The sequence below is a fragment of the Flammeovirga sp. AWQ4_249 genome, from assembly GCF_056161045.1.
Window position 1 is genome coordinate 1 of sequence record NZ_JBSWYJ010000027.1, and the last position, 57,671, is coordinate 57,671.

Annotated in this window: 49 protein-coding genes; 22 read left to right on the top strand and 27 right to left on the bottom strand. The window is 32.3% G+C overall.

From position 1 onward, the window contains the following. Positions 1–140 precede the first annotated feature (140 nt). From lolA1 to ACXAHM_RS17895, 3 genes are all read right to left on the bottom strand, one after another. A complete protein-coding gene (gene lolA1, locus ACXAHM_RS17885) occupies positions 141–797 on the bottom strand; it encodes an outer membrane lipoprotein periplasmic chaperone LolA1 (RefSeq protein WP_474962602.1) in 657 nt (218 codons plus the stop codon). A gap of 80 nt (positions 798–877) precedes the next feature. After that, positions 878–3,841 (bottom strand): FtsK/SpoIIIE family DNA translocase, encoded by a 2,964-nt coding sequence (locus ACXAHM_RS17890; protein WP_474962606.1) that lies wholly within the window; start codon positions 3,839–3,841, stop codon positions 878–880. 222 nt (positions 3,842–4,063) lie between these two features. Continuing rightward, a complete protein-coding gene (locus tag ACXAHM_RS17895; protein ID WP_474962609.1) occupies positions 4,064–5,530 on the bottom strand; it encodes a nicotinate phosphoribosyltransferase in 1,467 nt (488 codons plus the stop codon). 135 nt (positions 5,531–5,665) lie between these two features. On the opposite strand from ACXAHM_RS17895, the gene ACXAHM_RS17900 reads away from it, so the two are divergent. Then, positions 5,666–7,021, top strand: a complete 1,356-nt coding sequence (locus ACXAHM_RS17900; RefSeq protein WP_474962612.1) for a GAF domain-containing protein — start codon at positions 5,666–5,668, stop codon at positions 7,019–7,021. Between the two features lie 170 nt (positions 7,022–7,191). Continuing rightward, positions 7,192–7,698: a hypothetical protein gene (locus ACXAHM_RS17905; RefSeq protein ID WP_474962616.1), complete on the top strand. Its 507-nt coding sequence runs from the start codon at positions 7,192–7,194 to the stop codon at positions 7,696–7,698. A 67-nt stretch (positions 7,699–7,765) separates the two neighbouring features. Here the strand turns inward: ACXAHM_RS17905 and ACXAHM_RS17910 are convergent, their stop codons facing one another. Next, a complete protein-coding gene (locus tag ACXAHM_RS17910; RefSeq protein WP_474962620.1) occupies positions 7,766–8,182 on the bottom strand; it encodes a hypothetical protein in 417 nt (138 codons plus the stop codon). Positions 8,183–8,321: 139 nt separating this feature from the next. Between ACXAHM_RS17910 and ACXAHM_RS17915 the strand changes: the two genes are divergently transcribed. Together ACXAHM_RS17915 and ACXAHM_RS17920 are read left to right on the top strand one after the other, a co-directional pair. Continuing rightward, entirely contained in the window at positions 8,322–8,903 is a 582-nt protein-coding gene (locus tag ACXAHM_RS17915) for a cytochrome b/b6 domain-containing protein (protein WP_474962623.1), read from the top strand. Positions 8,904–8,963: 60 nt separating this feature from the next. Then, the gene (locus tag ACXAHM_RS17920) at positions 8,964–9,116 is read left to right on the top strand and encodes a hypothetical protein (RefSeq protein WP_474962626.1); all 153 of its coding nucleotides are present in this window, start codon (positions 8,964–8,966) and stop codon (positions 9,114–9,116) included. A gap of 42 nt (positions 9,117–9,158) precedes the next feature. Here ACXAHM_RS17920 and trhA read toward each other — a convergent pair whose 3' ends face one another. Next, on the bottom strand, positions 9,159–9,857 hold the full coding sequence (trhA, locus tag ACXAHM_RS17925) for a PAQR family membrane homeostasis protein TrhA (protein WP_474962629.1): 699 nt from the start codon (positions 9,855–9,857) through the stop codon (positions 9,159–9,161). A gap of 262 nt (positions 9,858–10,119) precedes the next feature. Here trhA and hutG point away from each other — a divergent pair, with 262 nt between their 5' ends. The 6 genes from hutG (at position 10,120) to galE (ending at position 15,977) form a co-directional block, all read left to right on the top strand. Next, a complete protein-coding gene (gene hutG / locus ACXAHM_RS17930) occupies positions 10,120–11,109 on the top strand; it encodes a formimidoylglutamase (protein ID WP_474962633.1) in 990 nt (329 codons plus the stop codon). A 45-nt stretch (positions 11,110–11,154) separates the two neighbouring features. After that, positions 11,155–11,817 carry a uracil-DNA glycosylase gene (ung, locus tag ACXAHM_RS17935; RefSeq protein ID WP_474962636.1) on the top strand — a complete coding sequence of 221 codons (663 nt, stop codon included), beginning with the start codon at positions 11,155–11,157 and terminating at the stop codon, positions 11,815–11,817. A 91-nt stretch (positions 11,818–11,908) separates the two neighbouring features. Continuing rightward, positions 11,909–12,775: a cell division protein FtsX gene (locus tag ACXAHM_RS17940; RefSeq protein ID WP_474962639.1), complete on the top strand. Its 867-nt coding sequence runs from the start codon at positions 11,909–11,911 to the stop codon at positions 12,773–12,775. A gap of 10 nt (positions 12,776–12,785) precedes the next feature. Then, on the top strand, positions 12,786–13,151 hold the full coding sequence (locus ACXAHM_RS17945; protein ID WP_474962642.1) for a translation initiation factor: 366 nt from the start codon (positions 12,786–12,788) through the stop codon (positions 13,149–13,151). Positions 13,152–13,292: 141 nt separating this feature from the next. Further along, positions 13,293–14,888: a S8 family serine peptidase gene (locus ACXAHM_RS17950; protein WP_474962645.1), complete on the top strand. Its 1,596-nt coding sequence runs from the start codon at positions 13,293–13,295 to the stop codon at positions 14,886–14,888. A 54-nt stretch (positions 14,889–14,942) separates the two neighbouring features. Continuing rightward, entirely contained in the window at positions 14,943–15,977 is a 1,035-nt protein-coding gene (galE, locus tag ACXAHM_RS17955) for a UDP-glucose 4-epimerase GalE (protein WP_474962647.1), read from the top strand. A gap of 78 nt (positions 15,978–16,055) precedes the next feature. On the opposite strand, the gene ACXAHM_RS17960 is transcribed toward galE, so the two are convergent. Beyond that, positions 16,056–16,934, bottom strand: a complete 879-nt coding sequence (locus ACXAHM_RS17960; protein ID WP_474962651.1) for a YicC/YloC family endoribonuclease — start codon at positions 16,932–16,934, stop codon at positions 16,056–16,058. A 188-nt stretch (positions 16,935–17,122) separates the two neighbouring features. Here ACXAHM_RS17960 and ACXAHM_RS17965 point away from each other — a divergent pair, with 188 nt between their 5' ends. Further along, positions 17,123–17,980 (top strand): lysophospholipase, encoded by an 858-nt coding sequence (locus ACXAHM_RS17965; protein WP_474962655.1) that lies wholly within the window; start codon positions 17,123–17,125, stop codon positions 17,978–17,980. A gap of 61 nt (positions 17,981–18,041) precedes the next feature. Here the strand turns inward: ACXAHM_RS17965 and ACXAHM_RS17970 are convergent, their stop codons facing one another. The 8 genes from ACXAHM_RS17970 to tgt all read right to left on the bottom strand — a co-directional run bounded on the left by ACXAHM_RS17970 (position 18,042) and on the right by tgt (position 29,100). Continuing rightward, entirely contained in the window at positions 18,042–19,664 is a 1,623-nt protein-coding gene (locus ACXAHM_RS17970; protein ID WP_474962659.1) for an aspartate:alanine exchanger family transporter, read from the bottom strand. A 229-nt stretch (positions 19,665–19,893) separates the two neighbouring features. Then, a complete protein-coding gene (locus ACXAHM_RS17975; protein WP_474962662.1) occupies positions 19,894–20,823 on the bottom strand; it encodes a universal stress protein in 930 nt (309 codons plus the stop codon). A 228-nt stretch (positions 20,824–21,051) separates the two neighbouring features. Then, positions 21,052–24,114 (bottom strand): hypothetical protein, encoded by a 3,063-nt coding sequence (locus ACXAHM_RS17980; protein WP_474962666.1) that lies wholly within the window; start codon positions 24,112–24,114, stop codon positions 21,052–21,054. A 170-nt stretch (positions 24,115–24,284) separates the two neighbouring features. Continuing rightward, positions 24,285–24,509: a hypothetical protein gene (locus ACXAHM_RS17985; protein ID WP_474962669.1), complete on the bottom strand. Its 225-nt coding sequence runs from the start codon at positions 24,507–24,509 to the stop codon at positions 24,285–24,287. 146 nt (positions 24,510–24,655) lie between these two features. Next, a complete protein-coding gene (locus ACXAHM_RS17990) occupies positions 24,656–26,344 on the bottom strand; it encodes a DUF6909 family protein (RefSeq protein ID WP_474962673.1) in 1,689 nt (562 codons plus the stop codon). A gap of 101 nt (positions 26,345–26,445) precedes the next feature. Then, positions 26,446–27,195, bottom strand: coding sequence for a class I SAM-dependent methyltransferase (locus tag ACXAHM_RS17995; protein WP_474962677.1), 750 nt, complete (start codon positions 27,193–27,195; stop codon positions 26,446–26,448). Positions 27,196–27,294: 99 nt separating this feature from the next. Next, entirely contained in the window at positions 27,295–27,861 is a 567-nt protein-coding gene (locus ACXAHM_RS18000; RefSeq protein WP_474962679.1) for a hypothetical protein, read from the bottom strand. Between the two features lie 102 nt (positions 27,862–27,963). Then, a complete protein-coding gene (tgt, locus tag ACXAHM_RS18005; RefSeq protein ID WP_474962681.1) occupies positions 27,964–29,100 on the bottom strand; it encodes a tRNA guanosine(34) transglycosylase Tgt in 1,137 nt (378 codons plus the stop codon). A 344-nt stretch (positions 29,101–29,444) separates the two neighbouring features. Between tgt and ACXAHM_RS18010 the strand changes: the two genes are divergently transcribed. Further along, a complete protein-coding gene (locus ACXAHM_RS18010; protein ID WP_474962683.1) occupies positions 29,445–30,200 on the top strand; it encodes a hypothetical protein in 756 nt (251 codons plus the stop codon). A gap of 53 nt (positions 30,201–30,253) precedes the next feature. On the opposite strand, the gene ACXAHM_RS18015 is transcribed toward ACXAHM_RS18010, so the two are convergent. Further along, positions 30,254–30,757, bottom strand: a complete 504-nt coding sequence (locus tag ACXAHM_RS18015) for an acyl-CoA carboxylase biotin carboxyl carrier protein subunit (RefSeq protein ID WP_474962686.1) — start codon at positions 30,755–30,757, stop codon at positions 30,254–30,256. 174 nt (positions 30,758–30,931) lie between these two features. Here ACXAHM_RS18015 and ACXAHM_RS18020 point away from each other — a divergent pair, with 174 nt between their 5' ends. Together ACXAHM_RS18020 and ACXAHM_RS18025 are read left to right on the top strand one after the other, a co-directional pair. Beyond that, a complete protein-coding gene (locus ACXAHM_RS18020; protein ID WP_474962690.1) occupies positions 30,932–31,663 on the top strand; it encodes an outer membrane beta-barrel protein in 732 nt (243 codons plus the stop codon). A gap of 4 nt (positions 31,664–31,667) precedes the next feature. After that, a complete protein-coding gene (locus tag ACXAHM_RS18025; protein WP_474962692.1) occupies positions 31,668–32,168 on the top strand; it encodes a hypothetical protein in 501 nt (166 codons plus the stop codon). Here the strand turns inward: ACXAHM_RS18025 and ACXAHM_RS18030 are convergent, their stop codons facing one another. Then, positions 32,169–34,595: a bifunctional UDP-N-acetylmuramoyl-tripeptide:D-alanyl-D-alanine ligase/alanine racemase gene (locus ACXAHM_RS18030; protein WP_474962695.1), complete on the bottom strand. Its 2,427-nt coding sequence runs from the start codon at positions 34,593–34,595 to the stop codon at positions 32,169–32,171. A gap of 404 nt (positions 34,596–34,999) precedes the next feature. Between ACXAHM_RS18030 and ACXAHM_RS18035 the strand changes: the two genes are divergently transcribed. The 6 genes from ACXAHM_RS18035 to ACXAHM_RS18060 all read left to right on the top strand — a co-directional run bounded on the left by ACXAHM_RS18035 (position 35,000) and on the right by ACXAHM_RS18060 (position 45,348). After that, entirely contained in the window at positions 35,000–36,388 is a 1,389-nt protein-coding gene (locus ACXAHM_RS18035; protein WP_474962697.1) for an MATE family efflux transporter, read from the top strand. Further along, positions 36,381–36,923 carry a 5-formyltetrahydrofolate cyclo-ligase gene (locus ACXAHM_RS18040; protein ID WP_474962700.1) on the top strand — a complete coding sequence of 181 codons (543 nt, stop codon included), beginning with the start codon at positions 36,381–36,383 and terminating at the stop codon, positions 36,921–36,923. The genes ACXAHM_RS18035 and ACXAHM_RS18040 overlap by 8 nt, the downstream gene beginning before the upstream one ends. Before the next feature lie 92 nt (positions 36,924–37,015). Then, on the top strand, positions 37,016–38,140 hold the full coding sequence (locus ACXAHM_RS18045; RefSeq protein WP_474962702.1) for a phytase: 1,125 nt from the start codon (positions 37,016–37,018) through the stop codon (positions 38,138–38,140). A 122-nt stretch (positions 38,141–38,262) separates the two neighbouring features. Continuing rightward, complete coding sequence (locus ACXAHM_RS18050) at positions 38,263–42,957, top strand: translocation/assembly module TamB domain-containing protein (protein ID WP_474962704.1); 4,695 nt, start codon at positions 38,263–38,265, stop codon at positions 42,955–42,957. After that, positions 42,938–43,843: an oxygen-dependent coproporphyrinogen oxidase gene (gene hemF, locus ACXAHM_RS18055; RefSeq protein ID WP_474962707.1), complete on the top strand. Its 906-nt coding sequence runs from the start codon at positions 42,938–42,940 to the stop codon at positions 43,841–43,843. Before ACXAHM_RS18050 ends, hemF begins: the two co-directional genes overlap by 20 nt. Positions 43,844–44,004: 161 nt before the next feature. Continuing rightward, a complete protein-coding gene (locus tag ACXAHM_RS18060; RefSeq protein WP_474962709.1) occupies positions 44,005–45,348 on the top strand; it encodes a hypothetical protein in 1,344 nt (447 codons plus the stop codon). 54 nt (positions 45,349–45,402) lie between these two features. Here ACXAHM_RS18060 and ACXAHM_RS18065 read toward each other — a convergent pair whose 3' ends face one another. The 9 genes from ACXAHM_RS18065 to ACXAHM_RS18105 all read right to left on the bottom strand — a co-directional run bounded on the left by ACXAHM_RS18065 (position 45,403) and on the right by ACXAHM_RS18105 (position 53,422). Then, a complete protein-coding gene (locus ACXAHM_RS18065; RefSeq protein ID WP_474962712.1) occupies positions 45,403–45,873 on the bottom strand; it encodes a DUF6702 family protein in 471 nt (156 codons plus the stop codon). After that, positions 45,873–46,673 carry a T9SS type A sorting domain-containing protein gene (locus ACXAHM_RS18070; RefSeq protein ID WP_474962716.1) on the bottom strand — a complete coding sequence of 267 codons (801 nt, stop codon included), beginning with the start codon at positions 46,671–46,673 and terminating at the stop codon, positions 45,873–45,875. Before ACXAHM_RS18070 ends, ACXAHM_RS18065 begins: the two co-directional genes overlap by 1 nt. 30 nt (positions 46,674–46,703) lie before the next feature. Beyond that, positions 46,704–48,503 (bottom strand): sulfatase, encoded by a 1,800-nt coding sequence (locus ACXAHM_RS18075; RefSeq protein ID WP_474962786.1) that lies wholly within the window; start codon positions 48,501–48,503, stop codon positions 46,704–46,706. 175 nt (positions 48,504–48,678) lie between these two features. Further along, on the bottom strand, positions 48,679–49,329 hold the full coding sequence (locus ACXAHM_RS18080; RefSeq protein WP_474962719.1) for a class I SAM-dependent methyltransferase: 651 nt from the start codon (positions 49,327–49,329) through the stop codon (positions 48,679–48,681). Next, positions 49,329–50,153: a UbiA prenyltransferase family protein gene (locus tag ACXAHM_RS18085; RefSeq protein WP_474962723.1), complete on the bottom strand. Its 825-nt coding sequence runs from the start codon at positions 50,151–50,153 to the stop codon at positions 49,329–49,331. The genes ACXAHM_RS18080 and ACXAHM_RS18085 overlap by 1 nt, the downstream gene beginning before the upstream one ends. Positions 50,154–50,163: 10 nt before the next feature. Next, positions 50,164–51,063: a type IX secretion system protein PorD gene (gene porD / locus ACXAHM_RS18090; protein ID WP_474962726.1), complete on the bottom strand. Its 900-nt coding sequence runs from the start codon at positions 51,061–51,063 to the stop codon at positions 50,164–50,166. 112 nt (positions 51,064–51,175) lie between these two features. Next, positions 51,176–52,378 carry a bifunctional phosphopantothenoylcysteine decarboxylase/phosphopantothenate--cysteine ligase CoaBC gene (gene coaBC, locus ACXAHM_RS18095; protein ID WP_474962729.1) on the bottom strand — a complete coding sequence of 401 codons (1,203 nt, stop codon included), beginning with the start codon at positions 52,376–52,378 and terminating at the stop codon, positions 51,176–51,178. Between the two features lie 115 nt (positions 52,379–52,493). Then, positions 52,494–52,802, bottom strand: coding sequence for a DNA-directed RNA polymerase subunit omega (locus tag ACXAHM_RS18100; RefSeq protein WP_044204845.1), 309 nt, complete (start codon positions 52,800–52,802; stop codon positions 52,494–52,496). A gap of 416 nt (positions 52,803–53,218) precedes the next feature. Next, the gene (locus ACXAHM_RS18105) at positions 53,219–53,422 is read right to left on the bottom strand and encodes a hypothetical protein (protein ID WP_474962734.1); all 204 of its coding nucleotides are present in this window, start codon (positions 53,420–53,422) and stop codon (positions 53,219–53,221) included. Between the two features lie 212 nt (positions 53,423–53,634). Here ACXAHM_RS18105 and ACXAHM_RS18110 point away from each other — a divergent pair, with 212 nt between their 5' ends. Continuing rightward, positions 53,635–55,026, top strand: coding sequence for a hypothetical protein (locus ACXAHM_RS18110; RefSeq protein WP_474962737.1), 1,392 nt, complete (start codon positions 53,635–53,637; stop codon positions 55,024–55,026). A 91-nt stretch (positions 55,027–55,117) separates the two neighbouring features. On the opposite strand, the gene ACXAHM_RS18115 is transcribed toward ACXAHM_RS18110, so the two are convergent. Further along, a complete protein-coding gene (locus tag ACXAHM_RS18115; RefSeq protein ID WP_474962741.1) occupies positions 55,118–55,552 on the bottom strand; it encodes a hypothetical protein in 435 nt (144 codons plus the stop codon). Positions 55,553–55,561: 9 nt separating this feature from the next. On the opposite strand from ACXAHM_RS18115, the gene ACXAHM_RS18120 reads away from it, so the two are divergent. Further along, positions 55,562–55,825: an alpha/beta fold hydrolase gene (locus ACXAHM_RS18120; protein WP_474962744.1), complete on the top strand. Its 264-nt coding sequence runs from the start codon at positions 55,562–55,564 to the stop codon at positions 55,823–55,825. A gap of 12 nt (positions 55,826–55,837) precedes the next feature. Here ACXAHM_RS18120 and ACXAHM_RS18125 read toward each other — a convergent pair whose 3' ends face one another. After that, positions 55,838–57,670 (bottom strand): ABC transporter ATP-binding protein, encoded by a 1,833-nt coding sequence (locus ACXAHM_RS18125; protein ID WP_474962748.1) that lies wholly within the window; start codon positions 57,668–57,670, stop codon positions 55,838–55,840. Position 57,671: the final 1 nt, after the last annotated feature.

Here is a 57,671-nt window from a genome sequence, read left to right on the forward strand (position 1 = left end):
TCTTCTTGAAAAAAGAAACTTAATTATGAACTGAGAAAGAAATTAAACTCTGAATTAAAAACGAGACAGCGTTCAGTTTACACTCCCAAAAAAGCATATCAACTTTTAAAATTGATATGCTTTTTTTGATTTAAATTATTTTATCGAAGGTCTACAACTTCTACATTTGGATTAGCTGCTGTATCAAAAACAAAATCCTTATCAGTAACCGGTACATTCTTTTTGAAGTTATTGATTACTAAAACATATTTTGTTTTGTTTCCTTTTTCATACATTTCCCATTTCACTAATTCATGTGTAGATGGGTTAATGAACATTCTAATTCTAAAGAAATCGATCTCAACACCTTGATTAGGACTTAAATCCACTACATCCAAACCATTTTCTTTACCTGTATAAAGGTATTTGAAGTTTTTCTTGTAAATAGAATAAATCTTAGAAGGTTGACTTAAGATATTATTTTCATCTGTAGAAGGAGCTTCAATCGTCACTTCTTCCATTTCTTTATCAAATCGATAAGTATTTTTTGTATCGTTATAGATTACTTGACCTAAAGTCTGTAATTGGTATTTATCACCACTTACTTTAATTTTTATAGCCAAAGTACCCATTACTTCATTATTATCTATACTTATTGCTTTTTGATTAATGTCAGCACTAAATGAAGATAAACTTTGGTAATAGTTACTCATTTCATCTAATACTTTTTTTGCTTTTTCGTCTTGCTGAGCGAATAAAGATTGAAATGAAATTAAAGTTAAAGCGAAGAATGTGATAATATATTTTTTATTGAACATGATTATTTCTTGTCGTAAGTTCTATTTTATTTTTATATAAGTGTTTAATACGTAAAACTAAGGGGTGAAAGTTTCATAAATTATTCTAAAGTTCTTAATAAAACCTCAAGATCCATTTCTGTTTTCACGTTAACTTGCCTTGCTTTACTACCTTCAAATGGTCCTACAATACCTGCCGCTTCCAATTGATCTATTATTCTTCCTGCTCTATTGTATCCTAGACTTAATTTTCTTTGAATTAAAGAAGTAGAGCCTTGTTGATGTCTTACTAATAATCGAGCAGCTTCTTCAAAAAGGTCATCTCTATCATCGACACTGCCGCCTCCGCCTTTAGAAGCAGGTTGCTCTTCTTCGAATTCAGGTAACATATACGCTGTAGCAAAACCTGTTTGTTCAGCGATATAATCACATAGCTTTTCAACTTCTTCTGTATCAATAAATGCACATTGTAAACGCGTGATATCATTACCTGTTGATAAAAGCATATCACCCATACCGATTAATTGATCCGCACCACCTGCATCTAGAATTGTTCTTGAATCTATCTTAGAAGTTACTCTAAATGAAATACGAGCTGGGAAGTTGGCTTTAATCATACCTGTAATTACATCTACTGAAGGTCTCTGAGTAGCTACAACTAAGTGTATACCGATTGCTCTAGCTAATTGAGCTAAACGTGCAATTGGCCCTTCAATTTCTTTACCGGCAGTCATCATTAAGTCTGCAAGTTCATCTATAACAAGAACGATGTATGGTAAGAAACGGTGTCCTTTCTTCGGATTAAGTCTTCTACTATTAAATTTAGCATTGTATTCTTTGATGTTACGAACACCTGCTGACTTTAATAGTGAGTAACGCATATCCATTTCAGTACATAATGAATTCAGGATATGTACAGCTTTTTTAGTATCTGTTATAATTGCTTCTTCAGCGTCTGGTAAACTTGCCAAGAAGTGTCTTTCTATTTTATTAAATAATGACAATTCAACCTTTTTAGGGTCAATCATCACAAACTTTAATTCTGAAGGGTGCTTTTTATACAATAAAGAACTTAAAAGTACATTAATACCCACAGATTTACCTTGACCAGTTGCACCCGCCATCAATACGTGTGGCATTTTGGCGAGGTCAGTGACAAATACTTCGTTGGAAATAGTACGTCCAAAGGCAATTGGAAGATCCATTTTTGCTTTCGTAAACTTTTCAGTGGCCAATACCGAGGAAATAGAAACCATTTCACGGTTATTGTTTGGAACTTCAATACCAATTGTACCTCTACCAGGAATTGGAGCGATGATACGAATACCTAAAGCTGCTAAACTTAAGGCAATATCATCTTCTAAGTTTCTAATTTTTGAAATCTTAATTCCTACTTCTGGAACAATTTCATAAAGTGTAACTGTAGGACCAATGGTAGCACTAATAGAAGAAATGCCAATTTTAAAATGTCTTAATGTATTGACAATTCTTTCTTTGTTTGCTTCTAATTCTTCTTTTGAAACTTTCGCCTTGCTTTCTACAGGAGGGCGAAGTAATTCAAGAGCTGGATATTTGTAGTGACTGAGATCTAATTTCGGATCATATTCATCTAAATCTTCAACATGTAAGAACTCATCCGGTTCTTCTTCTTCAATCTGATTCAGAATATTCAAATCTGCTTTATCGACATCATCAGTATTAGAAACATTGGATAACTGATGAGGATCGACACTTTTATCTTTTTTTGGTGCTGGAGCAGGAGGATCTAGTTCGATGGCCTCTGCTTTTACATTCTCTTTTTCTAATTCATAAGAAGGTGTTGGAGGAGTTGATTTTGAATCTTTTTCCTTCTTTGGAGGTATTTCTTTTTTCGGAGGAACAGGAGGAAGTGGTTCCTGTTTATTTTGAGGAGGCTGATTTTGAGAATAATTCTGAGTAGGAGGTACTTGAGTTGGTTCTCCAACTTGTACATGCTCAACTTGAATATTCACATCCACTGAAATTGGATCTACTTTGATACTTTGTGGTACGTTGGTAGGTACTAATTCTTCAATTTCATCCTCATGTAATTTTGGTTGAGGAGCTGCAGCAGGTACAATTTCAGATGGAGTCTTTTCTTCCTCTTTTTCAAGAAGATTATTGACTATTTCATTCTCTAAAGAAGTATTTACTTCCTCTTCTTTAATTTCATTTTGTGCTATATTATCTTCTTCAATGGTAGAAGTTTGAAATTTATCATCAACCTCAGGAATAGTATCTTCATCAACGAATTGATTAGAAGATTGAACTTCTTTTAGCATTTCATCATGATTGACCTCAGATAAGTTTTCATTGTTATTTTTATGAACATTATCCTTCGTTACTTTTCCAATTAATGAACTAACAGCATTAAATTTAATGATATATACTCCGTGAATTAAAACAGAAAGAATTAATAGAATAATAGTTCCCCAACCAATTAAACTATATAAACCATCCGCAACAGCATATCCAATTTTTCCACATAAGAAACCTAATACATTGGGAGTATCATTGACAACAACAAAATAACCTAAGAAAACACTACTCCACATCATATAAAATAGACAGATGTAGGCTAGCTTTCTAAAACGAATAAGTTTCCCTTTTCCTAAAGTAAATAGTTCATATCCACCAATAAATAATAATGGAATGAGTAGGGAGGATCCTATACCGAAAAGATTATAGATTAATAAATGTGATAAAAAAGAACCAAGTAAACCCAACCAATTCTGTACTTCTTTTCCGGAAGAAATTAATTGAGTAATACCTCCAACATTTTCAATAACACTTTGATCTGCCTTTCCTGTAAAAATGAAAGAAAATAAAGCTAAAAATGTATAGAAGGATAAAAACATCAAGGAAAGTCCAATACTAGCTTTGAACCTCGGGTCTTTAAGTTTATCATTATTGATAGACATACTTGGCATTTTTACTCGAGATGGTCTTTCCGTTTTTTCTTCATGTGGGGTAGCTGAAGTAGGTTGAACGGATGCATTGGGTTTATATATATTCTTTCTGACGTTTCTTTTTGCTTCTGAAGCCATAAGATAATCTGCTTAACACGAACAGTTAAAAAAATGATTTAAACATGAATGACAACATTGAGTATACCAAAATTTAATAGTATAGTTCAGTAATTATTTAGTCGTTGTCACTGATATGATGATAGTAATTTATCACTTCAAGTTGAATCTTACAAAAATCCTATCACATATACCCAAAATTAGGGTTTTCAAATGTTAATTGGAACTTTAAGCGGATGATTATTATTGAAAACTTCGTATTACATCTAATTTTAATTGATAAAGCCCCTTTTCTAGACCAACAGGATATTCATGCGGATTATAAAATCTTTTGATACTTTGATCAAATGCCTTCAATTCTTGAATTGTTCTTTCATGGATTTCATGAATACTAGGCTTTTGATAGGTTTGAATACCATCTTTGAAAATTTCAACAAGAAGATCTTCTCCTTCATGAGCATGTTTTATCGTTTTAGAACGAATGCCATTTTGAGGATCAATAAGCACACAATTTTCTTCTAATGCTTTTTCTTCATTATAGATTGCATCTGCACTATATTGACCATTTTTATTTTTAAATCTACGGACTTGTAGTATTCCTGGAGTGGAAATCTTATTGACTTGTTCAGATAATTTTACTTTATAATTCCACTCGCCAGTTTCATTTTCGATTGCACCCATTTTGTACACTCCACCCAACGCAGGTTGGTCATAAGCAGTGACTAATTTTGTGCCTACTCCCCATGTTGTGATTTTAGCATTTTGCTCGTTCTTCAAATTATTAATTAAATACTCATCAAGGTCATTACTGGCTACAATTACAGCTTTTTCAAATCCACCTTCATCTAGAATTTTTCGAGCTTCAATACTTAGGTAGGAAAGATCCCCAGAATCTAACCTAATGCCCAGTAAATCATGTCCTTTTTTTCTTAATTCATGACCAACTTTCACAGCATTTTTTACACCTTCTATAGTGTTATAGGTATCCACTAAAAATATACAATTGGTAGGCATTGCCTCTGCATAAGCTTTGAATGCATTTAACTCATCATCAAAAGACATAATCCACGAATGAGCATGTGTACCTTTTACTGGAATATCCAATAACTTTGCTGCTAATACATTTGAAGTAGCGTTAAATCCACCAATATAAGCAGCACGAGAAGCTGCTATACCTCCATCAATTCCTTGAGCTCTACGAAGCCCAAATTCAAGTAAGATATCATCTTGAGCGGCAATTCTTAATCTAGCGGCTTTAGTTGCTATTAATGTTTGAAAGTTTACTATATTCAATAATGCAGTTTCAATGAGTTGACACTCTATTAAAGATCCTTCCACTCTTATGAAAGGCTCGTTAGGAAAAATAGCTCTACCTTCTTCTACAGCATGTATATCGGCCGTTAATTTTAATGAGGATAAATAGTCCAGAAATTGTTGTTCAAATAAAAGATCACCATTGTTATCCTTTTGACTTCCTAGATATTCAATATCACTATCTGAAAAGGAAAGTTGATTTAAATAATCAATAACATAACCTAATCCTGCACAAATAGCATAACCACCTTTAAAAGGAGATTTCCTAAAGTAGCCATGGAACACCGCTTTTTTATTCGATAGCCCTTGTTTCCAATAGCCATAAGCCATTGTGATTTGATAGAAATCTGTAAGTAAAGTAAGCGATGATTTGTAGAGATCTGTAGAAATATTCATTTATAGCATGATTTTTTATACTATGAAAATTGAAATTACGTTTCTTTTTTGAGCGGTAAAATTTCTTTCTTATTAATTTAACTAAAATATATGTTGAATGGAAAGAAATAGCACTAGACAACAAGGATATTATATATGAACTTTTTTAATCAAATATTTTCAATAGGATTAGATAGAAATGTGGCAGGGATTACAAGAGAAAAAGTAATTACCTCTAATCAATTTGCCTTTTATCTTACATTTTTTGAAATTTTTTATCTTTTAGTGGCAATTGTTAAAGCACCAGTTTTAATACAATGGCCATTGATAGGTATTATGGGTAATTTGATGGTGTTAGCCTTTAATCACTTACGCCTTTATCAAGTATCCAGGATTATTCTTTGTATTGTTCCAATGTGTGTTGTGGTGGTTTATAATTCTTATTTAACACCAGAAAATGCTGATCCTAGAATCTCTGGCTATATCATTGGTGTGGTTCATTTATTAATTCCTTTCTTAATTTTTGATGTAAAAGAAAGAAGATATCAATGGTCATTATTTGTAATATTGTGCGGTATTCTATTATCAATGTTTAAACTTCAAGATATATTAGTAGATCCGTTGATTGATTATGATACGCTTTATGCTCCAAGATCTATGCGAGGTGCATACATTGGATTACTTGGATTAGGAATTTTACTTTTTCTGATGCAAAGAGAAAGAATGAGATATCGTCTAGAATCGGAAAGATTAAATGTTGAAAGTATCAAAAGAAACGCAGAACTAGAAAAATCTGATAAAGAGCTAAGAGAAGTTTTACAAAAAGTCCAAAAGACTAAAATTGAAGATGAACAAAGAACTTGGAGTACTCAAAAACTTTCTGAATTTAATGATCTTACAAGAACAGTTGAGAAACTAGACGACCTTATTGATCAATCTACAAGTTTCTTGGCAAATGTATTAGAATTAAATCAAGTCGCAGTATTTTCAAGAGTGGAAGATCATGAAAAAGGAGATTATTTAAGAAGACAATCTGTCTTTGCATATGATCGAAAAAAATACCTCAATGCGAATAAAATAGAACAAGGTGAAGGTTTGATTGGGCAATGTTTCATAGAGAAAAAACCAATTATTTTGGAAAACGTACCTTCAGGCTATTTAAATATTAGTTCAGGCTTAGGAGATATGACTGCTTCTTTTGTAGCAATTTATCCATTAAAAGCCTATGATAAAGTAGAAGGTGTAATTGAAATTGCTAGTTTCAAAGTATTAGAACAATATAAGCTTGACTTTTTATCAAGAGTATGTGAAAGTTTAGCAATTACTATTTTAAATAAGTTAGCATCAGAAAAATTAAAAGAGTTATTGTCTATTTCTCAAAAGCAAGCAGAACAGATGCGTGTACAAGAGGAAGAGATGCGCCAAAACTTAGAAGAGATGCGTGCAACTCAAGAAGAAATGAAGCGAAATGAGGATGAATATCAAAAGAAAATAAATGACATTTCTAATTAGTAATATTAATTAAAGTACTGAAAATTAGTATTTTAATCGTTAAATTTTAATTTTTATCACTAATACTCTTGTAAATTGGTAGAGTTTATATACTTTTGTGATAACAAGAAAGGAAATTACTATCTTGTGAAAGTCTAATTCACAGTAAAACAATCTAAAAATTTAATCCAATGAGCGCGAAATTTTTTAATGAAGATTTGATCCCTGTAGGGGAGAAATTAAGAAACCAACCAATCGGAGTTGTGTACAGTTCAAACACGTATGATGCTGGAGAGACAAAAATGTCTATGTTTTCAAAGGAACAAAAGAATCAATTAGACCAAGTTTGTGAACGTCTATTGATGAATTTGTCTACGAATCCAGAACGAATGTACAGAATTTCTTTGGAAGGTAGAGGTCAAGCTTCAGGAGAAGCGGATGATCGTAATTTAAAATTAGCCTCATTGCGTGGAAAATATATGCGTGACGCCGCTTATAAATATATGCTTGGTTATGAAAAAAATGGCCAAACTGTAGCTTCTTATGTTTTATCAGGTCAACTTACTTTAAGAGTAATTGATATCAAACCATTTTATGATTTAGACAAAGGAAGAATATTATGGGCAGATGGCATTGCTGGAGATGAAAAATACCAAAGATCAAAAGTAAATATCTATTATGAATCCAAGTTAAAATAATGGATATAGACTTAGATTTTTAGATTATATAAAAAGGCTACTCATTGATTAAGTGAGTAGCCTTTTTTTATGAATTCATATGATAACTCTCGCCATTCCAAATGACGGATAATCCTCCATTATATTCTGTTATTGAAACAGATTTATTCTGATCTCCTTCTTTTGAGAAGGTAATAACACTTGGTGTATGTAAGTTGTATTCTGGAGTAAAGCCGGATAAGACTTCTTGATGCATGGATCCGCTTTTATCTTTAAACTTAAGTATGAGATCACCATTATCTTTATTGTAAGAAATACTTACCGTTACTTCTGAGGAATGTCTAAACTCAACAATATAAAGGTGAATCTTATCCTCAAAATCACCTCCTTGATGGTAAAAATCGGATAGTAAAGGATAGTGTTCTGTTTTTATTTGAGAAAATGCACCAAATGAAGTAAAAGATATAATGGCTAGTAATGCTAATTTTTGGTATAACAGTTTCATATTTGGGGTATTAAATAAAAGAAATCATCATAATTTACTAAATATCTATAAAATTGCAGAGGACAAATTAATTAGTTGATGTACTTTCTTCGAAAGAAAATACTATTTTTAGAGACTCTTTTTAATTAACTAATTTTTTATGTTAGAAAAACGAAACTTCAGTGCAGCTCATAGGCTTTTACATTGGTCTATTGCCTTTGTAATGCTTTTTATTCTATTGACTATTTTTCTTAGAGAAAACTGGATGAGTAAATACTTTATGAGAGATATCATAATGGAAAACCTAGCCAATTTAAATATAGATATTTCTCAGGATCAGGCGATGAAAGTGGCTAAAACTATTCGTGGTAATATGTGGCAATGGCACATTAACGCAGGTTATTTATTAATTGGATTATATTTAGTTCGATTAGTAGTCAATGCAAAAGAAAGAGGAATTAATTTTTCATTTATCACCTCCAAAGAAATCCCAATGAAAGAGAAATTTCAAAAGTGGGTTTATCTTCTTTTTTACGTAGGAATAGCAGGCTCTTTGATTACAGGACTTTGCATTATTAATGATATTGGTGATCATGAACTCATGGAAGATATTCATAAGTTATCGATTTACTACCTCACTTCTTTCATATTTATACATTTTGCTGGGGTAATTTTAGGTGAATTTACCGATCAAAAAAATATTGTATCAGAGATGATACATGGTAAAAACAAAGAAAATTGATTGTTTTGATGACTTAAGTCATGTATATTTGTAATAACATACAACTTAAATAATACCACTATGCAAGGAGAGGGCGTTATTAATACTATTATATTTATTATAACACTAAGCACAGTTTTTCCAATGATTGGTTATTTCTTAGACTACAAACATAAGAAAAAGATGTTTAGACAGCAGACTCCTCAAGAGAAACAGTCTACTGAAGATAAATAAAAAAAGAGCTTTATCACTTTCACTGATAAAGCTCTTTTTTGTTTAGAATATATAATTGTAATAACCATAGAAAATCAAGCCAGCTCCCAGCATTACAAAAAGATGCCAAATCGCATGATTGTATGGTAATTTTCTCCATAAATAAAAGGGAACACCAATAGTGTAAGCTAATCCACCGTAGATCACCCAATTCATTCCATTTCCCATTGATTCTAACATTTCAGGAAATAAAAATACACCAACCCATCCTGTTGCGAGATACAACGTGACAGATATCCATTGATAACGATCTGCAACTATCATTTTGAATATTGTACCTAAAATAGCGATGGTCCATATGACAACGAAAAGTTCTGTGCCGCCATTATTAGGAATTTTTATTAAACACATTGGTGTGTAAGTTCCGGCAATTAACCAATAAATAGCTGAATGATCTAAAATCACAAAGGTCTTGGTAAAGGCATCATCAGTATGTAGGTGAAGAAGTGTAGAACAAGTGAAAAGTATTATCATGCTACCTCCATATAAAATAGTTGATATCACATATGAGGCATCATTAATATCAATCTTATTTAAAAGAATAGCTAGACCAATTGCACTTGCAAATGCTGCAATTCCATGGGTAAGACTATTAATTTTTTCTTCTTCAGGGGTATCTCTAGGTATCTCTAACTCTCCAGCGGTAGAAGGTAAATCATTTTTTGTGTTTTCATAAGTAGAGGTATAAGATAGTTTTTTCATGGATTAATGATATTTTTTATTAAGTAGAAATAGGTGGTTGGGTATAATGAGTTATTTATCATTTATACGACAATTAGGTTTAAGTAAAAGACAATAGAATCATAAAACATGTACTAAAATAGGATTATTTAAATATTTTTTTATTGGGTTAGTACAATTAATATACATAATTTTTTAGACATAATCAACCTTTTTGTTACTTTGTGTCTTACTTTGATTTCTTATATAAATATGAGAAGATAATATTAGAATATTACAAAAAATGATTGACCATAGATACTTAGCAACGGACTCATCAATTTGGACTGGTAGAATTGATGGAGATACATATGATGTTTACAGATGGCACCAAAAAATTGAGGTGATAAATCTGAAGAATGAAGAAATTCCTGATTTGAAAGAAGGTGAGTCGGGTGTGGCTATCATAGGTTTTATGTGTCAAGAAGGAGTCAAAAGAAATGGAGGAAGACTTGGTGCAGTAGATGGACCATATGAATTGAGAAAGGCAAGTGCCAATTTACCGGTTCATTTTCCTGAATCTGTTAGATTATTAGACTTGGGAAATATCCAATGTCCAGATGAAGATTTGGAAGGAGCTCAAATTGCTTTGGGTAAGTTGATTGAGGAAACTTTACTGAAAGGATATAGACCTTTAGTTTGGGGTGGTGGGCATGAAATAGCGTATGCTCATTATTTAGGAGTTAGTGCTTACATGCTTAAAGTTCATCCTGGAAAACGTCTAGGTATCATCAATTTTGATGCTCATTTTGATTTACGTGAACCTAATCCACTTCCAAGTTCAGGAACTCCTTTCTATCAAATTGCACAGAAACAAAAAGAATTAGATAGATCATTCAACTATTTAGTGATTGGTATTCAAAAAAATAGTAATACGCAAAAGTTATATAACACAGCGAATGATTTAAATGTAAAATATATTTCAGGCAGACGTTTGTCTGAAGCAGACAAAGTAGCCTCTACACACAAATTAAGTGCATTTATTGATAGTGTAGATATTATTTATCAAACAACTTGTATGGATGTTTTTGCCGCTCATTTTGCTCCTGGAGTAAGTGCTTCAGCGTATAATGGTGTTGAACCAAATCCATCTTTTATGCGCATATTCAAAAAAGTATACAAAAGTGGTAAAGTAATTTCTTCAGATATTGCTGAATTGAACCCGAGATTTGATATTGATAAACGTACAGCTAAGTTAGCGGCAGCGTTATCATTTGAAATAGTAAAAGCATAATTTTTAATAGATTAGGGGTTAAATTTTAATCCCTATTTTTTTAGTATGGAAGTAAGAATAGAAAAATCTTGGAAAAAAAGACTTTCTCAAGAATTTGAACAACCTTATTTTAAAGATTTGGTTGATTTTGTAAAATCAGAATACGCAACAAAGACAATTTTCCCCCCTAGAAATCAAGTTTTTAATGCTTTTGATCATTGTCATTTTGAGGATGTTAAGGTGGTGATATTGGGACAAGATCCTTACCATGACGATGGACAGGCGAATGGTCTTTGTTTTTCAGTAAATGATGGTATTAAACAACCGCCTTCTTTGGTCAATATTTTTAAGGAAATTGAAAATGATTTAGGTATTCCTAGACCTTTGTCAGGGAACTTAGAACGTTGGGCTGATCAAGGTGTATTATTATTAAATGCTACTTTGACAGTTGAAGCACATAAGGCAGGGTCTCATCAGAAGAAAGGCTGGGAAAAGTTTACAGATGAAGTGATCAAAAAAGTAGCGAGTGAAAAAGAGGGAGTGGTTTTTTTTTTATGGGGTGCTTATGCACAAAAAAAAGGTAAAGTAATCGATAGAAAGAAACATTTGGTTTTAGAGTCAGTACATCCGTCGCCATTATCTGCACACAGAGGTTTTTTCGGTAATCAACAGTTTAGAAAGGCTAATGAATATTTAACCTCAAAAGGAAAAAAGCCAATTAATTGGTAAATTAAAATAAGAATTGAATATTTTTATCGTTCTAAAATTGACAAGTAATTTGTCTTACTGTAATCGATTATTTTTTTAATATAAATCACCAATGAAGAAAAAAGTCGTTGGAAGTTATCCCTACACAAACGTATTATTCAGTATTTCAGCTGCATTATTCATGATAGCCTTGTTTACTCTTTTTGCTATTGGTACAAAAAGATTAGCCAATAAACTTTCAAGTGGAATAGAAATGCAGGTGATTCTTGAAAAAGACCTTACAGAGAGTGAAAAGAACAGCTTACAAGAGTCATTAAGTAATTACTCTTTTGTATCTAAAACTGAACAACCTCAATATATCAGTAAAGAAAAAGCGGCTGAGATAATGATCGAATCTACAGGTGAAGATTTTGTTCGCTTTTTAGGTGAAAACCCATTGAGAGATAGTTATGCTGTTAGAGTAGATGTTGGAATTGATAGTGACAATGCACTAGAAGAAGCACAAAAGCAATTAGAAACACTAACAGGTGTATATGAAGTTGTTTATACAAAAAATATGCTTCAAAATATTCGTGGTAATATGAATACTATAGGTTTAGTAGTAGTAGCATTATCGTTGATCTTTTTCTCTACGGCCATTATTCTAATCAATAATTCTATCCGTTTAGCATTATATTCTCAAAGATTTTTAATCCGTTCTATGCAACTTGTAGGTGCCACTCAGATGTTTATTAAACAACCATTCCTTATGAGAGGAGCTGTTCAAGGTGCTGTGGGTGGAGCTGTTGCTTCTTTATTTGTTGCAGTTGTTGCTTTATCAGCATTATCATCAATGCCTGAATTAGTATTTCTGATTTCAGCAAAAGATATTGGCTTTATTTGTATATTAGCAATCATATTGGGATCTTTAGTTGTTGTAACAAGCGTGTATATCGCTATCAGCAAGTATTTAAAATTAAAATTAGACGACCTTTATTAATCAAAATAGTATGGGAAGAAAAAATAATAGTGGCGGAGGTGATTGGAAAGATCGCTTAGGTGTAGTATTTAGTACTGATCCAGATTATGAATACGAAACAGATGCAGATGCGGAAGAAGAAACGCTAGCACCCAATCAACAAGATTTAAGAGTAATGTTGGACCGAAAAAACCGAAAAGGAAAATCGGCTACATTAGTGACAGGTTTTGTGGGTACAGATGATGATTTAAAATCTCTAGCGAAAACATTGAAGTCAAAATGTGGAGTAGGAGGCAGTGCTAAAGACGGCGAAATTATTATCCAAGGAGACTTTAGAGATAAAGTGTTAGAACTCTTAAAGGACGCTGGTTATATAGCCAAAAAATCTGGAGGTTAAAATTTATCATTGAACGATATTTTTAAGTAGAAAATGTTATTTTTATACTTTGAAATACATAAGATATGAATGAACCTCGGTCTAATTTTTTTAGAGAGAGGTTTTTTTGTTTATTGCTACTAATTTTTAGTAAAACTCATCATGATCAGACTATTTTTTTTCATACTAATCGTAAACCTATCATCTACTATTTTTGCTCAATCGCAGAAATATTTTTTGGTTCAATTTTCAGATAAGAATTCTACACAATATACATTAGATAATCCTCAAGCTTATTTATCAGAGAAAGCAATAGAGCGAAGATCAAATCAATCAATCGAAATAGACTCTACAGATTTACCTGTTGTACAACAATACATTGATGAAGTCGCAGCTACAGGTGCTACTATATGGTATCCTTTAAAATGGATTAATGGAGTAATTGTCAGTAATGCGGATTCATTACAGATTGTAGCATTGTCAAATGTAAGTCATGTTATGAATATGGCTGATAAAACACTTGGAGGAATTGAATCGTCTTCCATTTCTATGGAGACCTATGATTATGGAGAAGCAGAACGACAAAATGTGCTTTTAGGTATCGATGATATGCATAATGAAGGGTATACCGGAGAAGGAATTGGAATAGCAGTATTAGATGCTGGATTTAGAAGATATTCAGAAAATCCATACTTTAATGATTTGTTAGTAGGTGAAACATATGATTTTTATGATAAGGATACAATTGTGAATAATGATCATTCACATGGAGCTGACGTTTTATCAACAATGGCGGCATTTGAAGATGGAAGTTTTGTAGGTGGTGCTCCTAATGCCACTTACTATTTATACAGAACAGAGAATGTTGCTTTTGAAAGTAGAATTGAAGAACTGATGTGGATGGCAGCTGCTGAAAGAGCAGACTCTATTGGAGTGAACATTATACAGAGTTCTTTGGGGTATTATGAATTTGATCACGAAGATCAAAATTACTCTAAATCTGATTTAGATGGACAATCTGCATGGATTACAATAGCAGCAAATCATGCTTATACAAAAGGAATATTGGTAGTTTCTTCCGCTGGAAATGAAGGGTCTTCAGCTTGGGGAAAAATATCCTTCCCTTCAGACTCACCATTTGTATTAGCTGTTGGTTCTGTGAATAATAATAACCTTTTTAAAGCTTTTTCAAGTTCTTTTGGACCTACAGCAGATGGAAGAATTAAACCCGATGTATCTGCCATTGGTGGTGGTGCTCAAATTATCAATTCTTCAGGAAATGTGAGTGTTACAAATGGAACGTCTTTTTCTGCTCCTCAAGTTGCCGCTTTAGCAGCAGGTCTAATTCAAGCTTTACCAGAAGAGACAACTCCTATGGATATTATCGAAAGAATAAGAAACTCTGGTGATAAGTTCTATGCACCTGATACTCTTTTGGGATATGGGATTCCGGATTTTCAACGTGCATTTTTATTAACTAGTCTTGAAGAAAATGATCAGTTATTTAAAAAAGTAAAAGTCTACCCAAATCCAGTGAATGGTTCAACAATAAAAGTGGAGTTTCCAAAGAAATTCCAAGGGAAAGATGTTGAGTTTATTTGGTATTCTATGGGAGGAAAAACCTTAATGAAAGATATTAAATACAATATAAATAATAATATATCATTAGATTTGCCACAAAATCAAAGAGGGAAATACCTTTTGTTAAAAGTGTCAACAAATGAGTTCTTTAAAACATTTAAAGTCAAAGTAAATTAGTAAATAATTATTGACGAATAAAGTGATAAAGAGCAACAACACAATTAAATTACAATGTCCAAAAAACAAATTTTAGTTACAGGTGGAACCGGCTATATTGGTTCTCATACAGTTGTAGAGTTGCAAAATCGAGGCTATGAAGTTGTTATAGTAGATGATTTATCAAACTCAGACATTGAAGTTGTTGAGAGGATTGAAAAAATCTCTGGAACAAAGCCACAATTTGAAGAATTAAATTTAATAAATGCTCAAGGTGTTGATTCACTTTTTGCAAAATATACAAACTTAGAAGCAGTTATTCATTTTGCCGCTTTCAAGGCCGTTGGTGAATCAGTGAAGGAACCATTGATGTATTATCAAAATAACTTGGTTTCATTAATCAACCTTTTGAACGCTATGAGAAAATATGAAGTACCTAATATGGTATTTTCATCTTCTTGTACTGTTTATGGACAGCCTGAAAAACTTCCTGTTACAGAAACAGCGGAAGTGCAACCCGCAGAATCTCCTTATGGAAACACGAAACAAATTTGTGAAGAGATATTGAGAGATAGTGTAAAAGCTTATCCTGAATTAAACGCAATTGCCTTACGTTATTTTAATCCAGTTGGAGCACATAATACGGCTTTAATTGGTGAGTTACCGAAAGGCGTTCCTCAAAATTTAGTGCCTTTTATCACACAAACGGCGATTGGTTTGAGAGAACAGTTGTCTGTATTTGGTGATGATTATGAAACTCCTGATGGTTCTGCAGTGAGAGATTATATCCATGTTGTAGATTTAGCTAAAGCACATATTATTGCAGCAGAACGTTTATTGGATAAGCGAAATGAAGAAAGATATGAGCATTTTAATCTCGGAACGGGTACTGGTAGTTCTGTTTTGGAAGTAATAAATGCTTTTGAGAAAATTAATGGTGTTCCTGTGAATTATAAAATTGTGGACAGAAGGGAAGGAGATGTCGAACAAATTTGGGCTGATACTACAATAGCAAATGAAGTATTGGGGTGGAAAGCTGAAAAAGGAATCGACGAAATGATGGAATCTGCATGGAAATGGGAGCAAGCTATTCGAAAAGGAACTTGCTAACCAATTTCATTCTTAAAATAGAAAAGGGAATCTGTTTGTGATAACGGATTCCCTTTTTCATTTATCTTTAAAAATGGATTAAAGAATATTCAAATTTTGTTCTTTGATTTTCTCTAATTCATCTTTCATATTCACTACAATCTTTTGAATGTTGACATCATTCGCTTTTGAACCAATGGTATTAATTTCACGACCAATTTCTTGAGCGATAAAACCTAATTTTTTACCATTAGACTTAGGTTGTTCCAAGGTCTGGATAAAGTACTTTAGATGTTGACTTAAACGCACTTTTTCTTCATTAATATCTAGCTTTTCAATATAGAATATTAATTCTTGCTCAAAACGATTAGCATCGAAGTTTTCATTGTTCTCAAATTCTTTAATTTGATTATTTAACTTCTCCTTCAAACGTTCAATTCTTTGTGGGTCTAACTTTTTTACTTCTTCTAAGTAAGCTGTAATCTTTTCAATAGCACCTCTTAAAGCTTTTTCAAGAGCATTACCTTCAACAGTTCTGAATTCAATTGTTTTATCAATAGCAGAATGAATTCCTTCTAAAATTGTAGGCCAATCTTCTTTTGTGATGTCTTCATTATTTTCTTTCGAAAATACTTCTGGCATATTCATGACAATTTCAAGAAGGTTGTCTGTGTCGGTGTCTAATTCTGTAGATATTGTTTTTAAGCTATTATAATAACTTTTGATCACCTCAGAATTTAATGAAGCCGTTAAACTTTCAGAACGTTTAGAATTGTAATTCAAAATAAGAAGAATCTTTCCTCTTTGAAGTTTTGAACTTAATATGTTCCTTAATTCTATCTCTTTATCAGAAAAAGTTGATGACATTTTAATATTACAATCCGCATTTTTGGAATTAAGCGTTTTAATTTCAATTGATGCACCGAATTGTTCATTTTCTATGGTTACTTGGCCAAAGCCAGTCATCGATTGTATCATAAGGGAGTACTGTACTTTATGAAAAAACTTCTGTAAATATACTTTATATATTTTACCTTATTAGTATATAAGTATAGATTATTCCCCTTAATAACTTCTAATCCATGAAAATTAATAACTTGAACTAGAATTGAACAAAATTTAGTATCTTTTACTTAGAATAGAATTAATCACTGAAATAAACAAAAATGACATCATTTGAATATTCTTGGCAGACGACAGATAAAATTGAAATACATGGAAAGTGTTGGATGCCTGATGATGGACAACCAAAAGCTATTATTGCCTTAGTTCACGGTTTTGGTGAACACATTGAAAGATATAATCATGTAGCAGCGTTTTTTACTTCAAAACAGTATTCATTTATCGGTTTTGACCAAAGAGGACATGGAAAAACGAAAGGGAAAAGAGGTGTGGTACCAAGTTATACGGAAGTGCTTCATAATGTGACTGAATACCTATCGTTGATTAAAGAAAAATTTCCTGAAGTTCCTATATTTTTATATGGTCATAGCATGGGTGGAAATATTGTGACATCTTACTTATTAAAAGAAAAACCTAACTTTTTAAAAGGAGCTATTGTGACAAGTCCTTGGTTGAGGTTAGCAAATGATCCTCCAGCTTGGCAAGAAAAAATAGGTCAATTTATCGGAGGTCTGATCAAAGATTTTACTATTCCATCTAAACTAAATCCAGATGACTTATCTACTGATTTAACTGTAGGAAAGGTGTATGTAAAAGACCCACTCGTACATAATAAGATTTGTACAGCCCTTTATTTCGGTGTGAAAGATGCTGGAGAATGGAATATAGAAAATGCGAATCAACTTTCTGTTCCAACTTTAATTATGCATGGAGATGATGATAAAATAACATCTTATTCTGCTTCAGAACTTTTCTCTCAAAATGCACCTAGTAATTTAATTAAATTTAAAGGCTGGAAAGGTCTAAGGCATGAAATGCATAATGAAAAAATAAAAGATCAGGTATTTAATGAAATGCTTCATTTCTTAGAAGAAAGAACACTTGAAGAAAAAGAGTCATAAACAAAAACGCCACTTGATTAATTTCAGGTGGCGTTTTTCTTTATATATTAATATTGAAAGTTTATAAACCTCCAATTATTTGAGCACATATAATAATAGCAACTAATGCGAAAGGATATACAGTAGCATAAGCCACTTGGGGTGCATCACTTTCGGTCATATTATCCATTGCACTAAGGCCAGGAGTAGAAGTCATACCACCTGTTAAAGCGCCCATTAATGACAAGAAATTGACTTTAAAAACAAAGTGACCTACAATAGTAACAACAATCATTGGTATTAATGTGATTAATGCACCAATCCCGAACAATTGGAAACCATATTCACTAATTGTAGCGACTAGTTTGGTTCCTGCTCCAACACCTACAGGCGTTAAGAAAAGTAGTAATCCAAATTGTCTCAACAGTGCATTGGCGTTACTTGGTAAATGCCATATTACAGGACCTGTTTTTCCTAATCTACTTAAGCCTAAGGCTGCCATTAAAACACCTCCTGTTAACCCAAGTGAAAATGATGTTCCACCAGGTAGAGGAACTTGAATTTTACCCAATAAAACCCCTATGATAATACCAAGTGCTACAGGTAAGAAACTAGGTGTTTCGACCATTTTGATACTGTCACCAAAAAGTTCTGTTAATCCTTCTACATTACCTTTAGTTGATGAAATCAAAAGTTTGTCACCAAACCTTAATCGAGTTGAAGGTCTTGGGCTTAGGTCTAAACCTGCTCGTCTAACCCTTGTAATAGTTGCTAAATAGTTGTTGTGTAAATCTAATTCACCCAACGTTTTGCCCACAACATTTCTAGAGGAAACGACGAACCATCTGATTTCATGGATTCCAGAACGAGGTATTTTTTGCTCTGTAGGTTCTCCTAATAATAATTCAACTCTTTTTAAAGCTTCTTCAGTACCAACAGCTTTAACTAAATCTCCTTTATGTAAAATTGTATCTTTAGAAGGAGGTTTACTTTCTGTATTTGGCTCCATTACACGAGAAATATTTGCTTTCGTCATGAAGCGAATATTGAGATCACCGATTGTTTTTCCATGAATATTTTCATTGGTAACAATAAAGTTTCTATTATTTACTTCAGGAGTATCAGCAGTTGCTTCAGCCTCATATTGCTTTTCAGTTTCTTCAATACTTACCCCAAAAACTTTTGGCGCTAGTTTGACGAAAAGGATTACACCAATTACTCCAAATGGATAGGCTATACCATATCCAATAGACGCTAATGGTGATTGTGAACTTTCAATTGCAGCAGCCAAACCAGGAGTTGATGTCAATGCCCCTGTCAAAAGACCCACAGCAATTTTAAAATCTATATCAAATAAATAACCTAGTAAGAAAGTGACCACTCCACCTGTTGCAACAGATAAAACAGCTAAAATAATTAGTTTACTACCTTGTGATTTAAAGGCTTCAAAAAAAGAAGGCCCTGCTTGCATTCCAATTGTGAAAATAAACAGAAGTAACCCAATTTTTTGGATAATACTAGGTATTGCAAAATCTTCGAATCCTAATGAATTCATCAGGTAACCATAAAACATTGCAACAAATATCACTGCTGATAAACCAAATGAAACTCCTTTAACACTAATTTTGCCAAGTAAGATCCCAAAAGCTATGATTGCAAATAAGGCTACATAATCTGATTGTAGTAGCTTAAGAAACATCTCCATAAGATGTATAATTATTTAAAGTGAGATAATGTTTTTTCAATACAAAAGAACAACTTTTGTATCACTTTTTTACTATTAATATTTCTAACAAAATGGTGATATATTTCATTCTTTTTTATTAGAAAAATTATAACTTAAATAAAGTGTATAATACACTATTTTAAATAGTTAGAAATGAAAAAAGGATAAATATTGATTTTTATCATTTATCCTTTTATTCGTTTCTTGTTTAGATTCTATCAAATAAATTGAAAATATCTAAAGTAGCAGATTCCTTATTTTTATAGATTAAAATAGGTATTGTTAAATCAGATAATAAGAGCTTTTCAGCTGTACTACCTAAAACCATGGATGCCATAAAAGTTCTACTTTTCGATCCCATTACTACTAAGTTTGATTTTTCTTCTCTTGCAGTCTTTAAAATTGCATCAGCAGCAGATTCATTTTCTTCAATTAGTACTGCTTTGGTCTCTACCTCTTGAGTAAGACCAGCATTTTTCACAAAATGATTTAATTTTTTCAATGAGACATCTCCTAAAATTTGGACCATTTCTTCATAACTTTTACCAGTCGCACTATAACCTGAAGGAATATCATAACAGTTGATAACCATTGATTTTAATCCAACTAAAGATTTACTGATTTCGTCTAACTGCTTTAAAGTTTCATTACATGTTTCAGAAAATTTGACAGGAACTAAGGCTTTAGGGCTTGAACCATCAACATTTAATAATTCTGGAGCAAATAATATAGAGCAAGGAGCAAAACTTGCAATTTTTCTAGCAACAGAGCCTGTACCATTCCCTTGACTATCTTGCCCCATGATCACTAAACTAGCGTCTTTTCTTTTTACTAATTTGATTATTGTTTCTGCAGGGTCACCTTCTTCGATGATCAATTCATGATTTAATTTTTCAACATTAGGAAGATTTTCATGGATTAAATCAGTCATTTTTTGACGAATAGATTCATCTAAAGGTTGCTGCATCTCCGGAAACTCATCTGTAACTTCTATAGGAAGGTTTAATGATTTTTGAACATGTACAAAATATATTTTTTCCGCCCCAGATCCATGAGCAAATTTATTTGCATGTTTTAAGAGTGGTATATCTTTAGGAGAAGCATCTAATGCTACGAATATTCTTTTTAATAATGCCATTTCAATTCTATTTTTAGATTAAGTTGTTTCTTGATAAGTACTTATTTATTTAAACGATTTTCCTTAAAAATGTATGCATAATTTTTATAAATATTTACTAATAAGCAATGATTGAGATCATAATTTATCAGGACTTATATAATAACTTAATATAGCAATAAAAAAGGTCTTACATTTTACTGTAAGACCTTTGATTTTTGTTGAAATTACTAGAAATAGTAAACTTCTTTATTCTAATTTTCCAAGTCGCATCATTGCTGCTGCATAATAATTACCTAAAGGATATTTACGAATGTACGTTTTGTATCCTTCGATAGTATCGATTTCTTGAGCTCTAGCCCAATCATCTTCTTCTTTTGCTTGAGAATCATTCTTTAAAGCACTGATTTTCTCTTTTGCCTCTTTCCAATACTTCTTTTGTGTCGTAAGATTAAGGTAATTGAAGTAAGCACCTAAAGTATTTTCTTCACAAGTACTTTTCCATAAATCCTCCTCGTCATCATTTACTTCAAAAGTTTCTTCTTCTAAAGTAGTATCTAATATTTCAGGTTGTATTGCTGAATCACTTGACAAAGGAGTTTCAATGTTTTCAAAATTACTTAGTGGAGATGAATCCTCTGTAATGATCTCATTGATTTCACTTTCGATCTCACTTGAATTGACAAAATTATCTTCGATTAAAGAAGGCTCTTCTGTACTTTCAAAAGAAGGTGTTTCAATTTCAGTAGTTTCAAAAGTTGTTGGTTCAAATGAATCAATTGCACTTGTGTCTTCTACTTGAGGTTCATTATTAACAGTTTCACCATTCTGAATAGTATTAATATTCGAATAAGCATCTGCCAAATAATCGTTAGAAAGTGTTCTATTTAAATATTCTTTATAAGAATCAATAGTATTAATTGCACTAGCTGTTCTCCAAAGTGTTTCTTCATCCATTCCGTCGATGAACTGAGTGTTGTCGACAGTAGGAGGAGTGTTACTTGGTTCTTCAATAATTGGAGTCTCTATTTTAGGAGTTTCATCAATTACTGGTGCTGCATTAACTTCAGGTGTCTCACCTTGGTCAATTTTATTAATTCTATAATAAGCTTCAGCGATTTGGTCTGCAGTTTTCGTATAATTGATATACTCAAGGTATGCATCCTTTGTATTAATTTGTTCTGATCTTGCCCATAATTCTTCTTCAGATAATTGTTCAAGAGCATCATTCTGATCATTAATCCCTACTGTAGCAGTTGGTTCTTCAAAAGAATCTAATTCAACCACTTCTTCAGTGATAGAATCTAAAATACTTTCTTCTTCGACTTCATTTGCAGAAGCAGAAATTTCTTGAGCTTCTTCCAGTGAAAGAGAGTCAGATGAAACCTCAGTAATCACTGTGGGATTAAATTCCATACCGCCTTCTTCTTCAACTTCTCTAATTGCTTCATTCATGACATTGTCAAGTTCTGAAGAAATCGGATCTATAGGAGCAGGGGCTATGTATTCATTATCCTCTTCATTTCTTTCTAATTGAATACGCTCATTATCAGTCCAAAGTAATACTTCGCCTTTGAGACCTTTAGATTCTTCTATTTTTGCTAAAACATCTTCAATAGGCTCCATTCTCAAATCCATTAGTAAAGCTCTATCAATACCAAGCTTTTCTTCTGTCTCTTTCTTTGGATCAACTACTTTTACAGCAGGTTTTGTCGTTTTTTCTTCCATTCTTTGTGCAAGCTTCTGCTTATGGATTTGATCCATACGTTGATTGGCCTTTGCAACAAAATGTCCATTAGGGAACATTGAAAGATAGAACTGATAACCTTCTATACTATTCCATACAGCAGTTTTTTGCCATATAGTTGTTTCTAATTCTTGTGTAACTTCTTCTTTTGCTTGAGGTAAAATCTCAGAAGATAGTTCATTTTGCAATTGTGATCTAAGCTTTTCTTTAATCTCATGCTCCTTATTTTTTACTTGTTCTTGGAGTTTATGATTAAGGTCAGCCTCAATTTCTCTTTGCAATTGTTGTTTTATCTCAGAACGTAATTTTTCTTCACGAGATAAAAACTTTTCACATTCTTCTTTTCGTCTAAGAACTACAGGATCTTTTCTAAATTCTAAAGCTTTGCTGTAATGCTCTTTCGCTTCAGTAAATTTATTTTCAAAATACGCCTTGTCACCTAGATCAATGTAAGAAGTGAATTTCAACTCATTGTCACAATAGCTTACTTTGTCATTGTATAAACCATTTGACGAGTCATATTTCAATAATTCCGAATACGTTTGTTTGGAACCTTGGTAATCTTCATTACCGTATTGATTATCAGCTATTTTTTCTAATGATTTAATGATGCCCTTATAAGCAGAGTCTTCATTAATAATATCAAAAGCAGCTTGATATCTATTTTTAGCAGCATCATAGCTTTGATTATTGAACATTTGATCTGCTTGTTGCAATGTTTCGATAAATGCAGCCATATTGTTGAATGCATCATCGTTTTCAAAAAGTTCAATACCTTCTTTTAACAAAGGTAGGGCAGCATTATAATCTTTCTCTTTAAATTTTTCTTCAATCTGAATTCTTAGTTTTTTAGCTACTGAAAACCTTTTATTTAGACAGATTGGCGTATGATCATCTTCATTTGAAGTAAATAGAACATCATGAAGTCCTCTTTGCTTTCTGAAATGATCTTTTACATCACGTATAGTTAGCACTTCTTTTTCTTCATCTATTCCTGTTTGGAAAAGAGAAGTAAGTTCGGATGCAATTGTTTTTTCTGAACTAGTTTGACCAAGTTCAGAAACAATGTACGTTTTCTTTGGACCGAACGGTAGAAGTTCTTCTATTGTCTTTGCTGATAATGGCTCATTGTCTCCAAAAGTTGGAGCGTTGCGATATTCAGCATCTAAGATTAATACAATTCTTTTGGCATGAGACTCATTGACAATCTCAATCACCTCTGATAAAGGAATACCATTAATATGGCATTGATTCACAGTAGTATGTGGTGAAGAGAGAATTAATTTTCCTCGTCTTTGGATTAAGTAGCCAGAATAGAATAGGAACAAAGTGTCTTCCGTAGTGTTAGCTACTTCAGCAATTCGTTCTTTAATCATAGTATTACCTTCAGAATCAACAAGAGAAATAATATCTTTCTCATGGATTCCCAGGATTTGTGTATCGGTTAATGTATCTCGTAATAAACTGATGTCCTTATAAACATGCTCACGTCTATGAAGATCATCGTCTTTTAAAAAAGTACCTATACCAATTAGTATAGCCCGAGATTTTGATGAATCAAACATCAATGGCATATTAGAATATTACTAAAAGAATTTCAACATAAAAATAGCTTTCTATATTAGGTATTTCTAGAATTAAAGAAAGCCTTCAAAAAAATAACGTAATATTATTCTCTCTATTGTACAAGAAAGTTGATAATTATTACTCTTCCAAGTAGTTGAACATAAAAAGTCTATTTTTTACGCCCTTTATCGTATTCTTTTCTGATAATATTGATATCAGCTAAAAAATCATCTGGATAAGGACTACTTTTTTCTTCTTGAGAAAGATGCTGCTTTTCGTCTTCAATTTTTTCAACATCTACTTCTTCTTCATTGTTAACCTCGTTAGCATTATCTTCTGCCTCTAAAGCTTCCCAATCAATTTCTTGTTCTTGAGGTAATTTTTCTTTACTCATGATTTTTACGTTTATTTTTCTAACATATTCTATGTAAAAAAAATTGCACAATGATAGAATTAAATTTTTCTATCATTGTGCAAGAGTACGAAAATTATTAGAATTTTTATTAGTGTCTTTAAAGAAAAGAACACCTTTGTACCTTATTAACTGTTAAAGATTTTTTCTAACATTTTCAATGTGATAAGATAGGTAGGTTTTACACCTGTTAGCCCCAAACTACCATTTGCTAAAGTGCTACCCGTAATTAGTGGATTATCAGAGGCGTAGTAAGCATATCTTACTTTTACATCCTTGCTGATATTATTTCTAATTTTAGAAGCTCCTTGAATAGCTTTTTGATAGTGAGCACCTTCCATTTCAAGTCCCATTACACCCCAAGATGAAGTCTTGAAGTATTCAAGTATATCTTTATTCTGAAGTGATGTTCCCAATACTGTTACCATTGGTCCGTCCACAAATTTCAAATCTTTTACGTCCTTGAAATCATTTACAGTAAGGTCATTTTCTACAGGGTAATTATCTGCTGTCCCTTCAAATATATGAGCAGTTGGAATCATGACGTCACCTTTGTCACCTTTTAAGATACCAGCTTTACCCATGATATTGATACTTTGAACATCTAGATTAATGTCTTTCTCATCAGATTTGTAAGGTTTCAACAATTCATCCATTGTTTCGAATGCTTGTTCACCAAAGGCGTAATCCATAACTACAATTACTGGAGCTTTCTTTCCTGTCATCTCTTTTTTGATGCCAAGCTCAGCAGGTAGAGAAGCAGCACTGATTTTTGCAGTATCAAAGATTTGTACTGAAATATTCGTACCTGAATCTTCACTTACTTGAATCATTCCTTTTTCAACTGCAGTGTGATAAATTTTCTCTCTTAGATGTCCATTATCACTTTGGCTTACTTCTTCCATTATATCTAGGAAGTCACCTTTTTTACCTTTTTTTCCTAACGCATCACAAGCGTAAAAAGAATTCATTACACTGTGAAGGTTTGAACTGATTATATGGATTGGGCGGTTGATCAAGCCATTATGAAGAAGAGTCCTCTTAATTTTGTTTGCCCATCTTTCACCATAAATATGATGACCGATACGCTCACGAAGAGTAGGACTAAAGCTTATGATTCTATCTTCTGCTTTAGTTTCTTCATTAATTGCTAATTTTCCCAACCAGTATACGATATGGAATAATCCGTTATTCTTTTTGGAATGTTTAATGAATCTGTGGTGAGCATTTCTTGTTTCTTGATATGTTCTACCAAGAATTGTCGCTAAGTAAGTAAATGCAACCTCTTCATTTTCTTTCGTTAATGCCTCTTCTCCAGTAACAATTTTTTCTAATTGCTGCCATTCTCTTAGAGCATTACCTTTTTTGTCTTGCGCGTGGTTTTTGATTTTTTCAGCTTCGATATAAATAAATGTCAAATGCGTCAAGATATCATAGATTTCACTTCGACCTCTAGTGATTTCAATGAACATTTGTTCTTCATCTATTCTATAGCAATTACGGCGTCTTGCTTGAGGGATGATTTTCGTAAAAGATGACTTTTCGTAACCTTCCTCGGATGTTAGTTTTATAAAACGAGTTTCTTCGATTCCTTTTGGAAGACGGTCAAAAACATAGACAAGTCCATTTAAATCGACTTTTTGAGTGTCAGCAAGAGAACCATAAATCTCAGGTTCCAAGATTAAAAGATCTTGCATAATAGCATGTCCAGATGCTCCACCTGGTTTATAATAACCTCTGATGAATAAATGTCTCATGACTACGTACATTCTTTCGATTGCTGCTCTCGATGCCTGTGCTCTTGTTAATTCTATCATATAAAATAGTTAAATTGAAAATTTATGAAAATATATTAGTTGGTTAATATTCTTTTGAAAATGAGTTGTTTATACTAGTATTCCAACTCTAGGTGCGTTATTTAATCATTATTTAATGATAATGAAACAAGATAATGATTCAATTCACCAACGTAGATTAATTCTACTTTAAAACCTGCAATGGCAGCATACTCCTCTAATACAGGGTAACTAACATACAGCCAATCAAACTTATCGCCTTTTATTTCACCAAATTCCATCCAATATTGAATTTGACCATAATAATCTCCTGTTAGATCAATTAGGTAAGATCCATCATCATCTTGGAAAAGGTGGATGATATCTGATGAGTCGAAAATCAATTGACCATCTTTGGTGATAAATTCTTTTGCCTTCACTAAGAACTCTGCAAGTCCTTCTAAAGTTCCCACTAGTCCAATTCCATTCATTAACATTAATAATGTATCGAATTTTGGACCATCATAGTTGTATATATTACCTGCAATAACTTTATTCACTCCTCTAGCTTTCATGGTTTCTACAGCTAAAGAAGAAATGTCCATGGCAGTAACATCTTTTCCTCTTTTTTGGAGTGCGAGTGCATGAGAACCAGCGCCTGCACCTACATCTAAAATTTTACCTTTGCAATGATCCAAAGCTAATACCTCAATTTCAGGCATATCTTTCTCTTCTCTGAATAAAAGAGGAACAGGTATGTCATCTGGTTCACTGAAATCAGAATAAACTTTTACACATAAATCGTCATCCTTACTGTCTTGAAATGAGGCAATTGCAGCGCCCATTGCATCTTTTTCTTCATCTAATGTTCTCCCGTATGTAATTTGAGACATGAGCTATATTTATGGTTAAATACTAAAGTGTAAAATTTATGCAAGTAACGATAATAATAGATGCTTGTCAATATTTATATGTTAACAATTGTGATATGGCTATAGTAGTGTAACTAGTCTGTAGAAGTCTATCATAGTGATTCTGAATGCATTTCTTTCTTCAACAGTTTCAAGAAATGGTACTCTTTTATTTCCAATTTCTATTTCAAAGCTAATGTCGCCCTTGTTTAATAGATTATAGATTTGAGTTGTGACAAGAAATTGGTCAGCCATTCCACCTTGTGTATATCTTATTTCATCATGAAGTTGACTGTTTGGATCCTTCCAGAAAATTTTAAAATGTTGATACCCCTCAAAGAATTGATTGGGTGCAATCATGATATAGGCATTGTCATTTTTGTGGTTGGTAACAATATACAATTGTAAGATAGCTTTCGTTGAATCTTGAACAGCTTTTTCATAAAGTAATATTTCAAGATCTTCAGATTGGTCAGATTGAGGAACTTTTTGAGGTATATAATAAGACGCTCTTACATTTTTGAAGAACATTCTCGTTTGATCATAAGTGACAAACTTTGGGGCAAAAGGATCAATTACCACTTCTTTATAAGGTTGACAGGCAATTGAGAATAAAATCAGATTTATAATTAATACTATATAACGCATAGAAAAAATAATTATAAACTAATTTAAATCAATTGCCTGTCATTATTATCATTATTGGATAGGTTTATGGTAAAAAGTCAATATCCAATAAGAATAGGTCTATTATAAACGTTGCATTAAACGTGGAGTAATAGAGTTTTTCCATTCTCTAAAGTCTCCGTCAATAATATGTTGACGTGCTTCTCTCACTAACCAAAGGTAGAAAGTAAGGTTATGAACACTTGCAACCATTCCAGCTAAAGCTTCATTGGCTTTAAACATATGTCTTAGATAAGCTTTTGAATAGAAAGTACTCACATAGCCACCAAGTTCAGCATCTAATGGAGTATAATCATCTTCCCATTTCTTATTCTTAAGGTTCATGATACCTTGAGTAGTAAATACATGACCGTGTCGAGCTTGTCTTGTTGGCATAACACAATCAAACATATCAACACCTAATGCAATATTTTCTAAAATATTTGCTGGAGTACCTACACCCATTAAATATCTAGGTTTGTCTTCAGGAAGAATATCACAGCATAATTCAGTGAATTCATACATCATTTCTGCAGGTTCACCAACAGAAAGACCTCCAATTGCATTTCCTTCTCTTTCATAGCTTGCAATAGTTTCAGCAGATTCAGTTCTTAAATCTTTATAAGTACTACCCTGAACAATTGGAAAAAGAGCTTGATGATATCCGTATAATGGCTCTGTTTCAGCTAATCTATCTACACAACGCTGTAACCAACGGTGGGTCATATGCATAGAATTTTTAGCATAAGTATAATCTGAAGGGTAAGGAGGACATTCGTCAAAAGCCATAATAATATCAGCTCCAATCGAACGTTCAATATCCATTACTTTCTCTGGAGTGAAAAGATGTTTAGAGCCATCAATATGTGATCTAAAAGTTACACCTTCTTCTTTGATCTTACGATTATTTGCCAATGAAAAAACTTGGTATCCACCAGAGTCTGTTAGAATTGGACGATCCCAACCATTGAATTTATGTAAACCTCCTGCCTTTTCTAAAATCTCAGTACCAGGTCTTAGATAAAGGTGATAGGTGTTACCAAGGATAATTTCAGCATTGATATCTTCCTTTAATTCTCTTTGGTGCACTGCTTTCACAGTTCCGGCTGTACCTACAGGCATAAAGATAGGTGTCAAAATTTCACCATGATCTGTCTTAATTTTTCCTGCACGTGCCTTTGTCTGTGGATCTTTGTGCTTTATTTCAAATGTTAATCCCATAATCTATAATTCGTCGAATTTATTTGGTGCTTTTAAACCAGCCGTAAAGTTAAACAATGACATTTAGATTTCTACGTTAAGAAATTGACATTAAGAGACATTATATTGTAAAAAAATGGGGAAATTGATTAGAAATTGAAGTTGATCCTAAAATTTAATGCTTTTCGTACTTATATTATGTTATTAATTAACTAATATTGTTAAATAGGAGATATCTTCAATTATCACTATTTTATTATTATTTTAAAGAATAACTAAATTACTGACTAATTACTTTAATTATCCATTCATAAATGAAACAGGAGAATATTTTTAAACCATTGCGACTAATTAAACTATTTGTTTTGCTAACAATATCCTTTACTGGTTTAGCACAAGATGGTGAAATGATCATTTCTGGAGTATATAAAGGAACAAACCTTTATGTGGAAAATCCTATGCTTTCAAGTGGAGGTTTTTGTGTAGAGAAGGTGATGATAAATCAGAGTCAAATGCAAAACTTACCGAAAGCGAGTGCTTTTGAAATTGATATGTCACATCTTAAGAAAGGAGATCAAATAAATGTAATTCTTTTTCATTCAAATGAATGTGTTCCTCGTATTTTAAATCCAAATGCCATTCGTGACAAAGGACACTTTCAATTTGTTGAATTAGATGTGACTGAAGAAGGTCTTGAATGGATTACTTCTGGCGAAGCAGCTGAAGGGAATTTTGTGGTTATGAGAATGGAACACAATTCTTGGATTGAAGAAACAATTATTCAAGGAAAATCAGATCCTAAGAAAAATCAATACTTTTATAAAGTTTTACACCACTCAGGTCTAAATCAATATAAGGTGAAATATTTAGAGGTAACTGGAAAGATATATAATTCAAGTGTGATAAAACATAGTTCATCTTCTGAAAAGGTGAAATTTTATCCTAATAGAGTATCAAAAACACTTTCATTTACAAGACCTGTTAAATATGAGATATTAGATCAATATGGAAAAGTAATCATCTCTGGAAATTCAAAAGATGTAAATTGTGAAGTCTTAGCTGGAGGGAAATATTACTTTGTAAACTATGATAATAAAACCGATAGGTTCTTTAAAAAATAAAAAAAGCCTTCTTACAATTTCAAAATGTAAGAAGGCTTTTTTCTTATATTGAATTAACCATTATCTATTTCAATCAGTATATGCCCTTTATCTACTGAATTCCCTTCAATTGCATCAATTTTCACAATTTTTCCTCCTAAAGGTGCTTTCAGGATATTTTCCATTTTCATGGCTTCCAAGATTATTAGGTTGTCATTTTCATTTACCTCATCACCTTCTTTACAAAGTATCTCAAGTACTTTACCTGGCATAGGTGCTTTGATCAAGTTCTCTTGGCTTGCAGAAGCAGAGTTCATACCTAATTGGTCTAGAAGCTGATCTAACTTTGTTTTTGCTTCCATTGAAACTCTCTTGCCATTTATTTTCAATTCAACATTCTTGTATGACTTATCGCTTCTAATAATTTCAATATCAAATCGTTGTCCATCTTTGACGACACTGTAAACTCCAGGATGTGTCTCTTTTCTTTCAATTTTTACATTTTTATTGTCAATAACAACAGATTGTTTGTCTTTAAGAATAGTAAATACATTGTCATTAATTGTGATATTAAGCATTGTGTTGTGTTAAATTTTGGCGTTAAAATTTCTTTTTTTCGTTATTAACTAATCAAATTATTTAAATATATAATTTGTAATATTGTATTAGTTAGGAACGAAATGTTTAGTTCTAATAAGATTCTCTAAATATATGAAAAAACGTTTTAGAGAAAAGAATATTAAATAATAATTATGCGTAAAAACTACCTTATTAAATTTATTTTAAGTGGTATCATTACATTAGTATTTGGTATAAATACCAGTTTTTCTCAGGAATACCAAAATCAAGATTCCTTAGAAAGAGCTCAAAAAGATACTTATGTGATAAAGAGTAAACAAAGAAGTGGAATGGATTTCGGCTTCTTTATGGGACCATCTTGGAGTATACCTGTAGGAAATTCTCCTCAGTTAATTCCTAATGCACAATACCAAACGATAAGAGATCGAGCTAGAACATCCTTTTTTATAGGATTGCGATTTAACTTTTTCTTATCGAATAAAACTTCTGTAGAGTTCAATACCATTTTTAATTCTTTAGGTAAAAGAACTGATTTTAGTGGCTATTATCATGAGTTAGGTTACTCTGAAGAAAAAGAATCTTACGTAGATGCGTTGAATTATTTCATATTCCCTTTAACATTAAACTATTATTTAAATGATAATATATATGTTAAGGGTGGTATTTACGGAGCTACTCTAGCCGGAGCCCACAGAAGAGATGGCGGTATCTATGGTGATTATTACGATGTGAAAGATCTTTATAGAGGAGGAGATTTTGGTGTGACTGCTGGTATTGGTGCTGCTTATAAAGTTATGTATATAGAGTGGCGCTATTCAAGAGGATTAATTGATATTACCTTTGATGAGGATAATTACTACAATCAAAATGTACAATTAGTATTAGGATTAAAATTCGGAGGATAATAAGATGATGAAGAGATTAATATATATAGTTTTAGGACTTCTTGTTCTAAGTTGTGGTACTGAGTTGGATAATTCTGATATTGAGGTACCTGAAAATAGTAATTTTCTATATTCTTCAACTGTAAAATATTATACAAGACCTGGAACACCTGTTGCAAGAGAAGCAACATTTCAAGGGTATTTGACTTTACAGACAAGTTCAGCAAACAGTACCGCATCTGTAGAGGTACAACCTGAATATGGTAGTCAATGGTACCTTACTGCTTCAGCTTTAAATAGATTAAATGCGGATACTTCTCTTTACAGAATAGAGGAACAAAGTGTTTATATTGATAATGATGATTTCTCAGTAGTCGGCATGGAAGTATTTGAAGATAATGGTATTGAATATCATTTATTACAAACTGCTGACTCAATTATCATTAGATATAACTCATTCTTACCACAGGTAAATGCAGAATATCAGTACACTGAAGGTGAGATTAGAGGTAGAAGATTTAGATAATTAACCTTCCATATAATAGACTCTCTTTACACGAGAGCTTATGGAAGTTAAGATTTCATAGGGAATTGTTCCTATTTCATTTGCAATGGTAGATATGGATCTATCTTTACCAAAGATGACAACTTCGTCACCAACTTTGGCTGGGATATCTGAAATGTCTACCATTGTCATATCCATACAAACGTTGCCAATAACCGGAGCTAGCTGACCATTAATGACTACTTTTCCTACACCATTACTAAATCTTCTATCAAAACCATCTGCATAGCCAATGCCAATTGTGGCAATTCTTTTATTTTTCTCTACTTTTCCCTTACGACTATAACCAACAGTTTCACCCACCTTCATTTCTTTAATCTGAGCAATGACGGTCTTTAAAGAAGCTACAGCCTGAAGATCTTCCTGTTTTAGTTGATTCACTTCCACACCATGTAATCCAATACCTAACCTTACCATATCCATTTGTGCTTCAGGGTAACGTACAATTCCAGCAGAATTTAGACAATGCTTTATGACAGTATATCCTAAGCTATCTTCCAAAGATTTAGTCATAGCTTTAAATTCAGTGATTTGATTTTGACTATATTCTTGATGTATGGCTTCATCAGCTCCTGCTAAATGAGTAAAAGCTCCGGAAACAATTACTTTATCACCTAAGTTCTCTAACTTTTGAAGCAAAAGAGGTAATTCATCTTTTGAAAAACCAAGACGATGCATTCCCGTATCAAAATTAATTTGAATTGTAAAAGGTAAGTCACTTTGTTCTTCCATTAGATACTTTTCCAATGCGTCAAGCATTTCTAAGCTATAAATCTCAGGTTCTAATTGATGAAAGCGCATCATCTCGAAAGCATCAGGCGATGGTGTTAATACCATAATTGGAGTACGAATTCCATTTTCTCGAAGTTCAACTCCCTCATCTGCAAATGCAACACCTAAATAATCTACCAAATGATATTGTAAGATATTAGCAAGTTCACTTTTGCCACTTCCATAACCTAGTGCCTTCACCATAACCATTACTTTTGTAGTTGGTTGAAGAAGAGATCGGTAATACATTAAATTATGTACGACGGCATCTAGATTTAATTCTAGTTGAGTACTATGAATTTTTCGTTGTAAAAGTGTTGATATTTTTTCAAATTCAAATTGTCTAGCACCTTTTAATAAAATTAATTCTCTATTGAATTGGATACTTTGATTTTTGATAGATGTACGTAATGCATTTGTGTCTTTATAAAAGAAGACTTTAGGTAACTCAAAAAGGTGTTTGTATTCTTCTAATTGTGAACCTACACCTACAAGTTTTTCAATCTTATATTCAATACATAATTGAGAAACTCTTTGATACAGGGCTTCTTTATTATTATTACTTTGTAAAAGATCTGAAAGGATTAATGTACGTGGTAAGTTTTCTTGATTTTGAGATAAGAAAGCTAATGCAATTTGTAATCCACCTAAATCATTGTTGTAAAAGTCATTGATTAAGACTGTATTATTGATACCATCTTTTCGTTCAAGACGCATTGGAAGCCTTTTTAAGGAATTAATACGTTGATTAATCACATCAAAAGGATATTCTAAACAGACAAGCATTGCCACACAATGCATTGCATTTTCAAAAGAAGCATCATCTGTAAAAGGAATTTGTAAAGTGAAAGTTTCCCCATCATAATTGACGATAACTTCTCCATTCTCCAATTTGACAACTTTTAAGTTAGCATTAGGGTGTTCTCCCCATGTAAAAGTCGTGTTTTCTGTTTCATCAAATTTTTCATCGATCAATTCATGATCTTTACAATAAATAACGACTTCACAATTTTTGAAAAGTTGTAATTTCTCTTCAATTTTTTGATTTGTGCTATCAAAATTCTTGTCATGTGCAGTACCGATATTTGTAAATAAACCAATGTTAGGCTGTATGATTTTTTCGAGGTTAGTCATTTCATTTGGTTGAGAAATACCTGCTTCGAATATGCCTAAATCATGTTTATCATTGATCTGCCATACCGATAATGGAACACCGATCTGTGAGTTATAGCTTTTTGGACTTTTAACTACGTTATAATCTAATTCAAGTAAATCGTATAACCACTCTTTTACAATTGTCTTTGCATTAGACCCCGTTATGCCAATTACTGGTAAGTTTTCAAACTTTTCTCTATGCCATTTGGTCAAGTCTTGCAAAGTTTGCAAAGTATTATTGACATATATAAAAGTGGCATCTTTGTAAAGATAAGCAGTATCAAAATCACTAGTGACTACGAATTTTCTAACTCCTTTTTCATATAATTCAGAAATAAAAGTTTGACCATCTCTCTTCATTCCTTTTAGAGCAAAAAAGATTGTTTCAGTAGGAGCTGATAATTGACGGCTGTCTATTAATAAATACTTTTCATCCCAGAAAGAGGTAGAAAAATCAATCATAACGTAATCGTAACTATAGTAATTTAAAGAGATACTAAATATAACGCTAAGTTATAAAGTAATAAAATCTGAAAAGTTGACCTTCATCTTATTTTTTTATCAATTCTAATTATATAATTTAAAATATACTGGTTATTAGTTAGTTATCTTTTAAGGTTATTATATGTAAACTCTTATAATAATGGTTAATCTGAAGCGAAAAGTATTAAATAATTGAAAATCAAGATGTATGTTTGCGCAACTTTTACCGTTTAGGATATTAGGTTGTAAAAATACATAGCATTCCATCTAGAAAACTTACATTACCTTATTTCGCCTAATTTAATCACTGAGATCATAACACTATACTGTATTCTATAAGATTACTGTTGTAGATGATCTTTTCGAATAGAAAAATCTGTTAAATGAGAAACTTATTAGAATCTTACAAATCACATTACAAAGACACAATTAGAATTGCAACGCCTGTAGTTATTTCTCAAGCGGGTCAAAACCTTACAAACATTATTGATAATGTAATGGTAGGGCATTATGACACTGTGGACTTAGCAGCAGCTGGCTTTGCAAACAGTCTTTTTGCGATCTTCCTTGTTTTTGGGATTGGTTTTGCCATTGGTGTAACTCCTTTAGTGGGCAAAGCATATGGTAAAAGAGATTTTGATGAAATGGGAAGTCTATTCAAACATAGTATGGTATTAAACGCTTTGTTTACTGTGTTTTTGGTAACTGTATTATATTCATTGTCTAGTGTATTAGGGTACATGGGGCAAACGGATGAGGTAGTCATGGCTGCAAAACCCTACCTATTAATCAATACATTCTCATTAATTCCATTAATGGCCTTCTTTACGGCAAAACAATTCGCAGAGGGAGTAAAGAGGACAAAGGTAGCTATGTACTTTACATTAACTGCCAATATAATCAACTTTGTGATCAATTATGTATTGATTTACGGTAAATTTGGTGCTCCAGAACTTGGGTTATTAGGTGCAGGTATTGGTACTATGATATCTAGAGTAGTTATGGGTATTGGTATGTTCATATATGTAATAAAAGGAAGTCATTTCCATAAATATTTACATAATATGAAAGAAGCTAAAATTCATGGAGAGAAAATCCTTCAGCAATTAAAAATAAGTTTACCGATTGGTCTACAAGCTCTAATGGAAGTAGGAGCATTTGCCGTTGGATCTATGATTGTAGGTACAGTGGGTACGCAACCTATGGCAGCTCATCAGATTGTAATGAGTATGATTTCATTGACATTTATGATGGTAAGTGGAGTAGCATCAGCTGTTTCAGTTAGGGTAGCTAACTTCTTTGGTGAAGGAAATTGGGCTGAAGCAAAAAAAGCAGGTTTTACAGGGATGCAATTTGCGATGTTGGCCATGACGATTTCAGCAACGACATTCTTGTTATTCAATATATTCCTTCCTTCTTTATTTACGAAAGATCAGGATGTTATTATGTTTGCTTCTCAAATGTTGTTCTTTGCAGCATTATTCCAACTTTCAGATGGTGCTCAGGTGATTATGACAGGAGCTTTAAGAGGAATTACAGACGTAAAAATTCCAACTGTTATTTGTTTTATTTCGTACTGGGTTGTTTCACTTCCTTTAGGATATTATTTAACAGAATACACTGATTGGAGCTTCTTAGGTGTTTGGATTGGTTTAACAACAGGTTTAACATTGTCTGCTACGTTATTGTTCTTTAGATTTACAGCTAGAACAAATCATGAGATCAATAAAAATAAGGTAGATGAAAATGCCTTAGTCAAAGCCAATGCATAAGCAGAAACAAGAGTTACGAAAGGAAATTATACAAAAAAGGAATGCTTTATCACAAGAACAATGTGAGATAGCAGAAGAATATATTACAGCAGCTTTTTGGGAAATAACTTCTCAGAAAGCTGCTGTTTTGCATACTTATATACCTATTAACAACGAAGCCTCCACATTAAAAATTATATCACAAGCTATAAAATTAGGTTGGAAAGTTATTGTACCTAAAGCATTGCCTAATAGACAATTAAAACACCTTGTTTTAGAAAATATTGAAGATTTAGTTGAAGGAAAGTTTGGGACTTTAATTCCTAAAGAAGAAATTGAATATGAGGGAGAGATTGATTATGTTCTTGTGCCAGGAGTAGCCTTTTCACAGATAAATGAAAGAATGGGGTATGGAGGTGGATACTATGACACCTTTTTAAGTAAATACCCCGATTCCCAAAAAATAGGAGTTGGGTATGGCTTCCAGATGTACCATAAGTTACCTGTAGAAGAACATGATATTGACATGGATCATCTTATCATAGCGTCAGTGTAAACCTTATGTGAATTATTTTTTAAGTGTTACGAAAGCTGTTTTTTCTGGTTGAAATACATTTAAGTTTGTGGAGAAAATAATTAATTAAAACTATGAAAATAACAGCAAAATTATTCGGAATTTTTTTATTACTACACATCTTGTTCTTTAGCTGTGAGTCTACTCAAAAAAAATATAAAGATCCACGTGAACATGATTCTGCCATGAGAATGGCTTATGAAATGCAAGCAAATATTACAGCAGCAGTAACTGCAGATGCGGAAACATTACCTGTCAAAGCATTAAAAAATGAAGATGCTGCTGATGATCCTGCAATATGGTATAATTCAAAGAACCCTACTGCTTCAATTATCATTGGTACTGATAAGAAAAATGGTTTGTACTCTTATAATTTAGATGGAGAAAAACTTGATTTTGTTCCAGTAGGAAAAGTAAATAATGTTGACTTAAGAGGGAACATATTGATAAATGAATTAAATGTAGTCCTTGTTTCTGCTAGTAATAAAACAAATTCTAGTATTGATCTTTTTCTTTTAGACTCTCTTGGTCACTTACAGGAAATTAAATTCAATAATAAAACAAAATTGGATGATGTTTATGGGTATTGTATGTTCCAAATTGAATCAAAACCATACTTTGTCATCAATAATAAAAATGGGAATATCCATATTTACTCTTTACCTGATGTATTAGAAGTAAAATCTGAGTTTATTTTAGAAAGATCTTTTAAAGTGGCTTCTCAACCCGAAGGAATGGTTGTTGATGATCAAACAGGCATTTTGTATTTAGGTGAAGAAGCAGTAGGGATTTGGAAAGTCGACCTATTGGATAAAGCCTCTAATTTATCTTTTATCGCTAGTACTTCAATAAAAAATAATAAAGCATTGGTCGCTGATATTGAAGGTATAGGTTTATATAAAACAGGTATTGATACAGGATATCTTATCGCTTCTAGTCAAGGTAATTTCTCCTATGCATTATTTTCATTGGAAAATGATGAATATCTCACAAGCTTTAAAATTGTAGATGGGGTAGTAGATGGAGTTGAAGAAACTGATGGTTTAGAAGTATTAAATCAACCTCTTGGAGAGAAGTATCCTAAAGGGATTTTAGTAGTACAAGATGGATTTAATTTTGATACTGATACATTAGTTTCGCAAAACTTTAAAATTGTTTCTTGGGAGAAAATTCAAAGCATAATCGACCAATCTATATAAATTTTAAATTTTCATGGATTGAAAGGCTACTTTTCTATTGAAGTAGCCTTTTTTATTAAAATAATAACTGTAAATCTATTATTTTTGAGGGTTCAAAAGAGATGCACTAGGTAGTTTACAGATTGAGTAAAACAAAGAACAATAAAGAGAATAACAGATGGACTAGACTTAGAACACTTTTCAGTTGGAAAAAGTGGCTTAGGTTGTTTCGTGTTTGGCTTTTTAGAGGAGCTACTCTTTTATTATTTCTTTGGCTTATTGTGCTAAGTATTTCTCAGATACCATTAGTACAAACTACATTAATTCATCAAATTACGACCGTTGTAACGCAAAAAACTTCCCACCCGACAAGCATAGCCTCTGTCAAGTTAGATTGGTTTGATAAATGGCGATTGAATGATGTGAAAATTATGGATCTTGAAGGGGTTCCATTGATTGAAGTGCAAACCGTAATTCTTGATTTTTCTTTCATAAAATTGTTATACAATCAAGATGAATACATTCATATAGAAGAAACTACCTTAAAAGATGTTCATGTAGAAATGATCATGGATGATCGCTTAGATTCTATGAATAATATGACGAAATGGATTCGTTATATGGCAGGGGATCCAAGTGGAGAGGGAAGATTTGATTACAAGGAGCCAGGAGATATACATCTAGTTTTTGAAAAAGTAAATCTCCGTAATGCTAAATATATATTATTCAAAAAAGATGTAGAACATAGAGAACCTGGAAAATTTGATGTCACTGATATGGAGTTTTCAGGCCTTAATGCTGATGTTACTGATCTAAAGATTGTAAGAGATACTATTGCCATGAATATAAAAGGGTTGAGTGGTATTGAGAGAAGAACCCAGATGAAAATCCGAAATCTTGATGGTTATTTAGGAATTTCAAGTACTGGACTTACAATTTCAAATCTCGATGGTGACATTGGATCTAGTTCATTGAAAGGAATAATAGATTTTTCATATGATGATTATTCTGACTTCAACGATTTCTACTATTGTGTTGACATGTATGCAGATCTTAAAAAATCAACATTGCATACAGATGATTTAGCTAACTTTTTCACTTATTTTGATTCTCTTCACGATTATGTTGTAGGAGATTTTAACCTAGAGGGTACTGTAAATAAATTTATGGTTACAGATGCTGATTTAAGATTCGGTAGTGGTAGTACGTTAAGAGGCGATTTTGAATTTGATAAAGTAATTGATGAGGAACGAACAGTGATGGATTTGACTTTCTATGATTCCTATTATTTTACAGAAGATCTTATTCCGTATGTACCTGATTTCATTGGCGAGTATGTAGAAATGTTTGGAGCAACAGCATTGGAAGGTACTTTTCAAGGAACTTTAGATGATTTCGAATTGGATGGAATGCTGAACTCTGATTATGGTATAATTACGCCAAATTTAGCAGTATCTATTCCTAAGGAAACATATAAAGGTTATCTTAAAACAGATAGTTTAGATCTAGGAAAAGTATTTGATTATCCAATTTTAGGTGAGTTGGATTTTGAAGGAGATATCGATGGTAAAGGGTTTTCTGTACATGAACTAGAATTAAATGTAAACGCTTCAATAGATAAATTTGGCTTTAAAGAGTACAATTATACTAATATCTATCTCGATAGCACTTACATGCGCGAAGGCTATTTTAATGGAGAACTTGTCGTTAATGACCCCAATTTGAAATTTTACTTAAAAGGACTTTTAGATTTTAATGATAGTACATTTAGTTTTCAATCTGGTATCGATGTTCCTAGTTTCAGAGAACTAAATTTATCAGAAAAGCATATAGGTGTTTATAGTAAAATGGAGGCTTCATTTGATAAAGTGATTGATAACGGCATTTCAGGAGGTTTGTCATTTTATGACTCAAAAGTTTTCAACAAAACGAAAGAACTAGACATCGAAAAACTAGTAGCCATTACGAATATTATGCCGAGCGGTTTACGTTTGATTAATGTAGAATCAGATTTCTTAAACTTTAATCTTGCTGGTTATTTTGATATCCCTACTTTGAGTAATGACATTGCAGATGTTATCGATGAAAGTTACCTGTCAATTTTTGCGGATACCGTTGAACAAAATAAATATTACACCCAAAAGAAAATCAGAAAAGAAGAGGAACGTGAAAAGAATTATTCAATTGATGCAGAATTGAAAATTATCAATGTAAATGACGTATTATCAATTTTTACAGATAGTATTCAGGTAGCGAATAATTCGAGAGTAATTTTAGAAGCTGATTTTGGTGAAAAACTTTCTGTACATTCTAAACTTTATAGTGATCAAGTAAGCTTTTATGGAGTTTCTTTAGATTCAAATTATATTAATTATTTTGCTGAAAAAGAAGGGTACTCAAGTGATTATAATACCTCTTTAAGGATGGAGTCTAAGGCACAAGATATAAATGGATTCTTATCTAAAGATTTTAATTTTAATGCCTTTACAGTTGATGATCATCTTATTTTTGAGACAGGATTGGATGTGTATAATTATGACTTGGCACTAAATCTAAAAGGAGATATACTAATCGAAAAAGATAGTTTAACCTTCCGATTACCTCAATCTTCCATTTATTGGGAAAAAGAAACTTGGTCAACCGTTAATGAAAATCCTTCGAAAATCATCGTTTATTCTGATGGAGTTCAATTTGAAAATTTCAATCTAAAAAATAAAGACGAGTTTGTATTTTTAAACGGATGGGTAAAGAAAGATGTCGATGAACCATTACATATGAAAGCAAATAATCTTGATCTTTCATATTTTAAAAAATATTCTGAACAAACAATTGAAGGAGAAGTAGATTCTTTGGATTTATATATTGAAAATGTTTTTATGCAGCCTAGAGTATATGGACATCTAGATATTGATTCGTTAAAAGTAGATAAGTATTTCCTTGGAGATGTTCAAGGTGAGTCTGAATGGACAAAAGATAAACTATCGTTGAATTTTCAAATTATTGATTCATTATCAAAAAGATTTCATTTATCAGGAGAATATTATTCGCAAAGAACAGCAAATCAACTTGATATGAAATTGGAGGTAAATGACCTTCCGTTAGGTATCTTCCAACCTTATATTGATGAAGTAGTTGAAAAACTTGAAGGTTATTCCACGGGTTGGGTGAAAATATCTGGTAATTTGGATAAACCAAAACTGTGGGGTAGTGTATTTGCCAAGGAAGGTTTAATTCGATTAGAATACTTAAATGTTGATTATAAGTTTGGTGAGGATAAATCTGTACCTAAAGTATTAATTCGCCCTAATAAAATCTATTCAGAAAATGTAAGAGTTGTGGATGAGTATGGTCATTATGCGTACTTAAAAGGAGGAATTAATTTTGATGAAGGATTTGAAAATATGACCGTCGGCTTAGATGTGAATTTTGACGATTTCTTTATCATGAAAAAACAGGAAAAAGGGAATGATCTTTTTTATGGAGCAGCCTTTGGTACTGGTGATGTATCAGTAACTGGTCCTTTCGATGATATTATTATTGATGTTAACGCAAAAACGAATAAACGTACTAAAATTTATATTCCTCTAAATGCAATAGATTACACAGAAACTGATCCTTACATTGTTTATGTTCAAAAGGATACAGTTTTATTCAATAATAGTGAAGATATAGATAGCAATTCACAAGCAGAAGAAGATCAAGCAAATTTCCAATTAAAGATGAATTTAGAGATCACTCCTGACGCTTATTGCGAAATGATTTTTGATAAGAAAACAGGTGATATTATTCGAGGAAATGGTCTTGGAAAATTACAGATGAACATTGATAAAAATAGAGATTTTGAAATGTTCGGTAATGTCGAGATTGTAAAAGGTGCCTATAACTTCACCATGAAAGTTGCGGAATTCAATTTAGTAGATAAGAAATTTGTCATCGATAAAGGTTCTACACTTTCCTGGAATGGAGACCCATATGAAGCACAAATGAATATTGTAGCCAAGTATGAGCAACGCGTAAGTTTACTACCTTTAATTGACCTTCAAGATAGTACAGTGAGGAATGCACCTGAGATTGTTAAAAGATATCCTACAGATGTAGATTTGATCATTAAAGGTGATTTGTCCAATCCATTGCTATCTTTTGATATTGATATACATGATTATCCTGCCACTGTAGTCACAGAGTCAGGTCCAATATCTTTGGAAAGTTATGTGGCTGCTTTTGAAGAAAGAATTCATAGAGATGAACAAGAATTGAATCGTCAAGTTTTTGGCCTAATTGTAATGCGTCAATTATTGTCAAGTGATTCTTACGGAGGATTTGGGCAAACAGCGTCAAGTAGTGTGAGTGAATTGTTAACAAATCAATTAAGTTATATTTTATCGCAAGTAGATGATAACTTTGAGATTGATTTGGATATGAGTGGTTTGGATCGAGAAGCCTTACAAAATTTACAAATGAGGTTATCATATACTTTTGCTCAAGGAAAAGTACGAGTCACCCGTGATGGAGGCTTTACAGATAACCAAAATCAAACGACTGCCGCATCTGTACTTGGTGATTGGACAGTAGAAGTAGTTATTTCTCAGGATGGAGCACTAAGAGCGAAGTTCTACCAGAAATATCGTCAGGATGTATATTATACAACTGCAAATCAGGATAATACTTCATTGACTGGGGCAAGTGTTATGCATACCAAAAGTTTTGATTCCTTTAAGGAAATCACTTCTAAAGATGGTAAACAGGAAAAAACAAAACGTCCAAAGCATTATAGGAGACACCTCAGACAATTGAAAAAGGAAGAAAAAAAGAAAAAAGATGAATCAGATAAAGAGTAGTGAAATTGTAGCCTGGTTCAAAGGTTTACAAAATGATATATGTAGAGATCTTGAAATTATTGATGGAAAAGCAAAATTTCAAGAAGACCTTTGGGAAAGACCTGGAGGTGGGGGAGGAAGAACTCGTGTCATCAAAGGTGGAAATATTATTGAAAAAGGTGGTGTTAATTTTTCTCTTGTTGAAGGGGACTTATCTCCTCAAATGGCAAAAGCTTTAAAAGTTGATGAAACAGCCTCTTTTAAAGCAACAGGTGTTTCTATTGTTTTACATCCTAAAAGTCCAATGGTTCCTATTATACATATGAATGTTCGCTACTTTGAATTATCAAGTGGAGAATATTGGTATGGAGGTGGTATTGATTTGACACCACATTATATTAATAAAGATGCTGCTTCTGCTTTCCATCAACATTTAATGGAAGCTTGTGAAAATACGAAGATGGGATATTATGACCGTTTCAAGGAATGGGCGGATAACTATTTCTTTATTCCTCATAGAGATGAAACACGAGGGATTGGAGGTATTTTCTTTGATCGTTTAAAACCTGAAACGGAAGGTTTAAACCCTGATCAGTTGTGGCACTTTGTACAGGATGTAGGAGAATCATTTATTCCTGCTTACAAAGAACAAGTAGAATTGTTCAAAGATCTACCTTATGGAAAAGCAGAATTGGATTGGCAACGATTAAGAAGAGGTCGTTATGCTGAGTTTAATTTAGTTTGGGATAGAGGTACTAAGTTTGGTCTTGAAAGTAATGGCAGAACAGAATCTATTTTGATGAGTTTACCTCCACAAGCGAATTGGGAATACGATTACCAACCTAAAGAAGGATCTAAAGAAGAAGAAACTTTAGCTTTATTGAAGAAAGGTGTTAATTGGTTATAGGTAATTCAGTTAATTACATAAGGTGAATAGTATAAAATAGATGCTATTCACCTTTTTCATTGTCTTATGTGAAGAAATTTATTGTATTAATCTAATAATTTGAAAACATTGTATAATGTTAGCGTATAGCAAGATAGAAATTACCCTAATTAATTATTGCTATGAAGTTTATACATAACCTAGCCCTTTTATCACTATTCTCTCTAACATTTTTCTCATGTTCAAATGATGATGATGGTGTTAATCCATCTGCAAACAATGTAGTGACATTGGAAGAAAATGAACATTTTGATGCAACATGGAATGTTAGTTCATCTGGAAACATCTCAAGTATGGCCTTTACAAGTGATGGTCTCGCAACTATCCAAGGTTCTGCTTCAGGTTCGAGTGCTAGAATTACAGTAGAAGAAAAAGACCTACTATTTGTGGGAGATTATACAGTACAATCCGATACAATCATTGATTTAGAAGGATATGGTACTATTAAAGTCTTGAATAATGATGGTGAAATTCAAATTGAATTAATCAAAGAAGATAACCCTTCAGAAACGATATCTTTTTCAGTTGAAGTAGATAATACTACTTATTCTGAAAGAACAGCTTTCCTTGCAAATACTTGGAAAGAAGAAGGTGAAGGCGATGATGATGACTTTTTTGTATTCTTTACAAAAGATGGTTCGTTATTAACTAATGATGGTAACGGTGTATGGGAGTGGACAAATAACTCTGAAGATGTTCTTAAAGTTAAAATTGAAGATGAAATTTTTGAGTTAAATGTATTGTCTATTACAGAAGAAAATGCAAGTTTCTCTATGACTTTTACAGAGGAAAATGAGACGTATACAGATACTGTAAATTTAGTTCGTGTGAATTATGAAGATCTAATCGATAATATCGATGGTTTAAATATGGATAGACAAAACCCTCACAATGGATCAGGTTATGTAAGTATAAATGGTGAAGAAATATTTAAAATCCGTGGTGCTGCAGCAAGAAACGAAGATGCATTCGAAAATGATACAACAGGTAGATTCTATGACTTTGTTTTCTTACAAGATTTAACAGTTTTAGATGAAATTGATACATATGAAGGTGAATCGTTCTTATCGAACATGATGTTCTTAACTTTAACAACTTCAGCTAGAAACCCAGAAAACTTAGCGGGTGATTACAGTAATGACGTTGCTTGGGATAGTGAAAATGATGCTGCTTCAGCTCCTGATTACGGTGTTCAATTCGCTGGTATCCTTGCTCAAATTAATAATGAGTTTTCAATTTATGCAAAATCTCCAGACAGTGAGAATCTAAATATTGAGAAGTTTATTATTGAAGAAAATGAAGATGGAACATTTATGATAGATGCCATTTTTGAAATCCAGAAACTGAATCAAGATGAAACTCTTGGTGAAAAAGTAAATGTAAGGTTCCATTATGAAGGCGATATCTTTATTTTTGAAGGTGGTTTTGATGGAGAAGAAGAAGAAAATCACACAACCGTAGAATAGAAAAAATAGATTATGATATATAAAAAGAGCTGTAGTTTTGCTACAGCTCTTTTTCTATATTGATAAATTTATATTTCGATTATTATAGTTTAATAAATAAGATTTGGTTATTCCTTCGACTCCAATAATCATCCTATTTTTAAATTCTCTTTTTTCTTCGATAAAACAATTATTTATAATTGAAATGTTTTCAATATCAGCCACTTTTTGATGAGAAGATAAATAAATAATATAATGTCCTTTACTTGATCGAGCTTCTTCTAGTTCAAATGAAAGCTTTTCTCCTTTAATCATTATATCTAGATTACAGTTGATATAATTTGTAAAACAGAATGCAGTCATAGATGCATAATTACATTCATTTTTATTACTCAAAGACTTCAATTCTCGGGCTTCAATCGTAATCGATAGCTTTAATTTATCTTCGTTATTGGTTATATAAAACTCTGATAACTGATCAATATGTAATGTTTTAAAAGAAAACAAAGACCAAACGAACAAGGGTAGAAAGATCCATTTTTTCATTACTGAATGATGATTTTTTTAGTTAATTGACCAACTTTTGTAGTAATTTGAATGAAATAAACGCCACGAATCCAGTTGCTTGTGTTTATTTGACTTTTGAATAAATCGGACTGATAAACAATATTTCCACTGGTGTCATATATCGAAATCTCATTAATCCAATCTTCAAATTGGTGATTGGAAGTTCTAAAATTTAATACATGATGTGCAGGGTTTGGAAAAACGAAAAGCTGAATGCCTTGATCATTATTAGAAGCTACTATATCGTCATCGTCTTTGTCTATTCCCCAATCAATTTCAGTAGGACTACAATCCACTGAAGCTGAACTTTCTGGACATCTTGCACCAAGTTTAAATGAATTATCAATATTTTTTCCTTTCAAACATCTTGGAATGTATGGCCAATTGTCAGTAATAACATAATAATATGTACCATTAGGGTAGTCTGGAGTAATACCAAATCGTCCTCCACATTCATCTAACGCTGATTGTCCTTGTATATATTCATAATCTTCAACATATGTACCATCGTATTCACCATTTGGTGCAGTGATTCCATCACCTGGGCGACCACCACTCTTTAATTGATATCCACTATTATAAGCTTGGATTCCACTTGTCTCGTCTAAAGAATCACTAAATAAGTATTTGTAATAAATTGGAAAGCCATCAGCTGCATATCCAACAATCGGGGAATGTTTAGATCCATCTATATTTAAATCTTCAGTATAATATTGTAAAGGTACATTATGATAATGGTAACGATTTACAGCGTCTACATGCCCGCCATTTTCGTCCATATTCAAGATAAATGCGGCTTCTTCATTCCATTAAACATTCTCTTCTTGAGTAGAGGGATTGGTAAAATAAAGACGAGCAAAAGGTGAGAAGACAACACCTTGATCTGAAATTCCAAAAACGATTCGATTGCCACAATCAGGGTCAGTAGGATCCACATATAATGGTGTACTTTCATCTCCTAATTCTGGATACAAACACATATAATGCTTAAAATCTTGTCCCTCTATATCATTTCTCCCTTGGAATGGGCCATAGCGATGAGCAGGTATATTATTAGAAGTAATAATTCTGACATTATTTTCTATTGTTTCAGAAACCGCATTTGTAGTTTCATTTTGGAAGATCTCTTGGTCATCACAGACTACAGGAGGGTTATTATCATCTTCATTTTTACTAGAAAGAGGATCAGTACCTTGTTGGAATTCTTCTAAATTAGATTTTCCATCGTAATCTGGGTCATCAGAAGCATCAAAATGATAAGACAGTAATTCTATTATTTCCCAAGAGTCATCCATTCCGTCATTATCAAAATCATTATTGGTTCCTGTAAAACTAGAATGAGAGGCATTTAATGTAGGCATATTGGTGTTTGTTTCTTTAAGATGATTCCTAAGTGAAACCCACAATTCATAAGCCTTTTCAGTTTGATTGTTGATCAAGTTAACCGATTCACCGATATCATTATCAAGATTGAACAAGTAAAATTCACCTGTCTCATATTCTGCTATCAGTTTATATTCATGATCAACAATTGCTGAACGAGGTGTCTTATTAGGATTATTATCATAATGAAGTGAATGAAAATAGATGGGTTTCTCTCTTGGATCATTTTCATTCAAAAGGCTTTTCGCAAAACTTTCACCATCGATATCTGACGGTAAACAAAGATTACTTCCTGATAATTCTGCAATAGTTGGAAACACATCATACAAAACTACAGGTTTATCATTATAAGTTCCTTGAGGAATATTAGGCCCTTTAACAATAAAAGGTACCATAATTCCACCTTCAAAAATGAAGGTTTTTCCATAATTTAAAGGCGAATTATCTGTGAAATTCATTTGTCCGCCATTATCAGAAACAAAGAAAATATAGGTGTTGTCTTCAATGCCAAGGTCAGAAATAGCATCTAGTAATTGTTGAATTCCAGTATCTGTATCTTCTGTCATTGCGGCATATTCGACATTATCGTGTCTATTACCTGCAGTAAGAGAATTATATTTATCTATAGAATTTTGAGTTGCCTCTATATTATTATGCACTGCATAATGAGAAAGCTGTAGTGCAAAAGGGACATTATCTCTCACTGCTTCCTGCATAAATGAAATGGATCTATTGGTTAGGTCAAAAATCATTTTAGGGTCATCTTGGACAACTCCTCCATCATTATTTCCATTATTATTAGAAGTAATACCGTTGCTTATATCAAAACCGTTATTATCAGGATTAGCTTCCGTCCCTCGACCTAAGTGCCATTTTCCCAAATGAGCTGTTCTGTACGATAATCCTGTATTTTTTAACCATTCAGCATAAGTGGTCCAATCAGGATTAATTTCAGTACTTGTTTCAGCTTCATATATAGAAAATCCTTCAGCGATATTGTTATCTGTCCCTGTAAAACTATTTCTCGCCGTAGATCTTCCTGTTGATAAACTAGCTCGAGTAGGAGCACATTTTGGAGCAGAAGCATATCCTTGAGAAAATACCATACCTTGTTGGGCTAATGATTCAATAGCAGGAGTGAGGTAAAAGTCACTTTTTGTATTGTTGTCTTGGGGCAACATTGGAACAGAAGAACCGGTCCATCCTTGATCATCTAATACGATAATGAAGAAATTGGGACTTTATGCCATCAAATTACCAGATAGTAAATAGACACATAACAATAGAATATATTGAAATGTTGTGTGTTGTTTTTTCATTAGTAATAGAGATAAGTAATCTAGTAGTTCACAGGAACTTTATTATAGAAAGGCAATACGTAGTCGTTTGTACTCAAAAAAATTAATCTTTTTTCTTCATTTTTCTTTTTTTGAAGATACTACTGAACATCATATGGATATAGGCATATTTTCTTCTTTCAGCTTGAAAGTATCTACTTTCATGAATGAGTGTATGGTAGTTGAAGAGTTTAGTATTTTGAAGATTTACAGCAATTTTAAAAAAAGAGATCATACTAAGATGTATCAGTTTATGGATTGACCGTAATGGAAACCTTTCATGAATTCTAAAATCAGTTACGATCCATTTTCCGTCTTCATTGAGAAGAGAATATACAAAAGGAATGAAAGATTGAAACTGTTTTTCATTTAGAAGGTCCACAAAAAAATTAGTGATTACAACATCAAATTTTCCATAATCTAAGGCTGTTTCATAGCTTTTGTTGACAAACTTAATTGGTGTTTTTAACTCAATTTTTTTAGCTAGTGCAGTCATTTTGGGTGATTTCTCTATATAGACAATTTCAGATACAACTCCTAAATCATCTATTTTCTTAAGAATTTTACCAGAACCTCCACCAATGATTAAAACTCGACTATTCTTTTTTATTTTATCTAAATGAACGAGTTGAATTTCTTGAATGGCTTTTCCAAAAATAATAGCCGCTAAAAAGTCGTAAAATTTTGCAATATAGTCGAATTGATCTTTGTTCATTATATAAGGTATACCAACGGATATAGGAAAACAAAGTCCCCTAAAATCCTAAAATAATCATCTTTTGAGAAGAAATCTGACTTAATATAAATCATAAAAAGGGATAAACCCATCAAAATGAAAATTATTTGTGGAATAATATAATCTTCGGTTAACCAAAAAAAGCTAACAATAGTACCTGCCAAAAAAATAGAAAATAAGATGATAAGTCGAATATTTATGCCAGTGTATCCTAATTTTTGAGCCCCTGAAGTCATCTTGTCTTTTTTGTCAGACTCCATATCAAATAAAGAAAATTCTAATAAATTAATGGAAGCTAGAATAAATAACCCAAAACTAAAAAAATGTAATGCAGGTCTATATTCATCACTCAAGCTATAAATAGGAAGTGCCACTCCGAGCGTATATATTAATGCAACGGTAGTTTCCTTAAAAGTCGAAAAAGGGATGAATTTTAGGTTTAATATAAGTAAGTAAGAGCCAACAATGATACAAAGAACAAGTCCGTGAAAAAAAACTTGTAATGGTACAAATGCAATGGTAGAAATTAATCCAACAACCATAAATAAGAAGCAAAAAGCACTCAATACTTTCTTATGTTTTTGGTGAAAAGCATGACGAAAAGTGTGAGCTTTATGTTGGATAGAGAAAGCATCAATAAGATGATCTAAGGTGTAGATCACCCAAACTGAAATTCCTAATGAAAAATATACGGGAAGTGGTACCTCAACTTGATTTACTTTAGCTAAAAACATAGAACAAGCAATAGCTCCTAAAGCTACATCTATACTTAAGGCTTGTAAGTAATGATAAACTTGTTTCAAGTGAGTTAATTTATGGGGTTAATAATTTTTTATATTGACTAGCTCGAGTAGGATCTAATTCTAATAATATTCGGCCTGCTTGATCTGCTTGTTCAGCCGGTGCTTTAGCAAATAAATTAGCCATTTCTATTCCTTTTGCAGCAAAGAAAACATCCATTGTAACTGATATAGGAATGTTTTTTCTTACAATCTTTAGGTCATTGAGACCATTCAGTATATTTTCTCTTGCTTCTTCAGGGCTATCCTGAAAAATATCTAAACCTTGTCTGTGATATGTGTAAAGAAATGCTCTAAATTTTTCGAACTGTGGATCCATAAAATCTCTCGCTAAAAAATAGCGATCTCTTTTATCACCAAAGGCACTCCATCCTGCACGTCCATTTTGCTCAGAATAATTGGCAATCTCCAACGCTTTTTCATAGTACTTAGTACCTCCTTTAGGAGAAAAAGTATCGTAGTCCATTCCTAAAACAATATAAGCATAATAGCTCATTAATGATACTATCTCTGTACTATAAATTCCATTAGAATACACCATTCGGTCAGATTCATTGTAGTTGAACTGCCATTTTTTATCAATAAAATTAATAGTTGGTGTTTCAAAAGAAGCTCCGTAAACGGGTCTTATACTTTGTATTTGAACATCAGCTTGATAACTCTGGGAAGTAATATCAGTACTTGCTTGTAATGTAACTAAGATATTTAATTTTATTTTCTCAAAATCTTCAAAACGGTCAGAAGTCCATTCCTGATTATTTAAGAACTGTTGCATGTTATTTTGCAAGTCTGTAAATAATTGTGTTTCATTGGTTTGAACTCTGTCTCCATTGACTGTGACAGTTGTATTAAGCTCTTGTGTAAAAGCTTTAAAACTTATACAAAAAAATAAGATTGTCAGTAGTTGCTTCATTAGATCTACTTCAATAGTACTAAAAAGTGTTTTCTTGAATTATAAATATACAAAAATCTTTATTCTATGTAATCAAAATTAATTGTTGAAAACTAGAATAAAGATTTTCGGATTAATATTGAATAATAGTATTGACAATATGTTCAGCAACTTCCTTTTTGGACATCAATGGAAGTTCTTCAACGTTGTCTTTGGAGACAATGGAAACACGATTTGTATCGTGTCCAAAACCAGCCCCTTTTTCTCTTAAGCTATTTAGCACTACAAAATCAACATTCTTTTTTAGTAGCTTTCCTTTAGCATTTTCTAATTCGTTATCAGTTTCTAAAGCAAAACCTACAGTGATTTGATTGTCCTTTTTTCTTTGCCCCATTGTTTTGGCAATATCAAAAGTTCTTTTCATATCTATCTGTAAATTACCTTCTTGCTTCTTGATTTTAGAGTTAGAAACTGTAGTGGGTGTATAATCTGCTACTGCTGCAGTGAAAACTGTAATATCTGCGTTATCAAAATTTTGATCTACAGCTTCATACATTTCTTGTGCAGAAAGAATATCAATAACTTTTACACCAGTAGGAGTGGGAACTTGAACGGGACCTGATACAATAGTTACATCAGCTCCTTGTTTATATAATGCTTCTGCAATTGCGTAACCCATTTTGCCAGTAGAACCATTAGTTATATATCTTACAGGGTCGATTTTTTCTCTCGTTGGACCTGCAGTAACAATTGCCTTTTTTCCAGAAAGTGGTAAATCAGTTCTTGGTTTGAAAAAATCAGTGACTGCATCTAAAATATGTTCTGGTTCAGCCATACGGCCTTTTCCAACAAGTCCACTTGCTAATTCTCCTTCTTCAGCATCAACAATAATATGTCCGTAAGAGGCTAAAGTATTAATGTTTCTAGTAGTTGAGGGATGAATAAACATATCCAAATCCATAGCAGGAGCGATCATCACAGGACATCTTGCAGATAAATAAGTTGCCATTAAAAGATTATCACACATACCATTGGCCATTTTTGCCATTGTATTTGCTGTTGCTGGAGCAACAATCATTAAATCAGCCCAAAGACCAAGTTTTACATGACTATTCCATTCGCCTGTTTCTTCATTTGCATATTGTGTTAGTACTGGGTTTTCTGAAAGTGTGGATAACGTAACAGGAGTGATAAATTGCTTTGAAGCTTCAGTCATAATGATTTGAACTTCCGCTTTCTGTTTTTTTAATAAACGAATTAATAATGCGATTTTGTAGGCAGCTATTCCTCCCGTAACACCGATAAGAATTTTCTTCCCTTTGAGAATTGTATCCATTTGTAATGCTGATTCAGTTATTTTCGTTATTGCAGTAAAAATAAAAAAAAAGAACTTCCAATTCTACTTAAATGTAAATTTGGAAGTTCTTTAACTAATTATAGTAATCGATCAATTAGTATGATCTATCTTCTACATTAGTGAAAAAGATCTTATCCTCAATCAACTCCTCAACTGCAAGAGTCGTTGCTTTAGGCATACGCTCGTAGAAACGAGAAATCTCAATTTGCTCACGGTTTTCTTGAACTTCTTCAAGGTTATCAACAGTTGTAGCAAATTCTGACAATTTTGCTTGTAACTCATCTTTTAAACGAGATGAGATTTGTCTTGAACGTTTTCCCGCAATAACGATTGACTTATAGATGTTATCAGTCTCTTTCGTCAAATCTGTTAAATCACGAGTTATAAGTGATGCTTTAGGCATTTGATATATATATTTATAATCGAATACTTCTTACAAGTTCGCTAAATTATGGATTTTTTTAGTTTATACCAAATTAATTATACCGAAATAGGACGTTGTATTGATGAAGTAGTCGTTAAATCACTTGCATTTATAATTAAATTGATGAATTATAAGAAGTTAGGTGTTGAGAAATTAGGGCTTTATCACTCTTCTTTAATTCTTAATAATACTTCACAAATACTTCTGAGATGAAACAATGTGAAATGTAATGTCAATGAGAAGTATATTGTAATGAATTCAGAAATGGATGAATTATTAAATTTTTAAATAATTATCTCTCTCACTTGATATCAAATTATTTTGATATTGGGTAAAATAACAAGAGCCACTTTTTTTGTAAAGTGGCTCTTGTTTTATCTATAGGTTGTTATGACCTAGTTAGGGAATAATTCATTACGAATATCCTGAATTCTCAAACGTAATTCAGTGTCAGCAGGGTCATACTTGTTTTCCAATTGAACTGGTTCAGCATCTCTGCTAGGACCATAGATTCTTTTGCTATCTAAGTTAACACCTGGATTTGGAGCGTGGTTGTGCTGTCCAAAGCACGAAGTTAGAGTTGCTAAAACTGCAAGCACGCTGCTATAAACTAAAAACTTTTTCATAAACTTCTCTATAGTGTTTGTTTGACTTACTGCGCATAGTCACTGCAAAATTAAGGTTTCAAATTTATAACACAAGAAAACTTTAAGGATTCCTTCAATAATAGCATACAACAATGCAAACTTTTTATTAGATTTGATAAGAAGACGTTATTTTCGTCTTATATTATTCTTCGACTTTTTATAATATGAGTAAAAAACCAAATTTATCCGCTATAGAGATTTATGCTGAAAAGGTAGCAGATGCTATATGTGATGACTTCTTTTCAGATCATGATTATATTACAGGAATTCAAATTACTAAGTTAAGTTCTATACAAAGTGTCAATCTATTTATTTTAAAAAGGATTTTTGAAAACTGGCAAAAAGAAGCAGTTAGAATACAAAGCCCCTATTTTGATTATTCGGCTGATGTAGTTCGTACATCTTTGGGACACTTAATGAATGCTTTGTCGAAGAATATTCATATCTCTCGTCTTCATTTTTTACCGTTATTACAAAAAGCTGTAAGAGATGTTTTAGTACTTACATTTGCTCCTGAAATTTTCTATGAGGAATTTTTTGGAATGCAGGGTATTAAAATACCTATGAAGAATTATTTGGTACCTATGTTTGGGTACATTAAAATACATCCAAAATTAGCATCAGAAATATTATCAGCTTTACAAGATGAAGCAGGTGTAAATATAAAAAGGATTGAAGCCATAAATATTGCGAATAATATCATTAGACATCATAAAGAACTACAAGAAGATCCTAAAGATATAGTTGCTTTATTTAATGAAATCGTGCCCGTTGGTATTTTTGAGCTTCACCCAAGTTATTTAGATGAACCTCCCGTTTCTTCTAAAGAAGAGAATTTTATAGAAAAAGAAGTTGATGATATTAATATCGAACAACTTTCTGAAGATATAGTAAGTTTTGATTTTGGATCATCTTCTGTTGATGAACCTAAGGAGGAGGAAGTGGTAGAAAAAGAAGTTACTCCAGATCCAATTGAAGAAGAAAAAGAGGATCATTTAGGTTTTGAAACAATTGAAATTGAAGAACCAACTTTTGAGAAATCTATCATTGAAGATTCTTCATTAGATGCTGCAGTTCAAGATTCTTTAGATTCAATTTCTAGTGAGATAGAAGAAGAGGAAAAAGTTGTAGTTGAGGAAGAAAAAAACGATGATGTAATTACCGAAGTGACATTTGATACTAATACATCTGAAGAGATCGTTGAAGAGGAGCCGTTAGTTGCTTCAAATGTAGAAGAACCTACAAGTACTGTTCAAGATCAAGTTACAACTGAGGAGGAAGAACCAAAATCATTATTGGATAAACTACAAGAAAACTCTGAGACTACAGAAAGTATCCGTACATCAATGACTATTAACCAGAAGTTTTTATTCCAAAAGGAATTATTTGGTGGAGACGCAGAGGTAATGGAAGCCGCTATTCAACAAATTGATAATAGTGCTGATTACACAGAAGCTATTAACTTGATCAAAACTGAATATGCTCAACAATATGATTGGGATTTTACTTCTGAAGCTGTAATGAACTTTATCTCATTAGTAGATATGAAGTTCTAGTTTATAGAGTAATAGATCATTTTAATATAAAAAGAATAGCCTTTCATATACTTAATTATGAAAGGCTATTCTTTTATTAATTGATTTTATATTAATCTATATGGTCTACATTACTATCGTTTGGTGCTTGACCAGCGTTGGAATAAACACTTGAATCAGTAAGATCTGAACTAATGACCAAAGTTGAAACTAACCATTGGGAATCTGTTGTGTTGGTCCCTCTTGAAGTATCCCAATCAGATTCTGGTGTGTCAGTGGCCATTTTACGCCACAAGACTCTGTTTCTAGTCGCTTCAGTTTGTCCAGCAACATCCCAACCATTGCCAGGAGATGTAGTGTAACTTTCACCCACTACATCAATTGCTACATCATTTTTGACAATTCGCATTCCATCACTACCATTTGCTTTTAGACTTACCCATGTTTCATCTACTATAACACGAGTAGGATTTACTTCTGCTCTTCCAATGATGAAGTGATAAAAGAGTATGAGCGTAAGCCAAATATTGCCTATTTGTACCTTCAAATAGGAACAATGTGTCCTCCAGCACCATCGGATATGCGAAAAATGATTCGTCAAACTTTCTTTTCTGTAGAAGAAGTAAATGAATTGAATAAAAAGGTACCGATGTTATTTTGTACTGGTTCAGAAGATATAACATTTCCTCCTGAATGGATTAAAAAATTACATAGTCTTATTACTAATTCTGAATTAAGAGTATTTGAAGGGACGGCTCATTCTCCTAATTATGAATTACCTGAAGAATATAATGAAGAAATAAAACGTTTTTGTAAATAAATAAAAGGGACTTTATGATGAAGTCCCTTTTTCTTTTTCAATTCTATTCTTAATGATGTTTCTTTTTATCTTATTGAAATCAGCAGTTGGAATAGAGTCAATTAATGTTTTTGTTGCTTCTGTTTGAGGTTTAGCATAAATATCATTGGCTAAACCCCATTCTTGTAATTTGCCTTTATCCATTACAAGAATACGGTCAGAAATAAATTTCACAACAGCTAAATCGTGTGAAATAAAAATATATGTCAGATTAAATTTATCTTTTAAATCACATAAAAGGTTTAATACTTTTGCTTGAACAGACACATCTAATGCAGACACTGATTCATCACAAATGATAAATTTAGGTTTTGTAGCTAGAGCTCTTGCAATACAGATACGTTGTCTTTGACCACCTGAAAACTCATGTGGATATCTATTCATGTATGTACTACTCAGCCCTACGGTTTCAAGTAATCGAATTGCTTCATTTTTTCTAGCCTTATCATCGGACAAAATATTATGCACCTTCATAGGTTCAATGATAGATTGTCCAATTGTAGTTCTAGGGTTTAATGATGTATAAGGATTTTGGAAGATAATTTGAATATCTCTTCTTAAGTTATTCAAATCCCTTTTACTCATTGTTGCAAGATCTTTCCCTTCAAAATAGACGTGTCCTTCTGTGGCTTCAATAAGTCTCAGAATACATCTGCCTAATGTTGTTTTTCCACAGCCTGAACGACCAACTAAACCTAAAGTTTCACCTTCATTTACTTCAAAAGAAATTTCATCTACCGCTGTGAAAGTTTGCGTCACTTTTCCCCATAAATTCTTTTTTACAGGAAATTCAGCTGTAAGATTTACTACCTTTAATAAGGTCGGTTTATCTTTAATTTTCTTTTGATACTCTGTTACGGTAGCTTCATCTTGAGCATTCAAAATCAAAGCTTGTCCAACAGACATGAATCGGGCTTTAGATTTTCCAGTTCTTGTGATATCTTCCATGAAATCATCAAGTGTAGGAAGCCTTTTCAGTGTAATGTCAATTCTTGGTCTACAAGCTAATAAACCTTTTGTATAAGGGTGTTGAGGATTATTAAAAACGTCGAATACAGTACCATATTCGACAATTAACCCTTTTCTCATCACGATGATTTTATCTGCCATTTGAGCAACAGTTGATAAATCATGTGAGATAAATATACATGCAGTATTTCTTGTTTCTTTAAACGTAAAAAATAAATCAAGAATACCTTTTTGAGATGTTACATCTAAAGCAGTAGTAGGCTCATCAGCAATTAATAAACTTGGATTACAAGCTAATGCTATACTGATTAAGACTCTTTGTTTTTGTCCACCAGATAATTGGTGAGGATAACTACTAAATACTTTTTTTGGATTTTTTAATTGAGCTAACTCAAATGCTTGTAATGCTTTTTTTCGAGCTGTAGCACGAGTTATATTTCTCTCGTGTATTTTTATAGTTTCAATTAATTGGTAGCCACACGTTAAAACAGGATTAAGAGAAGACATTGGATCTTGAAAAATCATTCCAATTTCACTTCCTCGAATATCTCTGATTTCTTTTTTAGATAATGCTAATAAATTGGTTAATCCTTTTGTTTTGCTATTGAATAAAATTTCACCAGAGCTGACCGTAGCATTTTTGGCTAGAAGTTGTAAAATAGATAGAGCAGTTACAGATTTTCCAGAACCAGATTCCCCTACGATACCCAACGTCTCACCACTCTCCAAAGCGAAATTAATGCTATGGACAGCAGTAGCACTACCTCTTTCTTCATTATCAAAAGAAATAGATAGATCTTTTACTTCTAAGAGAATATCTGCGTTATTTTTCTCCATA

Coding starts and splice junctions, on each gene's coding strand:
- lolA1 (WP_474962602.1), bottom strand. CDS start 797: ATGTTCAATAAAAAATATATTATCACATTCTTCGCTTTAACTTTAATT.
- ACXAHM_RS17890 (WP_474962606.1), bottom strand. CDS start 3,841: ATGGCTTCAGAAGCAAAAAGAAACGTCAGAAAGAATATATATAAACCC.
- ACXAHM_RS17895 (WP_474962609.1), bottom strand. CDS start 5,530: ATGAATATTTCTACAGATCTCTACAAATCATCGCTTACTTTACTTACA.
- ACXAHM_RS17900 (WP_474962612.1), top strand. CDS start 5,666: ATGAACTTTTTTAATCAAATATTTTCAATAGGATTAGATAGAAATGTG.
- ACXAHM_RS17905 (WP_474962616.1), top strand. CDS start 7,192: ATGAGCGCGAAATTTTTTAATGAAGATTTGATCCCTGTAGGGGAGAAA.
- ACXAHM_RS17910 (WP_474962620.1), bottom strand. CDS start 8,182: ATGAAACTGTTATACCAAAAATTAGCATTACTAGCCATTATATCTTTT.
- ACXAHM_RS17915 (WP_474962623.1), top strand. CDS start 8,322: ATGTTAGAAAAACGAAACTTCAGTGCAGCTCATAGGCTTTTACATTGG.
- ACXAHM_RS17920 (WP_474962626.1), top strand. CDS start 8,964: ATGCAAGGAGAGGGCGTTATTAATACTATTATATTTATTATAACACTA.
- trhA (WP_474962629.1), bottom strand. CDS start 9,857: ATGAAAAAACTATCTTATACCTCTACTTATGAAAACACAAAAAATGAT.
- hutG (WP_474962633.1), top strand. CDS start 10,120: ATGATTGACCATAGATACTTAGCAACGGACTCATCAATTTGGACTGGT.
- ung (WP_474962636.1), top strand. CDS start 11,155: ATGGAAGTAAGAATAGAAAAATCTTGGAAAAAAAGACTTTCTCAAGAA.
- ACXAHM_RS17940 (WP_474962639.1), top strand. CDS start 11,909: ATGAAGAAAAAAGTCGTTGGAAGTTATCCCTACACAAACGTATTATTC.
- ACXAHM_RS17945 (WP_474962642.1), top strand. CDS start 12,786: ATGGGAAGAAAAAATAATAGTGGCGGAGGTGATTGGAAAGATCGCTTA.
- ACXAHM_RS17950 (WP_474962645.1), top strand. CDS start 13,293: ATGATCAGACTATTTTTTTTCATACTAATCGTAAACCTATCATCTACT.
- galE (WP_474962647.1), top strand. CDS start 14,943: ATGTCCAAAAAACAAATTTTAGTTACAGGTGGAACCGGCTATATTGGT.
- ACXAHM_RS17960 (WP_474962651.1), bottom strand. CDS start 16,934: ATGATACAATCGATGACTGGCTTTGGCCAAGTAACCATAGAAAATGAA.
- ACXAHM_RS17965 (WP_474962655.1), top strand. CDS start 17,123: ATGACATCATTTGAATATTCTTGGCAGACGACAGATAAAATTGAAATA.
- ACXAHM_RS17970 (WP_474962659.1), bottom strand. CDS start 19,664: ATGGAGATGTTTCTTAAGCTACTACAATCAGATTATGTAGCCTTATTT.
- ACXAHM_RS17975 (WP_474962662.1), bottom strand. CDS start 20,823: ATGGCATTATTAAAAAGAATATTCGTAGCATTAGATGCTTCTCCTAAA.
- ACXAHM_RS17980 (WP_474962666.1), bottom strand. CDS start 24,114: ATGTTTGATTCATCAAAATCTCGGGCTATACTAATTGGTATAGGTACT.
- ACXAHM_RS17985 (WP_474962669.1), bottom strand. CDS start 24,509: ATGAGTAAAGAAAAATTACCTCAAGAACAAGAAATTGATTGGGAAGCT.
- ACXAHM_RS17990 (WP_474962673.1), bottom strand. CDS start 26,344: ATGATAGAATTAACAAGAGCACAGGCATCGAGAGCAGCAATCGAAAGA.
- ACXAHM_RS17995 (WP_474962677.1), bottom strand. CDS start 27,195: ATGTCTCAAATTACATACGGGAGAACATTAGATGAAGAAAAAGATGCA.
- ACXAHM_RS18000 (WP_474962679.1), bottom strand. CDS start 27,861: ATGCGTTATATAGTATTAATTATAAATCTGATTTTATTCTCAATTGCC.
- tgt (WP_474962681.1), bottom strand. CDS start 29,100: ATGGGATTAACATTTGAAATAAAGCACAAAGATCCACAGACAAAGGCA.
- ACXAHM_RS18015 (WP_474962686.1), bottom strand. CDS start 30,757: ATGCTTAATATCACAATTAATGACAATGTATTTACTATTCTTAAAGAC.
- ACXAHM_RS18020 (WP_474962690.1), top strand. CDS start 30,932: ATGCGTAAAAACTACCTTATTAAATTTATTTTAAGTGGTATCATTACA.
- ACXAHM_RS18025 (WP_474962692.1), top strand. CDS start 31,668: ATGATGAAGAGATTAATATATATAGTTTTAGGACTTCTTGTTCTAAGT.
- ACXAHM_RS18030 (WP_474962695.1), bottom strand. CDS start 34,595: ATGATTGATTTTTCTACCTCTTTCTGGGATGAAAAGTATTTATTAATA.
- ACXAHM_RS18035 (WP_474962697.1), top strand. CDS start 35,000: ATGAGAAACTTATTAGAATCTTACAAATCACATTACAAAGACACAATT.
- ACXAHM_RS18040 (WP_474962700.1), top strand. CDS start 36,381: ATGCATAAGCAGAAACAAGAGTTACGAAAGGAAATTATACAAAAAAGG.
- ACXAHM_RS18045 (WP_474962702.1), top strand. CDS start 37,016: ATGAAAATAACAGCAAAATTATTCGGAATTTTTTTATTACTACACATC.
- hemF (WP_474962707.1), top strand. CDS start 42,938: ATGAATCAGATAAAGAGTAGTGAAATTGTAGCCTGGTTCAAAGGTTTA.
- ACXAHM_RS18060 (WP_474962709.1), top strand. CDS start 44,005: ATGAAGTTTATACATAACCTAGCCCTTTTATCACTATTCTCTCTAACA.
- ACXAHM_RS18065 (WP_474962712.1), bottom strand. CDS start 45,873: ATGAAAAAATGGATCTTTCTACCCTTGTTCGTTTGGTCTTTGTTTTCT.
- ACXAHM_RS18070 (WP_474962716.1), bottom strand. CDS start 46,673: ATGGACGAAAATGGCGGGCATGTAGACGCTGTAAATCGTTACCATTAT.
- ACXAHM_RS18080 (WP_474962719.1), bottom strand. CDS start 49,329: ATGAACAAAGATCAATTCGACTATATTGCAAAATTTTACGACTTTTTA.
- porD (WP_474962726.1), bottom strand. CDS start 51,063: ATGAAGCAACTACTGACAATCTTATTTTTTTGTATAAGTTTTAAAGCT.
- coaBC (WP_474962729.1), bottom strand. CDS start 52,378: ATGGATACAATTCTCAAAGGGAAGAAAATTCTTATCGGTGTTACGGGA.
- ACXAHM_RS18100 (WP_044204845.1), bottom strand. CDS start 52,802: ATGCCTAAAGCATCACTTATAACTCGTGATTTAACAGATTTGACGAAA.
- ACXAHM_RS18110 (WP_474962737.1), top strand. CDS start 53,635: ATGAGTAAAAAACCAAATTTATCCGCTATAGAGATTTATGCTGAAAAG.
- ACXAHM_RS18120 (WP_474962744.1), top strand. CDS start 55,562: ATGTGTCCTCCAGCACCATCGGATATGCGAAAAATGATTCGTCAAACT.
- ACXAHM_RS18125 (WP_474962748.1), bottom strand. CDS start 57,670: ATGGAGAAAAATAACGCAGATATTCTCTTAGAAGTAAAAGATCTATCT.